General features: G+C 71.6%; 52 protein-coding genes and 1 riboswitch (1 of these 53 cut by a window edge). Of the genes, 19 read left to right on the top strand and 33 right to left on the bottom strand.

Going from position 1 to position 56,521, the window contains the following annotated elements:
* Positions 1-1,359: the 3' end of an isoleucine--tRNA ligase gene (gene ileS, locus ACZ7EG_RS23410; protein ID WP_471082126.1), read on the top strand. The gene continues 1,794 nt to the left of window position 1, outside the view; 1,359 of the gene's 3,153 nt are visible here — the last part of the coding sequence; its start codon lies off the left edge, out of view; its stop codon occupies positions 1,357-1,359.
* Positions 1,360-1,554: 195 nt separating this feature from the next.
* Here the strand turns inward: ileS and ACZ7EG_RS23405 are convergent, their stop codons facing one another.
* The 16 genes from ACZ7EG_RS23405 to rsmH all read right to left on the bottom strand — a co-directional run bounded on the left by ACZ7EG_RS23405 (position 1,555) and on the right by rsmH (position 19,311).
* The gene (locus tag ACZ7EG_RS23405) at positions 1,555-2,676 is read right to left on the bottom strand and encodes a DivIVA domain-containing protein (RefSeq protein ID WP_351637003.1); all 1,122 of its coding nucleotides are present in this window, start codon (positions 2,674-2,676) and stop codon (positions 1,555-1,557) included.
* A gap of 56 nt (positions 2,677-2,732) precedes the next feature.
* Positions 2,733-3,017: a YggT family protein gene (locus ACZ7EG_RS23400; protein WP_030248691.1), complete on the bottom strand. Its 285-nt coding sequence runs from the start codon at positions 3,015-3,017 to the stop codon at positions 2,733-2,735.
* Between the two features lie 59 nt (positions 3,018-3,076).
* Entirely contained in the window at positions 3,077-3,718 is a 642-nt protein-coding gene (locus ACZ7EG_RS23395) for a cell division protein SepF (RefSeq protein ID WP_062926338.1), read from the bottom strand.
* A 129-nt stretch (positions 3,719-3,847) separates the two neighbouring features.
* Positions 3,848-4,567: a YggS family pyridoxal phosphate-dependent enzyme gene (locus ACZ7EG_RS23390; protein WP_471082121.1), complete on the bottom strand. Its 720-nt coding sequence runs from the start codon at positions 4,565-4,567 to the stop codon at positions 3,848-3,850.
* Between the two features lie 6 nt (positions 4,568-4,573).
* A complete protein-coding gene (gene pgeF / locus ACZ7EG_RS23385; protein ID WP_471082118.1) occupies positions 4,574-5,305 on the bottom strand; it encodes a peptidoglycan editing factor PgeF in 732 nt (243 codons plus the stop codon).
* 10 nt (positions 5,306-5,315) lie between these two features.
* Positions 5,316-6,509 (bottom strand): cell division protein FtsZ, encoded by a 1,194-nt coding sequence (gene ftsZ, locus ACZ7EG_RS23380; protein WP_381460339.1) that lies wholly within the window; start codon positions 6,507-6,509, stop codon positions 5,316-5,318.
* A gap of 288 nt (positions 6,510-6,797) precedes the next feature.
* On the bottom strand, positions 6,798-7,592 hold the full coding sequence (locus ACZ7EG_RS23375; RefSeq protein WP_471082115.1) for a cell division protein FtsQ/DivIB: 795 nt from the start codon (positions 7,590-7,592) through the stop codon (positions 6,798-6,800).
* Between the two features lie 26 nt (positions 7,593-7,618).
* Complete coding sequence (gene murG / locus ACZ7EG_RS23370; protein ID WP_053671898.1) at positions 7,619-8,716, bottom strand: undecaprenyldiphospho-muramoylpentapeptide beta-N-acetylglucosaminyltransferase; 1,098 nt, start codon at positions 8,714-8,716, stop codon at positions 7,619-7,621.
* Between the two features lie 6 nt (positions 8,717-8,722).
* The gene (gene ftsW, locus ACZ7EG_RS23365; RefSeq protein ID WP_471082112.1) at positions 8,723-10,087 is read right to left on the bottom strand and encodes a putative lipid II flippase FtsW; all 1,365 of its coding nucleotides are present in this window, start codon (positions 10,085-10,087) and stop codon (positions 8,723-8,725) included.
* A gap of 135 nt (positions 10,088-10,222) precedes the next feature.
* Positions 10,223-11,665 (bottom strand): UDP-N-acetylmuramoyl-L-alanine--D-glutamate ligase, encoded by a 1,443-nt coding sequence (gene murD, locus ACZ7EG_RS23360; RefSeq protein ID WP_471082109.1) that lies wholly within the window; start codon positions 11,663-11,665, stop codon positions 10,223-10,225.
* On the bottom strand, positions 11,647-12,738 hold the full coding sequence (gene mraY / locus ACZ7EG_RS23355) for a phospho-N-acetylmuramoyl-pentapeptide-transferase (protein WP_471083023.1): 1,092 nt from the start codon (positions 12,736-12,738) through the stop codon (positions 11,647-11,649). Before mraY ends, murD begins: the two co-directional genes overlap by 19 nt.
* A complete protein-coding gene (locus ACZ7EG_RS23350; RefSeq protein WP_471082106.1) occupies positions 12,738-14,168 on the bottom strand; it encodes a UDP-N-acetylmuramoyl-tripeptide--D-alanyl-D-alanine ligase in 1,431 nt (476 codons plus the stop codon). Before ACZ7EG_RS23350 ends, mraY begins: the two co-directional genes overlap by 1 nt.
* A gap of 28 nt (positions 14,169-14,196) precedes the next feature.
* Complete coding sequence (locus ACZ7EG_RS23345) at positions 14,197-15,717, bottom strand: UDP-N-acetylmuramoyl-L-alanyl-D-glutamate--2,6-diaminopimelate ligase (protein WP_471082103.1); 1,521 nt, start codon at positions 15,715-15,717, stop codon at positions 14,197-14,199.
* 192 nt (positions 15,718-15,909) lie between these two features.
* Positions 15,910-17,868 carry a peptidoglycan D,D-transpeptidase FtsI family protein gene (locus tag ACZ7EG_RS23340; RefSeq protein WP_471082100.1) on the bottom strand — a complete coding sequence of 653 codons (1,959 nt, stop codon included), beginning with the start codon at positions 17,866-17,868 and terminating at the stop codon, positions 15,910-15,912.
* A 5-nt stretch (positions 17,869-17,873) separates the two neighbouring features.
* Positions 17,874-18,323: a cell division protein FtsL gene (gene ftsL / locus ACZ7EG_RS23335; RefSeq protein ID WP_471082097.1), complete on the bottom strand. Its 450-nt coding sequence runs from the start codon at positions 18,321-18,323 to the stop codon at positions 17,874-17,876.
* Between the two features lie 31 nt (positions 18,324-18,354).
* Complete coding sequence (rsmH, locus tag ACZ7EG_RS23330) at positions 18,355-19,311, bottom strand: 16S rRNA (cytosine(1402)-N(4))-methyltransferase RsmH (RefSeq protein ID WP_471082094.1); 957 nt, start codon at positions 19,309-19,311, stop codon at positions 18,355-18,357.
* A gap of 385 nt (positions 19,312-19,696) precedes the next feature.
* Here rsmH and ACZ7EG_RS23325 point away from each other — a divergent pair, with 385 nt between their 5' ends.
* The 4 genes from ACZ7EG_RS23325 (at position 19,697) to ACZ7EG_RS23310 (ending at position 25,381) form a co-directional block, all read left to right on the top strand.
* On the top strand, positions 19,697-20,248 hold the full coding sequence (locus ACZ7EG_RS23325) for a beta-class carbonic anhydrase (RefSeq protein ID WP_471082091.1): 552 nt from the start codon (positions 19,697-19,699) through the stop codon (positions 20,246-20,248).
* 302 nt (positions 20,249-20,550) lie between these two features.
* Positions 20,551-21,627 carry an AAA family ATPase gene (locus tag ACZ7EG_RS23320; RefSeq protein WP_471082088.1) on the top strand — a complete coding sequence of 359 codons (1,077 nt, stop codon included), beginning with the start codon at positions 20,551-20,553 and terminating at the stop codon, positions 21,625-21,627.
* The gene (locus ACZ7EG_RS23315) at positions 21,627-22,988 is read left to right on the top strand and encodes a DUF58 domain-containing protein (protein ID WP_471082085.1); all 1,362 of its coding nucleotides are present in this window, start codon (positions 21,627-21,629) and stop codon (positions 22,986-22,988) included. The genes ACZ7EG_RS23320 and ACZ7EG_RS23315 overlap by 1 nt, the downstream gene beginning before the upstream one ends.
* Complete coding sequence (locus ACZ7EG_RS23310) at positions 22,988-25,381, top strand: transglutaminase TgpA family protein (RefSeq protein ID WP_471082082.1); 2,394 nt, start codon at positions 22,988-22,990, stop codon at positions 25,379-25,381. Before ACZ7EG_RS23315 ends, ACZ7EG_RS23310 begins: the two co-directional genes overlap by 1 nt.
* Positions 25,382-25,860: 479 nt before the next feature.
* Here the strand turns inward: ACZ7EG_RS23310 and ACZ7EG_RS23305 are convergent, their stop codons facing one another.
* The 3 genes from ACZ7EG_RS23305 to ACZ7EG_RS23295 form a co-directional block, all read right to left on the bottom strand.
* Positions 25,861-26,259: a DUF3040 domain-containing protein gene (locus tag ACZ7EG_RS23305; protein WP_104779342.1), complete on the bottom strand. Its 399-nt coding sequence runs from the start codon at positions 26,257-26,259 to the stop codon at positions 25,861-25,863.
* Between the two features lie 278 nt (positions 26,260-26,537).
* Positions 26,538-27,353 carry a methyltransferase gene (locus ACZ7EG_RS23300; RefSeq protein ID WP_471082078.1) on the bottom strand — a complete coding sequence of 272 codons (816 nt, stop codon included), beginning with the start codon at positions 27,351-27,353 and terminating at the stop codon, positions 26,538-26,540.
* Between the two features lie 483 nt (positions 27,354-27,836).
* Positions 27,837-28,400: an SAV_6107 family HEPN domain-containing protein gene (locus ACZ7EG_RS23295; protein WP_471082075.1), complete on the bottom strand. Its 564-nt coding sequence runs from the start codon at positions 28,398-28,400 to the stop codon at positions 27,837-27,839.
* Between the two features lie 168 nt (positions 28,401-28,568).
* On the opposite strand from ACZ7EG_RS23295, the gene ACZ7EG_RS23290 reads away from it, so the two are divergent.
* The 4 genes from ACZ7EG_RS23290 (at position 28,569) to ACZ7EG_RS23275 (ending at position 34,184) form a co-directional block, all read left to right on the top strand.
* Positions 28,569-29,447: an ATP-binding cassette domain-containing protein gene (locus ACZ7EG_RS23290; RefSeq protein WP_471082072.1), complete on the top strand. Its 879-nt coding sequence runs from the start codon at positions 28,569-28,571 to the stop codon at positions 29,445-29,447.
* On the top strand, positions 29,419-31,503 hold the full coding sequence (locus ACZ7EG_RS23285) for a YhgE/Pip family protein (RefSeq protein WP_471082069.1): 2,085 nt from the start codon (positions 29,419-29,421) through the stop codon (positions 31,501-31,503). The genes ACZ7EG_RS23290 and ACZ7EG_RS23285 overlap by 29 nt, the downstream gene beginning before the upstream one ends.
* Positions 31,504-31,550: 47 nt before the next feature.
* Complete coding sequence (locus tag ACZ7EG_RS23280) at positions 31,551-32,180, top strand: TetR/AcrR family transcriptional regulator (RefSeq protein ID WP_471082066.1); 630 nt, start codon at positions 31,551-31,553, stop codon at positions 32,178-32,180.
* A gap of 513 nt (positions 32,181-32,693) precedes the next feature.
* Positions 32,694-34,184 (top strand): phytoene desaturase family protein, encoded by a 1,491-nt coding sequence (locus ACZ7EG_RS23275; protein ID WP_471082063.1) that lies wholly within the window; start codon positions 32,694-32,696, stop codon positions 34,182-34,184.
* Between the two features lie 27 nt (positions 34,185-34,211).
* On the opposite strand, the gene ACZ7EG_RS23270 is transcribed toward ACZ7EG_RS23275, so the two are convergent.
* The 6 genes from ACZ7EG_RS23270 to ACZ7EG_RS23245 form a co-directional block, all read right to left on the bottom strand.
* Complete coding sequence (locus tag ACZ7EG_RS23270; protein ID WP_471082060.1) at positions 34,212-35,141, bottom strand: SCO2102 family sporulation regulator; 930 nt, start codon at positions 35,139-35,141, stop codon at positions 34,212-34,214.
* Between the two features lie 56 nt (positions 35,142-35,197).
* Entirely contained in the window at positions 35,198-36,121 is a 924-nt protein-coding gene (gene metF, locus ACZ7EG_RS23265; RefSeq protein ID WP_361871770.1) for a methylenetetrahydrofolate reductase [NAD(P)H], read from the bottom strand.
* 98 nt (positions 36,122-36,219) lie between these two features.
* Positions 36,220-36,879 (bottom strand): thiamine phosphate synthase, encoded by a 660-nt coding sequence (thiE, locus tag ACZ7EG_RS23260; RefSeq protein WP_471082056.1) that lies wholly within the window; start codon positions 36,877-36,879, stop codon positions 36,220-36,222.
* Positions 36,880-37,227: 348 nt separating this feature from the next.
* Positions 37,228-37,593, bottom strand: a complete 366-nt coding sequence (locus ACZ7EG_RS23255) for an Rv2175c family DNA-binding protein (RefSeq protein ID WP_030848153.1) — start codon at positions 37,591-37,593, stop codon at positions 37,228-37,230.
* A 111-nt stretch (positions 37,594-37,704) separates the two neighbouring features.
* Complete coding sequence (locus ACZ7EG_RS23250; RefSeq protein WP_471082053.1) at positions 37,705-38,946, bottom strand: NAD(P)/FAD-dependent oxidoreductase; 1,242 nt, start codon at positions 38,944-38,946, stop codon at positions 37,705-37,707.
* Between the two features lie 32 nt (positions 38,947-38,978).
* A complete protein-coding gene (locus ACZ7EG_RS23245) occupies positions 38,979-39,329 on the bottom strand; it encodes an avidin-fold protein (protein WP_389969303.1) in 351 nt (116 codons plus the stop codon).
* 52 nt (positions 39,330-39,381) lie between these two features.
* Positions 39,382-39,493, top strand: a riboswitch (TPP riboswitch).
* Between ACZ7EG_RS23245 and thiO the strand changes: the two genes are divergently transcribed.
* The 5 genes from thiO (at position 39,491) to ACZ7EG_RS23220 (ending at position 44,617) form a co-directional block, all read left to right on the top strand.
* The gene (thiO, locus tag ACZ7EG_RS23240) at positions 39,491-40,663 is read left to right on the top strand and encodes a glycine oxidase ThiO (protein ID WP_471082049.1); all 1,173 of its coding nucleotides are present in this window, start codon (positions 39,491-39,493) and stop codon (positions 40,661-40,663) included. (Overlaps the previous riboswitch by 3 nt.)
* Complete coding sequence (gene thiS, locus ACZ7EG_RS23235; RefSeq protein WP_053671923.1) at positions 40,660-40,860, top strand: sulfur carrier protein ThiS; 201 nt, start codon at positions 40,660-40,662, stop codon at positions 40,858-40,860. The genes thiO and thiS overlap by 4 nt, the downstream gene beginning before the upstream one ends.
* Positions 40,861-40,862: 2 nt before the next feature.
* Positions 40,863-41,660, top strand: coding sequence for a thiazole synthase (locus tag ACZ7EG_RS23230; RefSeq protein ID WP_471082045.1), 798 nt, complete (start codon positions 40,863-40,865; stop codon positions 41,658-41,660).
* 96 nt (positions 41,661-41,756) lie between these two features.
* Complete coding sequence (pknB, locus tag ACZ7EG_RS23225) at positions 41,757-43,694, top strand: Stk1 family PASTA domain-containing Ser/Thr kinase (RefSeq protein ID WP_471082042.1); 1,938 nt, start codon at positions 41,757-41,759, stop codon at positions 43,692-43,694.
* A 44-nt stretch (positions 43,695-43,738) separates the two neighbouring features.
* A complete protein-coding gene (locus tag ACZ7EG_RS23220) occupies positions 43,739-44,617 on the top strand; it encodes a deoxyribonuclease IV (protein WP_344457171.1) in 879 nt (292 codons plus the stop codon).
* Positions 44,618-44,621: 4 nt separating this feature from the next.
* Here the strand turns inward: ACZ7EG_RS23220 and ACZ7EG_RS23215 are convergent, their stop codons facing one another.
* Positions 44,622-45,272 (bottom strand): sulfite oxidase-like oxidoreductase, encoded by a 651-nt coding sequence (locus ACZ7EG_RS23215; protein ID WP_471082038.1) that lies wholly within the window; start codon positions 45,270-45,272, stop codon positions 44,622-44,624.
* A gap of 176 nt (positions 45,273-45,448) precedes the next feature.
* Here ACZ7EG_RS23215 and bfr point away from each other — a divergent pair, with 176 nt between their 5' ends.
* Positions 45,449-45,925 (top strand): bacterioferritin, encoded by a 477-nt coding sequence (gene bfr / locus ACZ7EG_RS23210; RefSeq protein ID WP_471082035.1) that lies wholly within the window; start codon positions 45,449-45,451, stop codon positions 45,923-45,925.
* A 10-nt stretch (positions 45,926-45,935) separates the two neighbouring features.
* On the opposite strand, the gene ACZ7EG_RS23205 is transcribed toward bfr, so the two are convergent.
* Complete coding sequence (locus ACZ7EG_RS23205) at positions 45,936-46,169, bottom strand: (2Fe-2S)-binding protein (protein ID WP_403847260.1); 234 nt, start codon at positions 46,167-46,169, stop codon at positions 45,936-45,938.
* Between the two features lie 149 nt (positions 46,170-46,318).
* Positions 46,319-47,671: a class II 3-deoxy-7-phosphoheptulonate synthase gene (locus ACZ7EG_RS23200; protein WP_471082031.1), complete on the bottom strand. Its 1,353-nt coding sequence runs from the start codon at positions 47,669-47,671 to the stop codon at positions 46,319-46,321.
* A gap of 96 nt (positions 47,672-47,767) precedes the next feature.
* Here ACZ7EG_RS23200 and ACZ7EG_RS23195 point away from each other — a divergent pair, with 96 nt between their 5' ends.
* Positions 47,768-47,824, top strand: a complete 57-nt coding sequence (locus ACZ7EG_RS23195) for a trp operon leader peptide (RefSeq protein ID WP_078602827.1) — start codon at positions 47,768-47,770, stop codon at positions 47,822-47,824.
* A gap of 97 nt (positions 47,825-47,921) precedes the next feature.
* Complete coding sequence (locus tag ACZ7EG_RS23190; protein ID WP_471082029.1) at positions 47,922-49,784, top strand: anthranilate synthase family protein; 1,863 nt, start codon at positions 47,922-47,924, stop codon at positions 49,782-49,784.
* Between the two features lie 51 nt (positions 49,785-49,835).
* On the opposite strand, the gene ACZ7EG_RS23185 is transcribed toward ACZ7EG_RS23190, so the two are convergent.
* Genes ACZ7EG_RS23185 through ACZ7EG_RS23170 form a run of 4 tightly spaced genes read right to left on the bottom strand, consistent with a single transcriptional unit; the run spans position 49,836 to position 53,710 of the window.
* Entirely contained in the window at positions 49,836-50,864 is a 1,029-nt protein-coding gene (locus ACZ7EG_RS23185; protein WP_471082026.1) for a 6-phosphofructokinase, read from the bottom strand.
* Positions 50,865-50,917: 53 nt separating this feature from the next.
* On the bottom strand, positions 50,918-51,607 hold the full coding sequence (locus tag ACZ7EG_RS23180; protein ID WP_471082023.1) for a response regulator: 690 nt from the start codon (positions 51,605-51,607) through the stop codon (positions 50,918-50,920).
* Positions 51,604-52,830, bottom strand: a complete 1,227-nt coding sequence (gene macS, locus ACZ7EG_RS23175; RefSeq protein WP_471082020.1) for a MacS family sensor histidine kinase — start codon at positions 52,828-52,830, stop codon at positions 51,604-51,606. Before macS ends, ACZ7EG_RS23180 begins: the two co-directional genes overlap by 4 nt.
* A 28-nt stretch (positions 52,831-52,858) precedes the next feature.
* Complete coding sequence (locus ACZ7EG_RS23170) at positions 52,859-53,710, bottom strand: lysophospholipid acyltransferase family protein (protein WP_471082017.1); 852 nt, start codon at positions 53,708-53,710, stop codon at positions 52,859-52,861.
* Positions 53,711-53,912: 202 nt separating this feature from the next.
* Between ACZ7EG_RS23170 and ACZ7EG_RS23165 the strand changes: the two genes are divergently transcribed.
* On the top strand, positions 53,913-54,710 hold the full coding sequence (locus ACZ7EG_RS23165; protein WP_471082014.1) for an alpha/beta hydrolase: 798 nt from the start codon (positions 53,913-53,915) through the stop codon (positions 54,708-54,710).
* Entirely contained in the window at positions 54,703-55,338 is a 636-nt protein-coding gene (locus tag ACZ7EG_RS23160; RefSeq protein WP_471082002.1) for a hypothetical protein, read from the top strand. The genes ACZ7EG_RS23165 and ACZ7EG_RS23160 overlap by 8 nt, the downstream gene beginning before the upstream one ends.
* 16 nt (positions 55,339-55,354) lie before the next feature.
* Here ACZ7EG_RS23160 and ACZ7EG_RS23155 read toward each other — a convergent pair whose 3' ends face one another.
* On the bottom strand, positions 55,355-56,137 hold the full coding sequence (locus ACZ7EG_RS23155) for an endonuclease/exonuclease/phosphatase family protein (protein ID WP_471081999.1): 783 nt from the start codon (positions 56,135-56,137) through the stop codon (positions 55,355-55,357).
* Positions 56,138-56,521: the final 384 nt, after the last annotated feature.

Raw genomic sequence — 56,521 nt, 5'->3', positions numbered from 1 at the left:
GAGGACGGCCGCAAGATGTCCAAGCACCTGGGCAACACCCTGGAACCGATCCCGCTGATGGACCGGCACGGCGCCGACGCGGTGCGCTGGTTCATGGTGGCCGGCGGCTCCCCGTGGGCGGCCCGCCGCGTGGGCCACGGCACGATCCAGGAGGTCGTCCGCAAGACGCTCCTGACGTACTGGAACACGGTCGCCTTCCAGGCCCTCTACGCCCGTACCACGGGCTGGGCCCCGTCCGAGGCCGACCCGGCCCCGGCCGACCGCCCGGTCCTGGACCGCTGGCTGCTGTCCGAACTGCACGCCCTCACCGACCAGGTCACCCAGGCGCTGGACGCCTACGACACCCAGCGCGCCGGCAAGCTGCTGTCCGCGTTCGTCGACGACCTGTCCAACTGGTACGTGCGCCGCTCCCGTCGCCGCTTCTGGCAGGGCGACAAGGCGGCCCTGCGCACCCTGCACGAGGTCGTCGAAACGGTCACGCAGCTGATGGCCCCGCTGACCCCGTTCATCGCCGAGCGGGTCTGGCAGGACCTGATCGTCCCGGTCACCCCGGGCGCCCCCGAGTCGGTTCACCTGTCGTCCTGGCCGCAGGCGGACCTCGGCGCCATCGACCCGGAGCTGTCGAAGCAGATGGTGCTGGTGCGCCGGCTGGTGGAGCTGGGCCGGGCCACGCGCGCGGAGTCGGGCGTCAAGACGCGTCAGCCGCTGTCCCGCGCACTGATCGCGGCGACGGGCTTCGACGCGCTGGGCTCCGAACTGCGCGCGCAGATCACGGAGGAGCTGAACGTCGAGTCCCTGGCGACGCTGAGCGAGGTCGGCGGCAGCCTGGTCGACACCACGGCGAAGGCCAACTTCCGCGCGCTGGGCAAGCGGTTCGGCAAGCGCGTCCAGGACGTGGCCAAGGCCGTCGCGAACGCGGACGCGGCCGCCCTGTCCCTGGCCCTGCGCGAGGGCACGGCATCGGTGGAGGTCGACGGCGAGACCATCGCGCTGGCGCCCGACGAGGTCATCATCACGGAGACCCCCCGCGAGGGGTGGTCGGTGGCCTCCGACGCGGGCGCGACGGTCGCCCTGGACCTGGAGATCACCGAGGAGCTGCGCCGGGCGGGCCTGGCCCGTGATGCGATCCGCCTGATCCAGGAGGCCCGCAAGAACAGCGGCCTCGACGTGGCCGACCGCATCGCGCTGCGCTGGACGGCGACCGACCCGGCCGTCACCGAGGCCCTGGCCGAGCACGCCGGTCTGATCGCCGACGAGGTCCTGGCAACGGACTTCGCCCAGGGCGAGGCGGACGACACCTACGGCGAGCCCTTCACCGACGAGGGGCTGTCCCTGACGTTCCGCCTGCGCAAGGCCTAAGACTCAGGCCGAACAGCCCGAAGGCCCGGGCCCGCCAAAGATCTTGGCGGGCCCGGGCCTTCGGCGTTGCGTCCGCACGAACACGGGTGCGCGGTGACGAACACACGGGGCAAAAGGGCGAGGCCCCGGGTGGGAACCCGGGGCCTCGCCCTGAACGCTGCCGACGTCTATGCCGTACTACTGGCCATCAGGCCGTCAGTTGTCATCCTCGTCGATCAGGAAGCCCCGCATCGGCGAGGGCGCCTGACCCATCGGGGACGGGCCCTGCGGACGGACCGGAGCCATCGGCTGGGTCATCGCCGGCGACATCTGCTGCTGGCCGCCGTAGGACGGACCGGACGGCGAGGGTGCGCCACCCATCGTCTGGTTGCCACCGCCGTAGGACGGGGCGCTCGCGCCGGCCGGAGCCATGGAAGGCGCCGGGGACGGCGGGAGGGACGCGGTCGCCGGGGTGCGCGGCGGAGCCAGCGAGTCGTCGGCCTGGGTCTCCAGCTGGCGCAGCTGCGACTCCAGGTACGACTTCAGGCGCGTGCGGTACTCGCGCTCGAAGCCGCGCAGGTCCTCGACCTTGCGCTCCAGCGTGGCGCGGGCGGACTCCAGGGAGCCCATCGCGACGCGGTGCTTCTCCTGCGCGTCCCGCTCCAGGGCGTCGGCCTTGGCACGGGCGTCACGCTCCAGACCCTCGGCACGCGAACGCGCCTCGCCGACGATCTTGTTGGCCTCGGAGCGAGCCTCGGCGATCGCCTGGTCGGCGGTCTGCTGGGCCAGCGAGAGGACACGGGCGGCGCTGTCGCCACCGGGGCCTTGCTGACCGGGGCCGCCCATCGGACCGCCCATGGGGCCGGGGCCGCCCATGGGGCCGCCCATCTGCTGCTGCATCGGGGGCTGGCCCATCGGACCCGGACCCTGGCCCATCGGGCCGGGACCCTGAGGTCCCCCCTGACCGCCGGGACCGGCGGGCAGCTGCGGGGCACCGCTCGGCAGCTGGGGCGGACCACCCATGGGGCCACCCATCTGCTGCTGCGGCGGGCCCGATATGCCGGCGGGGACAGGACCACCAGGACCGCGCATACCCTGCTGCTGTTGCTGCTGATCCTGCTGCGGCTCCGGAGGCTTGCGCATGTTCTGCTGGTTCTGCGCAGCAGCGCGCGTGGCCGCGGCCAGTTTGGCGCGCAGGTCCTCGTTCTCGCGGAGCAGGCGGGTCAGTTCGGCTTCGACCTCGTCGAGGAAGGCATCGACCTCGTCCTCGTCATAGCCTTCTCGGAGGCGGACGGTCGTGAACTGCTTGTTCCGCACGTCCTCGGGGGTCAACGGCATCTCTTCACCTCAACGTAGTCGTCGGCATTCGGCAAGACGGAAGGTCACATCGCTCATCACAGCCGGCTCACGATCGAGATCAGGATGTAGACGATGATCATCAGTACGAAGAAGGACAGGTCTAGCGCCACGCCCCCGAGACGCAGCGGCGGAATGACCCGCCGCAGAAGCTTGAGCGGTGGATCAGTGACAGTGTAGGTGGCCTCCAGAACGACCACCATCGCCTTGCCGGGTTGCCATGAGCGGGCGAACTGGAAGACATAGTCCATGACCAGTCGGAAGATGAGCACGATGAGGAAGCACATCAGCGCGATGTAGACGACATCCAAAACCACGCTCATGACCTCTTGCTTCCCTCTCCCCTGTGCCCTGCTCGGTACTGCTGTTCCGGTGGTGCGTCTCAGCTCTGGTTGAAGAACCCGCCCTCTGCGATGCGGGCCTTGTCCTCCGCCGTGACATCGACGTTAGCAGGCGACAACAGGAACACCTTCTGCGTCACCCGCTCGATACTGCCGTGAAGACCAAACACCAAACCTGCCGCAAAGTCGACAAGTCGCTTCGCATCTGTGTCGTCCATCTCAGTCAGATTCATGATCACCGGAGTGCCTTCACGGAAGTGTTCCCCGATGGTACGGGCCTCGTTGTAGGTCCGTGGGTGAAGCGTGGTGATCCGGTAAGGCTCTCGTTCGGACACGACCTTGGGCATGATCACCGGTGCGTTCTTCTCCAGATTTGCGCGTTCTTGTGTGATGGACGCCACGGGCGCGATGCGCGCCGGGCGGCTGGATTCCGCGGGTAGCGAAGCGGAGCGGGCGGCCGGTTCGCGAGGTGCGGGCGGCTGTACGACTCGTACCTCTTCGTCCCTTTGGGGCTGATGTGAGACGTGCGGCTGGTGGGACGGCTCGTGCCGTCGGTGGTCCCGCTCGGGCTCCGGGTCCAGTTCGGGTTCGAAGTCGTCGTCGGGGTCGAATCCGCGGCCGTCGTACCCATCGTCCTCCACGAGGCCGAGGTAGACCGCCATCTTGCGCATCGCGCCGGCCATGCTCTGAGTCCTCCGCTCTGTGGTGGATCGGCTGACGACTGCCAAGTGCCCGCGATCCACGTGGTCCTTGAATCCACCTTTCGGCGGCAATGACCATATTTTCTGCTGTGGTCCGACTTCTTGGCGACGTTACCCGAGCCTGGGGCGGACTCCGAGTACCGCGCTGCCGACGCGCACATGTGTCGCTCCGGCCGCCACGGCCTGTTCGAGGTCCGTACTCATCCCTGCCGAGACCATGGTGGCAGTCCGGTGCCTCCGGCGCAGGTCGGTCGACAAAACCACCAACCGCTCGAAGGCCGCCCGTTCGCGTCCGGCGTACTCGCCGGTGAGCGGCGCGACGGTCATCAGTCCGTCGAGCCGCAGCCCCGGCGCGCCGGCCACGAGATCGGCCAACTCCCCGATCCCGTCGGGCGCGACGCCGCCCCGCTCGCCCCGGGCACTCTCACCGGCGTCGAGTGCGACCTGGAGGAGGCATCCCAGTTCGCGCCCGGTCCGGACGGCCTCCTTCGACAAAGCTGTGACGAGCTTGGAACGATCGACGGACTGCACGAAATCCGCGTAACCGGCCACCGAGCGCACCTTGTTGGTCTGGAGTTGACCCACAAAGTGCCATGTGAGGGGCAGATCCGAGCAGGCCGCGGCCTTGGGGGCCGCGTCCTGGTCGCGGTTCTCGGCGACGTGCCGCACACCGAGTTCCGCGAGGATCCGCACGTCGCTCGCGGGGTAGGTCTTGGTGACCACGATCAGGGTCACCTCGTCACGCGCCCGCCCCGCGGCCGCGCACGCGTCGGCGATGCGCCGCTCCACTCTCGCCAGATTCGCGGCGAGTTCATCTTTACGGTCCGTCATGCCCTATCAGTCCAGCCACACATAACCCGCGAGCCGACCGGTGGTGCGGTCGCGGCGGTACGAGAAGTGATCGCGCGACTCCAGCGTGCACACCGGCGACTGCTCCCGGTCACGCACTCCGAGCCGTTCGAGCTGGGCGTGCACTCCGGCGCTCACGTCGACCGCCGGTGTGCCCCAACTGGTTTCGGCGTACGCCGCCGGCTCGATGGCGGACACCTCGGCGCGCATCGCCTCCGGCACTTCGTAACACCGGCCGCAGACGGTGGGCCCGGTGCGGGCGACGATCCGGGAGGGCTCGGCACCCAGTTCCGTCATCGCGCGCACGGCGGCCGGCACGACTCCGGCGATCATGCCGGGCCGGCCCGCGTGGGCCGCCGCGACGATTCCGGCGGCGGGGTCGGCGAGCAGTACGGGCACGCAGTCGGCGGTGAGCACGGCGAGGGCGAGCCCCCGGCGCGTGGTGACGATCGCGTCGACCGACGGGATCGCGGCCGAGGATCCCCATGGTCCGTCCACCACCGCGACGTCGGCCCCGTGCACCTGGTTCATCCAGACGACCCGGTCCGGCTCGACGCCCAGGTGCTTGGCGGCCAGCTCCCGGTTGGTGCGTACGGCGTCGGGAGCGTCACCGACCGCTCCGCCGAGGTTGAGCTCCTCATACGGAGCGGCGCTCACCCCGCCCCACCGGTCGGTGAAGCCGAAGTGCGCGCCGCTCGCGCTTTCGCGCTGTCCTATCACGACTGAAGGATCACTTGAGGAAGTCCGGTACGTCCAGTTCCTCGGCCGCGCTGTCCGAGTAGGTCCGCGGCGCCGGCGTGACCGGCGGGGCGACCGGGATGTCCTTGACCGGCTCGGGCGCGGGCTCCGGGTCCTCCTTCGGGGTCACGCTGCCGAGCGATCCGAAGGACGGACGGCTCTCGGTCTGCCGTACCGGGGCCGGCTCCTCACGCTTGGCCGAGGACGAGCCGAGGACGTTGTCCCGCTTGGCGGGCGGCTGGCCGCCGTCGAAGCCGGCCGCGATCACGGTGACCCGCACCTCGTCGCCGAGGGCGTCGTCGATCACCGCGCCGAAGATGATGTTGGCCTCGGGGTGGGCTGCCTCGCTCACCAGCTGGGCGGCCTCGTTGATCTCGAACAGACCGAGGTCGGAGCCACCCGAGATGGAGAGCAGCACACCGCGGGCGCCGTCGATGGACGCCTCCAGCAGCGGCGAGGAGATCGCCATCTCGGCCGCTGCCACCGCACGGTCGTCGCCGCGGGCCGAGCCGATGCCCATGAGGGCCGAGCCGGCCTCGGACATGACCGACTTGACGTCGGCGAAGTCGAGGTTGATGAGGCCCGGGGTGGTGATGAGGTCGGTGATGCCCTGGACACCGGAGAGCAGGACCTGGTCGGCCGACTTGAAGGCGTCCAGCACCGAGACCTGGCGGTCCGAGATGGACAGCAGCCGGTCGTTCGGGATGACGATGAGGGTGTCGACCTCTTCACGGAGTTCGGCGATGCCGTCCTCGGCCTGGTTCGCGCGCCGCCGTCCCTCGAAGGTGAACGGGCGCGTGACCACACCGATGGTGAGGGCACCGAGCGAGCGGGCGATGTTGGCCACGACGGGCGCGCCGCCGGTGCCGGTGCCGCCGCCTTCACCGGCTGTCACGAAGACCATGTCGGCCCCCTTGAGGACCTCCTCGATCTCCTCGCGGTGGTCCTCGGCGGCCTTGCGGCCCACGGCCGGGTTGGCGCCGGCGCCGAGTCCGCGGGTGAGTTCACGGCCGACGTCCAGCTTGACGTCGGCGTCGCTCATCAACAGAGCTTGCGCGTCGGTGTTGATGGCGATGAACTCGACGCCCTTGAGACCGACCTCGATCATCCGGTTGATGGCATTGACACCACCGCCGCCGACACCGATGACTTTGATGACTGCGAGGTAGTTCTGCGGTGCTGCCACGTCGAAGGCCTCTCGCCTCGAGTTACGTGTCGACGGATCAGCGTGACGCCCTGCGCCCCGCGACCCGACGACTGATGCCGAATGGGACGGTCCGTATCGCCGACCCGAACCCTAACCCTGAAGTTTAGGGTTACCAGTGTGTCCGTTCCTTGGAGTCTTCTGAACAGGACACTAAGTCGACAAGTGGCGCGCGTTCAACGAACACGCCGAACCTCCCGTTTTTCTTTTCACCCTATGTGATCAGCCGTAGCACTGCCCAACCAGGGTGCTGGCCTGCGCGGATGTGCGTCAACTCGCCGATGACGCGGGTGCGGTGGGGACACTCACGTCGAAGTACCCCGCATCGGGCGAGGCTTTCATCAGAGCGGTGAGCGTACGGGCCTTCGCGGCACCCTTCTCACTGCTTCCCCAGACCACCGTGCGGCCGCCGCTCAACTCCAGCGAGATGTCGTCGTAGGAACGGACCTTGACGGTCCGTGTGTCGCGCGCGACGGCGGCCGGAAGCGCGCGGGCGACGCCGACGGCCTCGCGCACCAGCCGGGCCTCGCCGAAGCGGCGCAGGCTCGCGGCGGCGGAGCCGGACCGGGCGAGCGTCAATTCCAGTGCCGGGACGCCTTTCGGGGCTTCGGAAACCGTGGCGAAGCGGACACCGTCATCGTCCACTTCGACGAACTTTCCGCCCTTTTGGACAATCAGAACCGGAGTCCGCTCAACCACTTTCAGGTCGATTCCATGGGGCCAGGAACGGACCACGTCAACCGCGTCAATTCGGGGCAATTTCCGGCGCAGTCGCGTCTCGATCGCATCGGTGTCGACGGAAATCAGCGGCTTGCCGAACGGAACCTCGGCCGCCGCTTCGACCTGAGCCGGTGTCAGGACGCGGGTGCCGGAGACGGAGACGTGCTCGGCGCGCAACCAGTCGGAGCCGTAGAAAAGCCAGACCGTCGGGATGCCGAGGAAGACCAGGGCGAGGCCCAGGAGGACGATCGCCCGGAGCCGGGCGCGCCTCGACCGCAGGCGGGGCGGCGGGCCGGACGACTCCTGCTGGCGTTCACCGCGTTCGGCGGTGGTCGATCCGGCCACGCTCCCCTGCCTTCCGTCATACAGTCCTATCGGTGTGCACGGTTGGCGGCGATCGCCTCGTACACCATGCCGACGAGCAGGTCGTCGGCGTCCCGGCGGCCGAACTCGGCGGCGGCACGGGACATCTGATACAGCCGGTGCGGGTCGGCGAGCACGGGCAGGACGTGTCGCTGGACCCACTCGGGGGTCAGCTCCGCGTCGTCGACCAGCAGTCCACCGCCGGCCTTGACCACCGGCTGGGCGTTGAGCCGCTGTTCACCGTTGCCGATGGGCAGCGGGACATAGGCGGCCGGGAGCCCGACGGCGGAGAGTTCGGCGACGGTCATCGCGCCCGCGCGGCAGAGCATCATGTCGGCCGCGGCGTACGCGAGGTCCATCCGGTCCAGGTAACTTACCGGGACATAGGGGGGCATCCCCGGCATCTGCTGGACCTGCGGCAGTTCGTTCTTCGGGCCGACCGCGTGCAGGATCTGGATCCCGGCCTGCTGCAGCCAGGGCGCGACCTGCTGGACGACCTCGTTCAGGCGGCGGGCGCCCTGCGAGCCACCGGTGACCAGCAGCGTGGGCAGGTTCGGGTCGAGCCCGAACGCGGCCCGGGCCTCCGGGCGTACGGCGGCCCGGTCCAGTGTGGCGATGGAGCGGCGCAGCGGGATGCCGATGTAGCGGGCGCCCCGCAGCTTGCTGTCGGGCGTGGAGACGGCGACCTGACTGGCGTACCGCGAGCCGATCTTGTTGGCCAGGCCCGGGCGGGCGTTGGCCTCGTGGATCACGATCGGCACGCCCAGGCGCTTGGCCGCGAGGTAGCCGGGCAGGGCGACGTAGCCGCCGAAGCCGACCACGGCGTCCGCCCGGGTGCGCTCCAGGATCTGCTCGGTCGCCTTGATCGTGCCGCGCAGCCGGCCCGGGACGGTGATCAGCTCGGGGGTGGGCTTGCGCGGCAGCGGAACGGCGGGGATCAGCGCGAGTTCGTACCCGCGCTCGGGTACGAGACGGGTCTCGAGGCCGCGCTCCGTGCCCAGGGCCGTGATGCCCACGCTCGGGTCCTGCCTGCGCAGGGCGTCCGCGAGGGCGAGCGCGGGCTCGATGTGGCCCGCGGTTCCTCCGCCGGCGAGTACGACATGCACCGAAATTCACCGCTCTCCGGACGAGCGCGCCACCGAGGCACGCCGTCGCATCGTGTTCCATCTCCGGGGACTCCGACCGGAACCGGTGCCCCCCGCCCCCCGCTTTCTACCAAAGCGGGGTTGCCGCATCGCAAGCGCCATCCGCGCAGCGGGGTCCTGACGCGCGAAGGCGATCAGCAGCCCGATGGCGAACATGGTCGGCAGCAGGGCGGAGCCCCCGTAGGAGAACAGCGGGAGGGGGACGCCGGCGATCGGCAGCAGACCGAGCACCGCACCGATGTTGATCACGGCCTGGGCCGTGATCCAGGTGGTCACGCCTCCCGCGGCATACCTCACGAAGGGGTCCTCCGTGCGTCCGGCCACGCGGATACCCGCATAGCCTAGAGCCGCGAAGAGGGCGAGTACCGACAGCGTCCCCGCCAGGCCCAGTTCCTCACCGGTGACGGCGAAGATGAAGTCCGTGTGGGCTTCGGGGAGTTGGCCCCATTTCTCCACACTCGCCCCCAGGCCGGAGCCGAAGATTCCGCCGGAGGCCAGGGCGTAGATCCCGTGCACGGCCTGCCAGCAGTCGACGGGCCCCGACTGGGGTTCCGTGGCGCCCAGGCACTGCAGGCGGGCCATGCGGTTGGGGCTGGTCTTGATGAGGATCAGGCCGAGGACGGCGGCGATCGACAGCACCCCGGCGAACAGCCGCGTGGGGGCGCCGGCCAGCCAGAGCAGGCCGAACAGGATGGCCGTGAGAATGATGGCCGTGCCCATGTCGCCGCCGATCATGATCAGACCGAGCAGCATGAAGGCGGCCGGCACCAGGGGCACGAGCATGTGCTTCCACTGGTTCAGCAGCCTCTTGTCCTGCTTGCGGGCGAGCAGGTCGGCGCCCCACAGCACGAGGGCGAGCTTGCCGAACTCGCTGGGCTGGATCTGGAAGGAGCCGCCGAGGGAGATCCAGTTCTGGTTGCCGTTGACCGACACCCCTATCCCCGGGACCTGCACCAGGGCCATGAGGAAGACGGCGCCCGCGAGGATGGGGTAGGCGAGCGCCCGGTGGAGTCTCACCGGCATCCGCGAGGCCGCGAACAGCAGTCCGGTGCCGATGCCCGCCGCGAGCAGCTGCTTGCGGAAGAAGTACGAACCCGGCAGCGACATCTGCAGTGCGGTGATCTGGGAGGCCGAGTAGACCATCACCAGCCCCAGCACGGTGATCAGCAGACTGCCGCCGAGGATCAGGTAGTAGGCGGTCAGCGGGCGGTCCCAGCCCCTGCGCACGCGGCTGTAGAGGCTCAGGACACGGTTCTCACGCGCGAGCCGTGGCGCGACGGGGCGTTTGGGGGCGCGGGGGGTCGGAGGCCGTCCGGTGCGGCTGGTGGGCATCGCGGCTCACCCTGCCGTGCCGGAGGGGAACGGTGCGCGGCGCACGCCCCCAGGCCGCTCGGGCACCAGCCACATCCGTGTCACACGTCCCTCCCAGGTACGCCCGGCGCCGCCGCCGGGCGAGGCGGACCCGGGTCAGCCGTCGGCGGAGCCGAGCTCACGGACGGCGTCCGCGAAGGCGTCCCCGCGCTTGTTGTAGTTGGCGAACATGTCCATGGAGGCACAGGCCGGAGCCAGCAGCACCGTGTCGCCCGGCTGAGCGAGTTTCCGCGCCTCCTGGACCGCCGCGCGCATCGCCCCAGTGTCGGTCCGGTCGAGGTCGACGACGGGTACCTCCGGGGCGTGTCGCGCCAGGGCTTCCCGGATGAGCGCGCGGTCCGCACCGATCAGCACGGCGGCCCGCAGCCGCTTCGCCGACTTGGCGACCAGCTCGTCGAAGGTGGCGCCCTTCGCGAGCCCGCCCGCGATCCACACGATCGGTTCGTAGGCCGCCAACGAGGCTTCCGCGGCATGGGTGTTGGTGGCCTTGGAGTCGTCGATCCAGGCGACGCCGTCCACGTCCGCGACGTGCGCGATGCGGTGCGCGTCCGGGGTGAACGCCCGCAGGCCGTCCCGTACCGCCTTGGCGGGCACGCCGTAGGCGCGGGCGAGGGCGGCGGCCGCGAGGGCGTTGGCGATGTTGTGCGGAGCCGGCGGATTGACGTCGGCGACCTCGGCGAGCTCCTGGGCGTTCTTCTGCCGGTTCTCGACGAAGGCGCGGTCGACCAGGATGCCTTCGACGACGCCGAGTTGGGAGGGCGCCGGGGTGCCGAGGGTGAAGCCGACGGCGCGACAGCCCTCCTCGACGTCGGCCTCGCGGACCAGGTCCTCGGTGGCTTTGTCGGCCACGTTGTAGACACAGGCGATGCGGTTGCCCTCGTAGATGCGGCCCTTGTCGGCGGCGTACGCCTCCATGGAGCCGTGCCAGTCGAGGTGGTCGGGGGCGAGGTTCAGCACGGCGGCCGAATGGGCGCGCAGGGAGGGCGCCCAGTGCAGCTGGTAGCTGGACAGCTCCACGGCCAGGACGTCGTACTGCTCCTCGCCGAGCACCGCGTCCAGCAGGGAGACGCCGATGTTGCCGACGGCGGCGGTGCGCAGGCCCGCCGCCTTCAGGATCGACGCCAGCATCTGGACGGTGGTGGTCTTGCCGTTGGTGCCGGTGACGGCGAGCCAGGGTGCGGCGTCGGGTCCGCGCAGGCGCCAGGCCAGTTCGACGTCGCCCCAGATCGGGACGCCCGCCTGCTCCGCCGCCGCGAACAGCGGCTTGTCCGGCTGCCAGCCGGGCGCGGTGACGATCAGGTCGGTGCCCTCCGGCAGGGTGTCGCCGTCGCCGAGGCGCACGGTGACGCCGAGCGCCTCCAGGTCGGCCGCCTGTGCCCGCGCGCGCTCGTCGGCGCCGTCGTTGACGACCGTGACGATCGCGCCGAGGCCGTGCAGGACCTTGGCCGCCGGGACGCCGGAGACGCCGAGCCCGGCGACGGTGACGTGCTTGCCCTGGAAATCGAAGGGCTCCGAGGAGATCACTTGTCCGCTACCCATCCCGCGTAGAAAAGACCCAGCCCGACTACTACGCAAATGCCCTGGATGATCCAGAAACGAACCACCACGAGCACTTCGGACCAGCCTTTGAGTTCGAAGTGGTGCTGGAGTGGCGCCATTCTGAAGACGCGCTTGCCGGTGAGCCGGAAGGAGCCGACCTGGATGACGACCGACATGGTGATCAGGACGAACAGGCCGCCGAGGATGGCGAGCAGCAGCTCAGTGCGGGAGCAGATCGCGAGACCGGCGAGCACACCGCCGAGGGCGAGCGAACCGGTGTCGCCCATGAAGATCTTGGCGGGCGACGTGTTCCACCACAGGAAGCCGAGGCAGGCGCCCATCAGCGCGGAGGAGACGACCGCGAGGTCGAGCGGGTCACGCACCTCGTAACAGGCCGTCGGGTTCGTCAGGGTCTCCGCGTTCACGCAGGACTCCTGGAACTGCCAGACGCCGATGAACGTGTAGGCACTGAACACCAGCACGGACGCACCGGTGGCGAGGCCGTCCAGGCCGTCCGTCAGGTTCACGCCGTTCGACATCGCGAGGATCATGAACAGCGCCCAGACGACGAACAGCACCGGCCCGATGGACCAGCCGAAGTCATAGACGAAGGAGAGCTTGGTGGACGCCGGGGTCTGGCCCTGGGCGTCCGCGAACTGCAGCGACAGCACAGCGAAGCTGACGCCGACGATCAGCTGCCCGGCCATCTTGGCCTTGGCGCGCAGACCGAGCGATCGCCGCTTGACGATCTTGATGTAGTCGTCGAGGAAGCCGACCAGGCCCATGCCGACCATCAGGCCGAGCACCAGCAGGCCCGAGAAGGTCGGCGCCGCGTCGACATCCGGGTCCAGATAGCCCGTGATCACCTTGGCCAGGAAGTACGCGGCGACCGTGGCCAGGATGAAGGCGATACCGCCCATGGTCGGCGTACCGCGCTTGCTGGCGTGCTCGCGCGGGCCGTCGTCGCGGATGTACTGGCCGTAGCCCTTGCGGGCGAGCAGCTTGATCAGCAGCGGGGTCCCGACCAGTGTCAGGAAAAGGCCAATGACTCCTGCGAACAGGATCTGCTTCATCATCGGGCGGAAACCTCACCCTCGGCACCGGTCTCGACGAGCGCCTGCGCCACGCTCTCCAGACCGACCGAACGGGACGCCTTCACGAGCACGACGTCCCCCGGGCGCAGCTCGCTGCGCAACAGGTCGACCGCCGCCTGTGCGTCGGACACGTGCACCGACTCCTCACCCCACGAACCCTCGTTATATGCGCCCAGTTGCAGCCAGGCGGCTTCCCTGCCACCGACCGCGACGAGCTTGCTGACGTTGAGCCGGACGGCGAGCCGTCCGACCGCGTCGTGCTCGGCGAGAGCCTCGTCCCCGAGCTCGGCCATCTTGCCGAGCACCGCCCACGTACGGCCCCCCTTTGCCTGTGAGGCTTTGCCCATCGCCGCGAGCGCGCGCAGAGCGGCTCGCATGGACTCGGGGTTCGCGTTGTAGGCGTCGTTGACGACCGTCACGCCGTCCGGGCGCTCGGTGACCTCCATCCGCCAGCGGGAGAGGGAGCCCGCCTCGGAGAGCGCGACGGCGATCTCGTCAGCGGACATGCCCAACTCGTGGGCGACGGCGGCCGCGGCGAGCGCGTTCGACACGTGGTGCTCACCGTACAGGCGCATGGTCACATCGCTTGCACCGGAGGGTGTGTGAAGCCTGAACGAAGGCTGTCCGGTGTCCGTGAGTCGCACGTTCTCGGCGCGAACGTCCGCTTCGCCGGACTCTCCGAAAAAGAGCACCTTCGCCTTCGTACGGGAGGCCATGGCCCGTACGTAGGGGTCGTCCGCGTTGAGGATCGCGGTGCCGCCCTCGGCCTCGGGGGGAAGGGCCTCGACGAGTTCGCCCTTGGCCTGCGCGATCTGCTCGCGGCCGCCGAACTCGCCGATGTGGGCGCTGCCGACGTTGAGGACCAGGCCGACCTTCGGGGGCGTCAGGCCGGTGAGGTAGCGGATGTGGCCGATGCCGCGGGCGCCCATCTCCAGGACGAGGAACCGCGTCTCCTCGGTGGCGCTGAGCGCGGTCAGCGGCAGCCCGATCTCGTTGTTGAGCGAGCCGGGCGTGAAGACCGTCGGCGCCTTGCGCTGCAGTACCTGCGCGATGAGGTCCTTGGTGCTGGTCTTGCCCGCCGAGCCGGTGAGGGCGACGAGGGTCGCGCCGAGACGTCGTACGACGTGCCGCGCGAGGGCGCCGAGGGCGCTCTGGACGTCGTCCACGACGATCGCGGGGACGCCGACGGGCCGGGTGCCGAGCACGGCCACCGCTCCCGCCTCGACGACCGCCGCCGCGAAGTCGTGGCCGTCCACGCGTTCCCCGGCGAAGGCCACGAACAGGCTGCCCGGCCCCGCCTCTCGGGAGTCCCGGACCACCGGGCCGGTGACCTGGACGGACGGATCCGGTATGTCGTGCGTCTGCCCGCCGACGACTTCTGCGATCTCGGCGAGGGAGAGGGCGATCACAAGTTCATCCCCTGGGTCTTCTGGATTTTCATCCCTGGGTCTTCTGGATGGCTTCGCGGAGCACCTGGCGGTCGTCGAAGGGACGGACCACACCGGCGATGTCCTGGCCCTGCTCGTGGCCCTTGCCCGCCACCAGCACGGTGTCGCCGGGCTCGGCGCGGGCCACGGCCGCGGCGATCGCCGCGGCCCGGTCCTCGAAGACCTGCACTTCGCCGCGCTCGTGCGCGGGCACGGACGCCGCGCCCTGGAGCATCGTGGCGAGGATCGCGAGGGGGTCCTCGCCGCGGGGGTTGTCGGAGGTCAGTACGGCGGTGTCGGCGAGCCGCGCCGCGGCGGCGCCCATGGGCTCGCGCTTGGTCCTGTCCCGGTCGCCGCCGCAGCCGAGGACGATGTGCAGCCTGCCCTCGGTGACCTTGCGCAGGGCGCGCAGCACGGACTCGACGGCGTCGGTCTTGTGGGCGTAGTCGACGACCGCGAGGTAGGGCTGCCCGGCGTCCACGCGCTCCAGGCGGCCCGGGACGCCCGGGACGGCCGCGACGCCGTCGGCGGCGGCCTGCGGGTCGAGGCCGGCGACGGCGAGGGCGACGATCGCGGCGAGGGTGTTGGCCACGTTGAACGGCCCGGGCAGCGGCGACGTGGCGCTGATCCGCTCGCCCTTGGGGCCGATGACGGTGAACGTGGAGTCCAGCCGGCCGACCCGCACGTCCTCGGCGCGCCAGTCGGCGTCGGGGTGGCCCTCGGCGGAGTAGGTGACGACCGGGACGGTGGCCTCCTTCGCCAGCCTGCGGCCGTACTCGTCGTCGACGTTGACCACGCCGAGTTTGCCGCGTTCCGGCGTGAACAGCTGCGCCTTGGCCTGGAAGTAGTCCTCCATGCCCGAGTGGAACTCCATGTGTTCCGGGCTGAGGTTGGTGAAGACGCCGATGTCGAAGACACAGCCGTCGACCCGGCCGAGGACCAGGGCGTGACTGGAGACCTCCATGGCGACCGCGTCCACACCGCGTTCGCGCATGACGGCGAACAGAGCCTGGAGGTCGGTGGCTTCGGGGGTGGTGCGCTCGGACTTGATGCGCTCGTCGCCGATGCGCATCTCGACCGTGCCGATCAGGCCGGTGGACCGAACCGTCTTCAGGCCGCCTTCGACGAGGTAGGCGGTGGTGGTCTTGCCGGAGGTGCCGGTGATGCCGATCTGGAGCAGGTCCCGGCCGGGGTGGCCGTAGATCGTGGCGGCCAGCTCGCCCATCTGCGCGCGCGGGTCGTCCACGACCAGGACCGGCAGGCCGGACGCCGCGGCACGCTCGGCGCCCGTCGGGTCGGTCAGCACGGCGGCGGCACCGAGACCCGCGGCCTGGTTGACGAAGTCGGCGCCGTGCACCCGGGCCCCCGGGAGGGCGGCGTACAGGTCGCCGGGGCGCACGGCACGTGAGTCGTGGGTGATGCCCGTGATCTCGGCGGCGCTCTCCGGCGTGGAAGCACCCAGCTGAGCGGCGAGTTCCGCGAGCGGTGTGGCGGAGACCTGAACCGGCCTGGGCGGCCCGGGGTATGTCACGGGATGGCCCTTCTGGGTGGTTTGGGACTGATCAGCGTGTGGCACGGCGGTGAGCGTACCGGGCGTACCCGCCTCCGGGCGAAGTGAGGGGCCGGTGCTGCTCTGGTGGCCGGGGTCGGGAGTGATCGTCGTCACGGAGGCGGTCCTGGTGGCTCGGGGGACTGGGTGCTGATCAGGGCGTGTCGGCCCTGATCACTGCTTGAAGGAGACGGGCAGTTTCGCGGCCTTGGCGCCGGTCGGCGGGACCTGGAGGGACTTCAGGGCGAACTCCATGACCTTCTTGTAGACGGGTCCGCAGATCTGCCCGCCGAAGTAGCTGCCCTGGGTGGCGTTCTGGATGGCGCAGTAGACGGTGACGCGGGGCTTGTCGGCGGGAGCGAACCCGGCGAACGACGACGTGTAGCCGTGGTACTTGCCGGTGGCCGGATCCACGCGGTTGGCGGTACCCGTCTTGCCCGCGACGCGGTAGCCGGGGATGCGCGCCTTGGTGCCGGTGCCCTCCTCGTCGTCCACGACGGACTCCAGCATCCGGGCGAGGGTCTTCGCCGTCTTGTCGCTGACGACCCTGTTCTTCTCGGGTTTCGGGGCGGGCGTGAACCGGCCGTCCGGGCCCCTGGTGCCGCGGACGAGGGTGGGTTGGATGCGGACGCCGCCGTTGGCGATGGTCGAGTACACGGAGGCCGCCTGCATGGCGTTGATGGAGACGCCCTGGCCGAAAGGGATCGTGTACTGCTGCGAGGTCGACCACTTGTCGGGCGGGGCGAGGATGCCCTTGGTCTCGCCGGGGAAGCCGAGCCCGGTGTAGCTGCCGAGGCCGAACTTGCGCAGGTAGTCGTAGAGGACCTTGTTGGCCTGGGCCTGGGTCTTGCCGAGCTGTCCGGTGGCGAGGATGGTGCCGATGTTGCTGGACTTGGCGAGGACGCCGTTGAGCGTGAGGTACCAGGTCGGGTGGTCGATGTCGTCCTTGAAGAGCCGGTCGCCGCGGTGCAGCCGGTTGGGCACGACCACGTGGGTCCCGGGTGTGGCGACGTTCTGCTGGAGGACGGCCGCCATCGACATGACCTTGGCGGTGGAGCCGGGCTCGAAGGCGTCCTGGACGGCGGCGTTGCCGAGGGCGGCCGGGTCGGCGTCGGACAGGTCGTTCGGGTCGAAGCCGGGCGAGTTGGCCATGGCCAGGACCTGCCCGGTGCGGGTGTCCTGGACGATGACGTAGCCGCGGTCGGCCGCGGACTCCTTCACCTGCTCGCTGATGGCGTTCTGGGCGGCCCACTGGATGTCGCGGTCGATGGTGAGCTCGACGTCGCTGCCGGGGACGGCGGGTGTCTCGGTGGAGCCCGCGGTGGGTACGAGACGGCCGCCGGACTGGGCGTAGCGGATCTTGCCGTCCTTGCCGGCGAGCTGCTTGTCCAGCTGCAGTTCGATGCCGCCGCCGGGCTTGCCCTCGCCGTTGACCCAGCCCAGTATCCCGGCGGCGAGGTCGCCGCCGGGATACACGCGCTTGCTGGTGGCGACGGAGAAGACGCCGGACAGGACGTTGGGCGTGGACTTGTCGGTCTCTGCCTTCTTGGCGAGTGCGGACTTGAGGTCCTTGATCTGCTTCCAGACCTGCGGGGTCTGGCGGGAGGCCAGCTTGGCGTAGCGCAGGGCGGTGTTCTCCGGACGCAGCTTCTTGACCAGGTCCTCCTGCTCCTGGCCGAGGATCGGCGCGAGCAGTGCGGCCGCCCGCTCGGGCCCGTCCGCGATCTTCAGCATCCCGGGGGCGAACATCGTGGGGTCGGCGGTGATGTCGTAGGCGTCCTCGCTGGTCGCGAGGGCCACACCGGACCGGTCGGTGATCTCGCCCCGGTCCGCGGCCAGCACCTGCCCGACGTACCGGTTCTGCTCGGCCTTGGCCGCGTAGGTGCTCGCGTCGACGGCCTGCACCTGGAACAGCCGTACGACGAAGGCGGTCAGGACCAGGGTCAGCGCGAGTCCCACCAGCCGCAGGCGGGGCCGGTGGCTGCCCAGCCGCAGCGGCTTGGGCGCCGCCGGGCGGCCTTGTCCCGGGCGCCGGGCCGGACGGGCACCGGGGCCGGGGCGGCGCCGGGCGTCGGGGCGGGCGGGCCTTGCGGGGCCGGGCACGCGGCGACGCGGCGGTTGCCTGTCGGACACTTCCGTCACCTGCCGGGGGTCGGGGCGAGGCCGTTGGGCATGGCCTCGGGGGCGAGGACCAGAGGGGTGTGCGCGGCGGGCCGCCGGACACCGGGAGCGGCGCTGGGGACGCCCTTGACGGTGCCGTCGGGGTCGAGGAAGGCGGGGTCGCCGCCGGGCACCATGCCGAGCTCGCGGGCGCGGCGCTGCAGGGCGTCGGGGGCGGAGTAGGCGTCGATGTCCCGCTGGAGGGCCTGTTCCTCGTCGGTGAGGTTCTTGGTTCCGCGCTGGAGGTCGTCGAGTTGGAACGCGCCCTCGCTGAGGGCCGAGTTCAGCACCAGGAGGGCGATGAGACCGCCGCCGAGGAGGAGGACGACCAGGAGGACGAAAGGCGTGCGGGCCGCCTGCCCGGGGCCGGTCGGGAGGAGCCGCGCGAGTCGGGCCGCCCTCCCCTTCAGTTCGGGTTTGCCGCTCACGCACGCTCCCTCGGTCCGGCCTGCACACGCCTCACTCGACGTCCTCCCTGATGCGCTGGGCCCCGCGCAGTCGCGCCGGTGCCGCCCGCCGGTTCTCGGCGATCTCCTCTTCGGTGGGGAGTTCGGCACCGCGGGTGAGCAGCTTGAGCCGCGGCTGGTAACGCTCGGGGACGACGGGCAGCCCGGGCGGCGCGGTGGTGGCTGCACCCGCCGCGAAGACCTGCTTGACCAGCCGGTCCTCCAGCGAGTGGTACGACAGCACGGCGATCCGCCCGCCCACGTCGAGCGCCTTCACGGCGGCGGGGATCGCGCGCTCCAGCACGGAGAGCTCGCCGTTGACCTCGATGCGCAGGGCCTGGAAGGTGCGCTTGGCCGGGTTGCCACCGGTGCGCTTGGCCGCCTGGGGCAGGGCGTCGCGGATCAGCTCGACCAGCCGCGCGCTGTTGCTGAACGGCTCCTTCGCCCGCTCGCGCACGATCGCGCTCACGATCCGCTTGGCCTGCTTCTCCTCGCCGTAGGCCCGCAGAATGCGCACGAGTTCGCCCGGCGGGTAGGTGTTGAGGACCTCGGCGGCGCTGACGCCGGTCGTCTGGTCCATGCGCATGTCGAGGGGGGCGTCCTGGGCGTAGGCGAAACCGCGGTCGGCCTCGTCGAGCTGCATGGAGGAGACGCCCAGGTCGAACAGGACACCCTGCACGCGCGCGATGCCGAGCCTGTCGAGCACCTCGGGGAGTTCGTCGTAGACGGCGTGGACGAGGGTGGCGCGCTCGCCGTAGGGGGCGAGGCGCTCGCCGGACAGGCGCAGCGCCTCCTTGTCACGGTCGAGGGCGACGAGCCGGGTCTCGGGGAACCTCGCGAGCAGCGCCTCGCTGTGGCCGCCGAGGCCGAGGGTGCAGTCGACGACCACGGCGTCCGGGCCCTCCAGCGCGGGTGCCAGCAGATCCAGGCACCGCTGGAGCATCACCGGGACGTGTCGACTCTCGCTCAAGGGGCCCTCTCAGATCCGGCACGGCCGTACGCACCGCCGGGTCCCCGCCCGCTCGTGGACATGAGGCCTGCCGGCGCCGGAAGCGTCAGCCGACCGGGAGCGGGAGGAGGCCGAGCCGTACGTACGCGCCGCGCACGCGGGGAGATCGCCGGTCGTCGCCGGGGTCTCCGAAGAAATCAGTCCAGCGGGGAGAGTCTCGCCTCCCGCTTCGCGTCACTTTAGTCCACGGTGTCGCCCGGTCAATCAACCGGCCTGCGCGTCGCCCCCGTTCGCCCGGAGACCGGAGCAGCGCCCTTGTGGGTTACCTCACACACCTCACTCGACGGCATTCTTTGTTCACTTCCACAGGAGGCCTGGACGGCGTGTGACCAGTAACGTCATACCTATGACGACTTCTGCATCGTTTCCCACAGGTTCGGAGAGCGCCACAAAGGCCGGCGGCACGGTCACCGACCGCCTCGTGGCGGCCAACGCCCGGTACGCGGACGCCTTCACCGACCCGGGGATGGACGCCCGGCCCGTGCTGCACGTCGCCGTCGTGGCCTGCATGGACGCCCGTCTCGACCTGCACGCGGCGCTCGGCCTGGAGCTGGGTGACTGCCACACGATCCGCAACGCGGGCGGTGTCGTCACCGACGACGTGATCCGCTCCCTCACCATCAGCCAGCGCAAGCTGGGCACCCGCAGCGTGGTGCTCATCCATCACACCGGCTGCGGCCTGGAGAGCCTCACCGAGGACTTCCGCAACGAGCTGGAGGCCGAGGTGGGCCAGCGCCCGGCGTGGGCCGTGGAGTCGTTCCGGGACGTCGACCAGGACGTGCGTCAGTCGATGCAGCGGGTGCGCACCTCGCCGTTCGTACCGCACACCGACGACGTGCGCGGATTCGTGTTCGACGTACAGACCGGCCTGCTGCGCGAGGTCGACCCGGCCTCCTGATCCCGGCCCGCCGGCCAGGGCTTTGCGGGCCGCCCGCCCCGGTGGCCACCTGCTGTAGCTGTCGACATCCTGTCAGTCACGCGTTCGAATGGCCGCAAGACCGACATATCGCGGCCAGTTGTCCACAGTCGAGTGACACGAAACGGTAACGGCAGCAAGAATGCGGGAGTGACGTCACGCGGAACCTTTCACGCGTGGTGTCCGTGGTTCGGGGTGGGCCGGCCCGCGTCAGGCGGCGTCGGCCCGGGAAAATGGGGTATTCCGTGCTTCCTGGGAGCACGGGAAAGGCCGAGGAGCGCCGGGTGACGACCTATGACGATCGAGCGAGCCATGGGGGTCCCCCAGCCCGAGATTTTTCGCGGGTGGGGGACGATCTGACCGCCGTGGTGGAGCGCGTGCGGGAGTCGGTGGAAGGCGTGATCGAGGGCAAGCCCGAGGTCGTACGGCTTTCGCTGACCGTCCTGCTCGCCGAGGGACATCTCCTGATCGAGGACGTCCCGGGTGTCGGCAAGACGATGCTGGCCAAGGCCCTGGCGCGGTCCATCGACTGCTCGGTGCGGCGCATCCAGTTCACGCCCGACCTGCTGCCGTCGGACATCACCGGAGTGTCCATCTGGGACCAGCAGCGCCGTGACTTCGAGTTCAAGCCGGGCGCGATCTTCGCGCAGGTGGTGATCGGCGACGAGATCAACCGCGCCTCCCCCAAGACGCAGTCCGCGCTCCTGGAGTCGATGGAGGAGCGCCAGGTCACCATCGACGGCAAGACCTACGAGCTGCCCAGCCCCTTCATGGTGGTGGCGACGCAGAACCCGGTCGAGATGGAGGGCACCTACCCGCTGCCGGAGGCCCAGCGCGACCGCTTCATGGCCCGGGTCTCGGTCGGCTACCCGAGTGCGGAGGCCGAGCTGCAGATGCTGGACGTGCACGGCGGCGTCTCGCCGCTGCAGGACCTCCAGCCCGTGGCCCACGCGGACGAGATCCTCAAGCTCATCGAGGCGGTGCGCGGGGTGCACGTCGCCGAGCCGGTCCGGCGCTACGCCGTCGACCTGGTCGGCGCCACGCGCACGCACCCCGACCTGAGACTCGGCGCCTCCCCGCGCGCGACGCTGCACCTGCTGCGCGCGGCGAAGGCGTCCGCGGCCCTCAGCGGCCGGGAGTACGCGCTGCCGGACGACGTGCAGGCCCTCGCCGTCGCCGTCCTGGCCCACCGCCTGCTGCCCACCGCCCAGGCCCAGCTCAACCGGCGCACCGCCGAGCAGGTCGTCGAGGAGATCCTGCAGCGCACCCCGGTGCCGGCGGGGCCGCAGCAGCAGAGCGGCTTCGGCGGCCTGGGCCGTACGGCACCGGCGTATCCCCAGCAGCAGCCGCGGAGGCTGTGATGACCACCGCGGGGGCGGGCCGGGCGGAAGCCGACCGAGGCGAGAAGGGCGGCGTCCGCACCGCTCTGGCCGGTCTGACCACCCGCGGACGTTCCTTCCTGGCCGCCGGCGTCGCGGCCGCGATCTGCTCGTACGTGCTCGGTCAGAGCGACCTGCTGCGCGTGGGGCTGCTGCTGGCGGTGCTGCCGCTGGTGTGCGCGGCGGTGCTGTACCGGACCCGCTACCGGGTCGCGGGCAGCCGCCGGCTCTCCCCCGGGCGCGTGCCCGCGGGCAGCGAGGCCCGGGTCCACCTGCGGATGGACAACGTCTCGCGGCTGCCCACGGGCCTGCTGATGCTCCAAGACAAGGTGCCGTACGTGCTCGGTCCGCGGCCCCGCTTCGTGCTCGACCGGGTCGAGGCGGGCGGCCGGCGCGAGGTGTCCTACCGGGTGCGCTCCGACCTGCGCGGCCGCTACCCGCTTGGCCCGCTCCAGCTGCGCCTGACCGACCCGTTCGGCATGTGCGAGCTGACCCGGTCCTTCTCGACGCACGACACCCTCACGGTCATCCCGCGCGTGGAGCCGCTGGCGCCGGTGCGCCTCGGCGGCGAGGCGCAGGGGTACGGCGACGGGCGGCAGCGTTCGCTCGCGCTGGCCGGCGAGGACGACGTCATTCCGCGCGGCTACCGCTACGGCGACGACCTGCGGCGCGTGCACTGGCGTTCCACCGCCCGCTACGGCGAGCTGATGGTGCGCCGTGAGGAGCAGCCGCAGCGCGCCCGCTGCACGGTGCTGCTGGACACCCGCGGCATCGCCTACCAGGGCGCGGGGCCGGACTCTCCCTTCGAGTGGGCCGTGTCGGGCGCCGCCTCGGTGCTGGTGCACATGCTCGAACGCGGCTATTCGGTACGGCTGCTGACGGACACCGGCAACGCGGTGCCCGGCGAGGGCGGTGACGGCTTCGCGGGCGTGAGCCAGGAGTCGGCGGACGCGGCCGGGCTGATGATGGACACCCTCGCGGTGATCGACCATTCCGACGGCGCGGGCTTGTCCCGGGCCTACGACGTGCTGCGCGGCGGGAACGAGGGGCTGCTGGTGGCCTTCCTCGGCGACCTGGACGAGGAGCAGGCGGCCGTGCTGGGCCGGATGCGGCAGCGCAGTCCGGGCGCCGTCGCCTTCGTGCTGGACAGTGACACCTGGGTGCGGGAACCGAGCGATGTGTCCGGCCCGTTGGACGGGAGCGGAGACCGGCTGCGCATGCTGCGCGAGGCGGGCTGGACGGCCCTGCGCGTGCCGCGGGGCGCCTCCATGGACGAGCTGTGGCGGCTGGCGGACCGGGAGCGCAGGGGCGTGGCCGCCTCGAGCGCCGGGGAGGGACCGTGATGAGCGGGCGGGTACGACTGACGCTGGGCGCCTGGGCGGCCACGCTGATGGCCGCGTGCGCCCTGCTGCCCCTCGTCCGGCCGGCCACATGGATCGTGCAGGCTGCTTTCCTGCTGGCGCTGCAGTCGGGCGTGGGTGCCGCTGCCCGCCGGGTGCCGCTGGCCCGGCCGCTGACAGTGGCGGCACAGGCCGTGGTCACCGTGATGCTGCTGACCTTCGTGTTCGCCCGTGAGCAGGCCCTGGCCGGGCTGATCCCGGGGCCGCAGGCCTTCGACCGCTTCGCGCTCCTGCTCCAGCAGGGCGGCGACGACATCGCGCGGTACGCGATCCCGGCGCCCCTGGAGTCCGACGGCATACGGCTGATGCTCCTGGGCGGTGTTCTGATCATCGGGCTGCTGGTGGACACCCTCGCGGTGACCTTCCGCAGCGCCGCGCCGGCCGGGCTGCCCCTGCTCGCGCTGTACTCCGTGGCGGCGGGGCTGTCCGACGGGGACATGGACTGGTTGTGGTTCCTGGTGGCGGCGGCCGGCTATCTGATGCTGCTGCTGGCCGAGGGACGGGACCGGCTCTCGCAGTGGGGACGGGTCTTCGGCGGTGCCCCGCGCACGGCAGGCGGGGAGTCGAGCGGCGCGGTCGCCCCGGTCCGCACCGGCCGGCGCATCGGCGTGGTGGCGCTGGGCATCGCCCTGGTGGTGCCGCTCGGCCTGCCCGCGATGAACGGCGGCCTGCTGGACACCGTGGGAGCGGGCGCGGGCGGCGGCTCCGGCGGCGGGGGCACGATCTCCGCCGTGAACCCGCTGGTGTCGCTGCGGGACAGCCTGAACGCGGACGAGGACCAGCAGGTCCTGTCCGTGCGGACCAAGACGGCGGACGTCTCGGACCTGTATCTGCGGATCGTGTCCCTGGACGACTTCGACGGCACCACGTGGAAGCCGTCCCGGCGGTCCATCACCGCCGTCCCCGACGGCACCTTCCCGGACCCGGTCGGCCTCAGCCCGGACGTCAAGCGCAAGGAGTTCGACACCACGATCACGGCGGCCGGCTGGTACGCCCAGGACTGGCTGCCCATGCCGTATCCGCCGAGCGGCGTGCGCATCAGCGGAAACTGGCGGTACGAGCCGCAGGGCATGACGCTGGTCGGCGACCACGGGCAGAACACACGCGGCCTGACGTACCAGGTCAAGAGCCTGGACGTGCAGCCGACGGCGGAGCAGCTCGCCTCGGCGGGACCGGCGCCCGGGGACATCGAGCGCGCCTTCACGAAGCTGCCCGATTCGCTGCCGTCGGTGGTGGCGCGCACCGCCCGCACGGTCACCGCGGGCGCGGCCAACCCGTACGACCAGGCGGTCAAGCTCCAGGACTGGTTCGCCGTGACCGGCGGCTTCGAGTACGACACGCAGGTGCAGGTCGGCAGCGGCTCGCAGGCGATCGCCCGCTTCCTGAAGGACAAGCAGGGCTTCTGCGTGCACTTCTCCTTCGCGATGGCGGCGATGGCCCGTTCCCTGGGCATACCGGCCCGGGTGGCGGTGGGCTTCGCGCCCGGTTCCCCGCAGGCGGACGGCTCGGTGTCGGTGGGGCTGCGGGACGCGCACGCCTGGCCCGAGCTGTACTTCGAGGGCGTGGGGTGGACCCGCTTCGAGCCGACTCCGAACCGCGGCTCGATACCGTCGTACACCCTGCCCGACAACCCGGGCAGTTCGGTGCCGGACCCGTCGCGTCCCTCCCAGTCGGCGTCGGCCGCGCCCTCCGCGGCGCCCTCGGCCCGTGAGAGCTGCACGCCGGAGCAGAAGAAGCTGGACGGCGGCTGCGCGAGTGAATCACCGCAGGCGGCGCTGCCCACGGCCGACGACGGACCGAAGTGGTACGCGTTCCTCGGGTGGGCCTTGGCCGGTCTCGCCGTCCTCGCGCTCCCCCTGGCACCGATGCTGTGGCGACTGCGGACCCGGTCGGCACGTCTGGGGGCGCACGGCCGCGGCGAGGCGGACACGGCGCCGCACACCCTGGCCGTCTGGCAGGAGCTGACCGACACGGCGTGGGACTTCGGCATCACGCCGGACGAGTCGCAGACACCGCGCAAGGCGGCCGCCCGTATGGTCCGCCTCGGCGATCTCGACGCGACGGCCGCGGCCTCGGTGCACCGGGTGGCGAACGCGGTGGAGCAGGTGCTGTACGCACCGCACCCGCGCCCCGTGGCGGGCCTCACGGACGACGTCCGCCGTGCCACGGCGGGCCTCGGTGCGGCGGCCGGCCGGCCGGCCAGGCTCCGCGCGCTTCTGGCCCCCCGTTCCACCGCGCGTGTGGTGTGGGCGGCGTCGGCCTGGTGGGCGAGGGTCCGGGAACGCGCCGTGGCGCTGCGGCCGACGTGGCGGAGGGCCTCGGGGCAGCAGGGCTGAGGCCATGGCAGGGCTGAGGATGCGGCAGGGCTGAGGATGCGGCAGGACTGAGGGGCAACGGCACTCGGGCCGGCCGGTGCGGACGCGCCGGCCGGCCTTGTCGCGTGTGGGGGGCTGGCCGGCCTTGTCGCGTGTGGGGGGGGCCGGTCCCCTCAGGTCATCGGTTCTTCATCGGTTCGAATCGGTTGTTCATCGGTTCGATAGGGGGAACGGTCATGCCGGGCCCGGAGACCGGCGGCCCTCTTGCAGGGCCGCGGACAACATGCCGGGGGCGTCGGCCTGGCCGCCTCCTGGAACGGCCGGCCTGCCGCGGCCGGAAATGGTCGACCTCGCCGCGGCCGGTGACAGTCGGCCTCGCAGCGACCGGAATCTGTCGGCCGTTTCGCGGCACACGGGCAAACGTCAGGGGGTGACCACCGGGTCGGTGGTCACCCCCTGACCTACGTGTTCACGTGGTCCTGGAGAGGCTGCACGGGGGGCTAATGGCCACCCTGTTCGTCGCGGCGCTTCTGCCAGCGCTGCTCGATGCGGTCCATCACCGAGCGGCGCTGCCGACCCTGTGGGCGAGCCTGGTGTCCGGCGGCACCGGACGCCTGCTCACCCGGCTTGGGGGCCTTGCGCCAGCCGGTCACGGCGAGCACCGCACAGCCCAGCATGACGAGGAAACCCACGACGCTGAGCCAGACCTGCTTGGCGACCATTCCAGCCATGAGGAGCGCGATACCTACGAGGAAGCCCGCGACCGCCTGGTAGACCCGTCGCCGGGTGTACGTGCGCAGCCCGCTTCCCTCAAGCGCTGTCGCGAACTTGGGATCTTCGGCGTACAGCGCTCGCTCCATTTGCTCGAGCATGCGCTGCTCGTGCTCCGAGAGCGGCACGGAGTCCTCCTCATCGTGCAGTCGCCGGGGCGACCCGGGGGGTCCCTTCAGGATAGGCAGGGAATCGCCCCCGTGAAACCCGCCCCTCTGCGCCAATTGACCAACCGGAACCCGCCATGAGCGTCCGGCTCGCTGAGGCTTCCATTCCCCGGCGGCCGACCCGTCATGCCGGAACGGTCTCCCTCGATCATACGGCGCGCCGCCCCCATTCGGGGGGCCTGTGGCGTACTCCATGCGCAGCCAAGGCGCTGATCAGCGGTGGTGCCCCCTGAGGAGGCTCAGGCCTCGACCGCCCCACCGGTCTCGCCTGCCCCATCGGTCCCACCTGACTCAGCAGCCCCACCGGTCTCCCCCAGGACGTGCAGCTGCGTGGCCACCGAGTGGAACGCGGGGAGCTCGGCGGCGGCCTCCTCGAGCTTCAGCAGCGCTTCCAGGGCTCCGGGCTCGGTGTCCACGAGGACGCCGGGCACGAGGTCGGCGAAGACCCGAACGCCGTGCACGGCACCGACGCGCAGGCCCGCTCCCTCGACCAGTCCCGTGAGCTGCTCGGTGGTGAAGCGGCGGGGTACGGGGTCACCCGCGCCCCATCGTCCGTTCGGGTCGTCGAGCGCCTGCCGGGCCTCCTTGAAGTGCCCGGCGAGGGCGCGGGACAGCACGGCACCGCCCAGGCCGGCGGCGAGCAGGCTGAGGACGCCCTCCGGGCGCAGGGCCGCCACCACGTTGCGGACGCCCTCGGCCGGGTCGTCCACGTACTCCAGGACGCCGTGGCACAGCACCACGTCGTAGCCACCGCGCTCGGCCACGTCGAAGAGGCCGTGGGCGTCGCCCTGGACGCCCTCGACCCGGTCGGCCACGCCGGCTTCGGCGGCCCGGCGCTCCAGGGCGAACAGGGCGTTGGGGCTGGGGTCGACGACGGTGACCCGGTGGCCGAGGCGGGCGACGGGCACCGCGAAGTTGCCGCTGCCGCCTCCGGTGTCGAGGACGTCCAGCGACTCCCGACCCGTGGCCTTGACCCGGCGGTCCAGGGCGTCCTGGAGGACCTCCCAGACCACGGCGGTACGGAGTGAGGCGCGGGGGCGCATCGGGTCCGACACGGCAGTTGACTCCTCGGCGCGGCACCGCCTCTTGCACGGCGGCGCGAACGGGGCGTCTTCCCCGGCCCCGACCACGGGGAGGGAAGACTTCAGGCGTCCCCCACCCTATTGCCTAGGCCGCGGCGTGCGGATGACCCGGTCCGGGATGCCCACGGCCCGGGCTTTCCGACACAGGGCCTTGTCCCGCACGGACGCCGTGCGCCACCGCCGGACTCCGGCCCACTGCCGGACTCGGACCACCGCGGACTCCGCCCCACTGCCGGACTCCGCCCCACTGCCGGAGCTGGACCACCGCGGACTCCGCCCCACCGCCGGACTCCGCCCCACTGCCGGACTCGGACCACCGCGGACCCGGACCACCGCCGGACTCGGACCACCGCGGACCCGGGCCACCGCCGGACTGGGACCACCGCGGACCCGGGCCACCGCGGCCCCGGATCACCCCACCCGGACCACCACCGGATCAATACGGCCGCCGCCCGGTCAACCCGCGTCGGGCATGTCGCTCCCCGCGCCGGGGCCCTCCGGCTGGTCGTGGTCCGGGCGGGGCTGCGGGAGGACCGGCTGGAGGACCAGCATCCGCTCGACGAGGCGCAGGAACATCGCAACGTCGCGTATCAGGTCGTCGGCGTCCCGGCCGGTGGCCGCGCCCTGGATACCTGCTTCGGCGCGGGCGCGGCGCCGGGCGCCGGAGGCGAACAGCGCGCTCCACTCGGTCAGTTCGGGTGCGATCTCGGGGAGCACTTCCCAGGCGCTCCGGATCTTGGCCCGGGCCCGGGGCGAGGTCTCCGGGCGGCCGCGGGCGGCGAGCACCGCCGCTGCGGTGCGCAGGGCGGCGAGGTGGGCCCGCGAGTAGCGCTCGTTCGGTGTCTCCAGGGCTGTGGCCTCGTCGAGGCTGGCGCGGGCCTGGGCGAGCAGGTCGAGGGCGGCGGGCGGGGCCGTGGCCCGGCGGAGCACGGGGTGCACGTCGCTCGCCGGGCCGGTCAGTGAGGGGGCAGGGCCGGTGGCGCGGCGCCGGCGGGCGGCTGCTGCGTGATAGCTGGCCATGACGAACCTCCTGTCGTCTGGGTGACGGCACGTCCGGTCACGGAGTGCCGTATGTGACCCATCGTGAGGTATGGCACTGACAATCCGTTCTGACCTGCTGTTTTGCTTCGCTCGTAGGTTCGGAGTAGTTTTTGCACTGACCAGTCAGTTCAAATTCAGGGGAGACTCGTGGGGGAACAGGCGGGAGGGGTGCGGATCGCCGCCGAGGACCTCGGGATCAAGGGGCCACGGGGGTGGGCGGTCCGCGGGATCTCCGTCGACGCGGAGCCGGGTGCGCTCGTCGCGGTCGAGGGCCCGTCCGGGTCCGGCCGGACGTGCCTGCTGCTGGCGCTGACGGGGCGCATGAAGGTCTCGGAGGGCACGGCCGCCGTGGGCGACGCGACACTGCCCAAGCAGATGGCGGCCGTGCGCGGCATCAGCGCGCTGGCGCACGTCCCGGGGGTCACCGACCTCGACCCGGCGCTGACCGTCGGCGAGCACCTGCGGGAACGGGCGCTGCTCCAGCGGCGGTTCGGCGCATCGCTGCGCGGACTGCTGCGGCCCCGCGGTGAGCGGGCGGCCGAGGCCGAACGGCGCGTCGACGCCGCGCTGGAGGCGGCCGGGCTCGACCTGGAGGCCCTGCCCAAGGGGCCGCGCACGGCCGTGCGGGATCTGGAGCGCCTGGAGGCACTGCGGCTGTCGATCGCACTCGCCCTGGTCGGCAAGCCGCGGCTGCTCGGCGTCGACGACGCCGACCTCAAGCTCTCGGACGGTGAGCGGGAGGAGGTCCGGGCGCTGCTCAGGTCCCTGGCCGACGCCGGGACGACGGTCGTGGCGGTGTTCGGCGAGGCTCCAAAGGGTGCTGTCAGGGTCTCCACCGCGCAGAGCCATGAAGACCCGGCCACCGGGGACGACCAGCCGGCCGGGCACGACCGGCCGGCCGAGGCTGACCAGGCTGACCAGGACGAGGCCGAGAAGCCAGACCAGGGAGACCAGGCGGTCCAGGGAGACCAGGCGGACCAGGGAGAGGAGAAGGACGATGCGATCGCCGAAACTGGCCGCGCTTGAGCTGCGCCGCTTCGGACGGGGGAAGCTGCCGCGCGCCGCGCTGGTCGCGCTGCTGGTGCTGCCGCTGCTGTACGGCGCGCTGTACCTGTGGTCGTTCTGGGACCCGTACGGCCGTCTGGACCGGATCCCGGTCGCGCTCGTGAACGACGACAAGGGGGCGACCGCCGACGGGAAGAAGATCACGGCGGGCGACGACATCACGAAGGGCCTGCGCGACAGCAAGACCTTCGACTGGCAGGAGGTGAGCGCCGCCGAGGCCCGCAGGGGCGTCGAGGACGGCAGCTACTACCTGTCGCTCACCCTGCCCGCCGACTTCAGCGAGCGGATCGCCTCCAGTTCCGGCGACAGCCCGGAGACCGGCGCCCTCCAGGTGCGCACGAACGACGCGAACAACTACATCGTCGGCCAGATCTCCCGCACGGTCTTCGGCGAGGTGCGGCAGGCGGCGTCCACCAAGACGTCCCGGTCCTTCCTGGACAAGATCTTCGTGTCCTTCTCCGACATCCACGGCAAGACCGTGAAGGCGGCGGAGGGCGCCGATCGGCTCAACGGCGGTATCGGCAAGGCCGAGAAGGGCTCCAAGGACCTCGCCGACGGTCTGAAGGACGCCAAGGGCGGCAGCGGCAAGCTCGCCACCGGCCTGAAGAAGCTCCACACGGGCGCGGGTGACCTGGAGGACGGCTCGAAGCGGGTCGCTGAGGGCACGCAGAAACTCGCCGACCGGGTCAACGGCACGGCCGCCGAGGTCGGCCCCTTCCTCAAGGGCAACGAGAAGACCATCGGGGACGCCGCCCAGCTGGTCGCCGACTCCTCCGGCGTGATCCGCAAGCACCTGGACACCCTGGTGAAGACGGCCCCGACCGCCGCCAAGGACGTCCGGGCGGCCTCCGGCACGCTGAACGACGTCTACAGCAGGCGCTGCGACGATCCCGTCGTGCCCGACCCGGCCTGCTCCGACCTGAAGAAGGCCAAGGACGCGGCCGCCGACGTGACCACCATCGCGGACGACCTCAACACGCTGATCGCTGACCAGGACGGCGACCTGGACAAGCTCGACAAGAACCTCGCCATCCTCCAGAGGCAGTCGCAGGCCCTCGCGAACCGCGCACCGCACCTCTCCGAGGACCTCACCGACGCCGTCAAGAAGATCAACGCCCTGAACGACGGGGCGGCGGAGGTCGCCGCCGGCGCGAAGAAGCTGCACAAGGGGATCGGCACGGCGAAGACCGGCGCCGTCGGCCTGGACAAGGGCGTCGGCAAACTGAAGACGGGCGCGGAGGACCTCAACGGCGGCATCTTCAAGCTCGTCGACGGCTCCGGGAAACTCGCCGGCGGCCTGCACGACGGGGCGGGGAAGATCCCCGACTACGACGAGCAGGACCGCGACCGTCGGACCGAGGTCATGGCCGACCCGGTGCGGCTGGCCTCCCAGGACCTGCACAAGGCGCCGAACTACGGCACCGGCTTCGCGCCGTACTTCATCCCGCTGTCCCTGTGGGTGGGTGCGATGGTGGCGTACATGCTGATCGCGCCCATGAACCGGCGGGCGCTGGCCGCGGGCGCCCCGGCGTGGCGGATAGCGCTGTCGGGCTGGCTGCCGGTGGTGGCGATCGGGGTGCTGCAGACGGTGGCGCTGATGTCGGTACTGCACTGGGCGGTCGGCCTGGAGATGGCGCGAGCGGCCGGGACGGTGGGCTTCCTGTTCCTGGTGACGGCGTGCTTCGCGGCGATCGTGCAGTGGCTGAACGCGCGCTTCGGGGCGGCGGGCCGGATCCTCGTCCTCGCCCTGCTGATGCTCCAGCTGACCTCGGCGGGCGGCACGTACCCCGTACAGACCAGCCCCGGGTTCTTCAACGCGCTTCACCCGTTCCTGCCGATGAGCTACGTCGTCGAGGCCCTCAGGCGGCTCATCACCGGCGGAGGACTCGAACCGGTGTGGCACGGGTGTGTGGTGCTGACGGCGTTCACCGCGGGCGCCCTCGCCCTGACCGCCGTGGCGGCCCGCCGCCGCCAGGTCTGGACGCTGGACCGGCTGCACCCGGAGCTGAGCCTGTGAGCCCCACCGTCGCTTCCCCGGGGAAGGTTCCTGTGACAATCAGGGCCATGGAAAGCAGCAAGGCCGCGTCGGGCGGCAGCCCGCGCCGCGAGGCCACCCGGCAGAAGCTCTACGAGGCGGCCGTCACCCTCATCGCCGAGCAGGGGTTCTCCGCCACGACCGTGGACGAGATCGCCGAGCGTGCCGGGGTCGCGAAGGGCACGGTCTACTACAACTTCGCGAGCAAGTCCGTCCTCTTCGAGGAACTGCTGCGGCACGGAGTGGGTCTGCTGACCGCCTCCCTGCGGGAAGCGGCGGAGCGGACCGCGCGGGAGGGCGGCAGCAAGGTCGACGCCCTGGACGCGATGATCCGGGCGGGACTGGTCTTCATCGACCGCTACCCGGCCTTCACGCAGCTGTACGTGGCCGAGTTGTGGCGCACCAACCGGACCTGGCAGTCCACGCTGATGGTGGTCCGGCAGGAGGCCGTCGCGGTCGTGGAGGACGTGCTGCGCGAGGGTGTGGCGGGCGGTGAGTTCAGCGAGGAGATCGATATCCCGCTGACGGCGTCCGCCCTGGTCGGCATGGTCCTGGTGGCCGCTCTGGACTGGAAGTCCTTCCAGGCGGAGCGCTCCCTGGACGATGTCCACGCGGCGCTGTCCCGGCTGCTCCAGGGCCGGGTGAGCGGCTGCCGCTGACCCACCGTCGCGTGCGCATGTGAAAGCGCCGGTCCGGTGTGGCCGCGTCCCCCGCGGGCCACCTCGAACCGGCGCCTTCCCCACTCCCCCGTTTTCCTTCTCCTGCTCCCCCGCAGGACCCCCGTTCGGTCGTCCCCCGGTTTTCTTCCGGTTCCCCCGGTTCTCCCCCGTGTCTCGCTCCCGCCGACACCGTCGGCGGAAGGAGCGGATCGCGGGCCGGCTCCGTTCCGGCGCCCCGTGTCGCCGGTGCCGGAGCCGTGCCCCTCTCCGTGTCACCACTCTCTCGTCCGCGCAGGTCCTCCCCCATCCGCGCGCGTACTCAACTCCCCGGCTAGGTATACGTACTCAGTCCTGCGCACAGGGCCCCACACCGCTTTGTCGCCGCCTGCTGACGACCGCCTCCGCACCCGTACTCGCAGGCCGTCTGCGAAGGCCGTCGGTGAGGGCTGCCGGTGAGGGCTGCCGGTGGGCTGTCGGTGAGGGCTGTCGGTGAGGGCCGATAAAGTCCCTGGCATGGCACGGATTGCGGTGATCGGCGCCGGGATGGGCGCGCTGACGGCTGCCGCCCGGCTGGCCGTCGCGGGCCACCGGGTGGCGGTGTACGAGCGGACGGACACCTACGGCGGAGCCCTGCGCCGATTCGAGCGCGACGGGTTCTCCTTCGACACGGGCCCCGCCCTGCTGCCGCTGCCCGCCGTCTACCGCGACCTGTTCGTCAAGACCGGCAAGGAGCCGCTGGAGTCCTGCGTCGAGCTGGTCCAGGTCGACCCGTCGGCCCGGCACGTGTTCGCGGACGGCACCGAGGTCTCGCTGCCGAACGCCTCGCGCGCGGGCGTCGTCGCCGCCCTGGACGAGGGGCTCGGCGCGGACGCGGGGAAGCGCTGGGGCGACTTCCTGGTCCGGGCCCGCGAGGCCTGGGACCGGACCCGCCGGCCGCTGCTGGAGGAGCCGCTGTGGCCGAACTGGCAGGTGCTGGCCGAGCGCGAGCCCTACCCGTCGGTGCCCCACAAGCGACTGCTGCGCACCCGCCGGGCCGGCACACTCGCCGAGATCGGCGCCTGGGAGCTGCGCGACCCCCGGCTCGCTGCGCTTCTGGAAAGTCATGCCCTCGGCCACGGTCTGGACCCCCGGGTCACACCGGCGAGCGCGGCCGTCCTGCCGTATCTGGAGCACGCCTTCGGCACCTGGTACGTGCGCGGTGGCCTGCGCGAGCTGGCGCGGGCGGTGTACGAGCGGTGCCTGGCCCGGAGGGTCGAGTTTCACTTCGGCGCCGACGTCACCGGTGTGCTGGAGAAGGACGGCCGGGCGTCGGGGGTGGAACTCGCCGACGGGTCGGTCGCGGAGGCGGACTTCGTGGTGGCCGGTGTCGCGCCCGGCGCGCTGGCCCGGCTGACGGCGGGCACCGTCGTACGGGGCGACGGCGAAGTGCCGCCGCAGCCGGCGGCGGCTTCCCGGCTGACCCTCCTGCTGGCCCTGCGCGGTATCCGCCCCGAGGGCACGGCACACCGCACGGTGGTGCACGCCCAGGACCGCGAGGCCGAATTGGACGCTCTGTTCGGCACGGCGGCCGGAGATCCCCGTCCCACGGTCACGGTGCTACGGCCCGACGACCCGCGCGCCGCCCCGGCGGACCACGAGGCGGTCACACTCACGACGGTGGTGCCCGCGCGACCCGGCCGGGCTCACGACGACCTCGCCGACCACATGATCACCGTCGCCGAACGCGCCGTACCCGGCCTGCGTGACCGCCTCCTCTGGCACGAGGTGCGCACCCCGGCCGACATCGCGGACACGACGGGCGCGGAGGGTGGCGCGGTGCCCGTGCCGGCCCTGGCGGCGGGCGGCGGGCGGCTGCTGCATCCGTCCAACACCACGCGGGTGCCCGGTCTGTTCACCGTGGGCGGCTGGGCTCACCCCGGCGGCGGGCTGCCGCACGCGGGCATGTCTGGCGCGCTGGTGGCGGGACTGATCGTGGAGGGGCCGGAGTTCCGCGGCTCGCAGTGAGCACGGCGCCCCGGCAGGGCCCGGGCTTCAGAAACGGTACTGCTCGTCGTACCCGTTCCCCTGCGGCTGCTGCCCGCCGCCCTGGTACGGATAGGGCTGCTCCGGCGGCAGTTCCTGCCCGTACTCGTCGGTGTTGCGCTGCTGCGGGACCCACACCCCGCCGGGCGGGCTGTCGCCGCCGTAGGTGCCGGAGTACTGGTCCTGGCCGTAGCTCTGCTGGCCGTAGTACTGCTGGTCGCCGTACGTGCCGTCGTACGCGCCCTGGCCGTGGTTCGACGAGCCGATGTACGGGTCGGAGTAGGCGGCGTACTGCTGCCCGGTGGCGTCGTAGCCCTGCTGCTGGCCGTAGCCGGAGTAGTCGTAGGCGTAGGACTGGTCGGCCTGGGCCGCGTACGGGTCGTGGGACTGCTGTCCCTCCGACTGGTAGCCGTGGTCGTAGACGCCGTAGGAGCCGGTGTCCTCGGGCATGGGCTGCGGCTCGTAGACGGCGGTGGTCTCGGCGGACGTCGGCTGGTGGAGGGGGCGGGCGGGGGTGAAGACGTCGTCCCGGTCGTAGTCGTCGTCCTGGCCGTGGGGGGCGGGGTCGCGGCGGTAGGCGCCGGCCTCGTCGTCGTAGCCGCCCTCGGCCTCCAGGCCGGACACCTCCAGGGTGGGCTCCTGGCGGCCGCGCTCACCGCGGCGGCGCTTGCTGCCGCCCAGCGCGGGCGCGCTCATCGCCCAGCCGGCCGCGAAGCCGCTGCGGAACGACAGGGTGACGTAGGTCTGCCCGACCGCGAAGGCCGCCGCACCCAGTCCGATCACGACGACCGACGGGATCAGGACACCGACGACGACACCGAGGAACCCGGCGAAGGCCAGCAGGCGCCAGCGCAGTCGCGCCTTGTACTGCAGGAGCACCTCGCCCAGCAGCCACAGCGCGACGATGCCGAACGCGATGTAGAGGACCGCCCAGCCCATGTACGCCCCTCTCACAGTGGCCGCTACGCAGTGTGTCGTATACCGGTGCGAACGGTCTAGGCCTGCGGTGAGTGGTGCAGACCCAGGTTCTCGTAGATCTCGAGTGTCGCGGTGGAGTTGTTGAGCGTGATGAAGTGCAAGCCGGGCACGCCCTCGGCGAGCAGCCGCGCACAGAACTCCGTGGCGAATTCGATCCCAATGGAGCGTACAGCGGCCGGATCGTCTTTTGCTGTGAGGATCCGCTCTTTCAGGGCGTCCGGGAACGTGGCGTTGGTGAGGGATCCGATCCGCTCCAGGGTCTTCACGCTCGCGATCGGCATGACCTCGGGAATGATCGGGGTGTCGCAGCCGGCGGCCGAGACCCGGTCGCGCAGCCGGAGGTAGTCCTCGGGCTGGAAGAACATCTGCGTGATGGCGTAGTCCGCGCCCGCCCGGCACTTGTCGACGAAGTGGCGGACGTCGGTGTCCCAGTCGCACGAGCGGGGGTGCATCGCCGGGAAGGCGGCGACGCCCACGCAGAAGTCGCCGGAGGCCTTGATCAGTTCGACGAGTTCGGCGGCGTAGGCCAGGCCCCGGGGATGCGGCACCCAGTCGCCCATCGGGTCGCCGGGCGGGTCACCGCGCAGGGCGAGCATGTTGCGGATACCGGCGTCCGCGTACTGGCCGATGATGTTGCGCAGGTCGGCCACCGAGTGGTCGACCGCGGTGAGGTGGGCGATGGGGGTGAGGGTGGTGTCGGAGGCGATCGCCTCGGTCGCCTTGACCGTGCCCGCGCGGGTGGAACCGCCCGCGCCGTAGGTCACGGAGACGAAGTCGGGCGCCACGGCCTCGACCCGGCGCAGCGCGTTCCACAGGTTCCGCTCGCCCTTCGGGGTCTTGGGGGCGTAGAACTCGAACGAGTACGTCGTCTTGCCGGCCGCGAGCATGTCGCGGACGGTGCGGGCGTGGTCCGACCTGATGGATGCGGTGCCGAGGGCCATACCGGCAGGTTAGCCAGGGGCGGTCGGTCCCCCAACCGGGGACCGGCTTTTGCCCGAATTGTCCACTTGTTGTCCATCCCTTGGACAAGCCGTCGGATCTACACCTCGCGCAGCCGCTTCGCGAACTCGGCCGCCGCGGCCCCGGGGTCGTCCGCCTCGGTGATCGCCCGGACGACGACGACGCGCCGGGCGCCCGCCTCCAGGACCTGGTCGAGATTGCCGAGGTCGATGCCGCCGATGGCGAACCAGGGGCGGTCGGTGCCGAGGGCGGCGGTGTGGCAGACGAGGTCCAGGCCGGGCGCGTGGCGGCCGGGCTTGGTGGGGGTCGGCCAGCACGGGCCGGTGCAGAAGTAGTCCACGCCCTGCTGGACGGCGGCCGCGGCGGCCTCGGACTCGGCGTGGGTGGAGCGGCCGATCAGGACGTCGTCACCGAGGAGCGCACGGGCCGCGGGGACCGGGAGGTCACCCTGGCCGAGGTGCAGGACGTCGGAGCCGGCGGCGTGGGCGACGTCCGCACGGTCGTTGACCGCGAGGAGCTTGCCGTGCCGGGCGCAGGCGTCGGCGAAGACGGCCAGGTGCTCCAGTTCCTCGGCGGCCTCCATGCCCTTGTCCCGCAGCTGCACGATGTCGACCCCGCCGGTCAGCACGGCGTCGAGGAACTCCCCGAGGTCGCCCTGCCGCTTGCGCGCGTCGGTGCAGAGGTAGACCCGGGCGTCGGCGAGCTGGGCCCGTGCGGTGGCGGCGGCGGTGCCGGTCATGCGTGTCCCCCTGGGTGTCGTGGCGTGCGGGTGGGCCCGCGTGGGCGGCGTGCGGCGCGGGACGCACCAGTCCCGCCGCGAACGCCTCGGGCACCTTACGCCTGCCCCGGCCCGCCGCGGACCTGCCGGGCACGCCGGTGACGTCTGCGGCGCCGCCGGGGACGTCCGGCGCCGTGCCGGTGACATCCGCAGCCCCGCACAGGGCGCGGGCCACCACCGGGCCGCAGCCCCGCACAGGGCGCGAGCCGCCCCGGGCCGTGACCCTCGGGTCACGGCCCTCACCTCGGGCGGATGTTCAGGTCCGGCCCCGCTCGCACGGCACCGGACGGTTGTCCCGTCGCGGCCGGGTCAGACCGCGAGCGCCTGGGCGCGGCGCTTCACCTCCGTGCCGCGATTCTCGCTGAGCGCCTGAGCGGGGGTGCCGGGCAGGCTGTCGTCCGGGGTGAAGAGCCACTCCAGCATCTCTTCGTCCGTGAAGCCGTCGTCCCGCAGGAGCGTCAGGGTCCCGGACAGGCCCTTGACGACCTTGTCCCCGTCGATGAAGGCGGCGGGGACGTGCAGCGCGCGGTTCTCACCTCGGCGTACGGCGATGAGCTGGCCGTCCTTGACCAGCTGCCGCACACGCGTCACCTCGACGCCGAACTGCTCGGCGATGTCGGGGAGGGTGAGCCAGGCGGGGACGAGAGCATCGATCTTTGCGTCAATCTCGGTCACGGAAACCAGCCTGCCATTTGCCACTGACAGTCGGAAGTCGGACCGGCCCACCCGGGCGGACGCGCCGCGCCCGGCAGCACCGCCCCGCGGCCCTCACCGAGGCGGTGACCTCTACGCCGTCGCCGCCTTCATGGGCCTGGCCGGATCCACCAGCAGCACCGGATTCATCGGTGTGCCCGACTCGATCAGACGGCGGCCCTGCGCCAGGTCCCGGGGCCGGCCCACCGCCAGCAGCGCGACCAGCCGCTCGCCCCGCAGCCAGCAGACCGTCCAGGCCGGACCGGAAGGGTCGCCCCGCCACAGGGTGGTGTCCGCGGCCGCGTGGTGCCCGGCGTACTGGACGAACCGCCCGAACTGCTCGGACCAGAAGTACGGCACCGGGTCGTACACCGCCGGGGTCTCCCCCCTGGCCGTGCCGAGGATGTTCACGGCGACCGTGCGCGGGCCCTGGAGGGCGTTGTCCCAGTGGTGGATGAGCAGGCGCTCGCCGTAGCGCCCCGAGGGGAAGGAGGCGCAGTCGCCGACCGCGTACACATCCGGCTCGGTCGTGCGCAGATGCTCGTCGGCCACGATCTCGCCGTGGGGGCCCAGCTCGATCGGGGAAGCGGCCAGCCAGGCCGTCGCGGGGCGGGCGCCGATGCCGACGACGACCGCGCCCGCGGGCAGCCGCGAGCCGTCGTCGAGGACGACGACACCGGGTTCGACGCGCTCCACGCGCGCGTGCGTGCGCAGGACCGCGCCCGCGGCGGCGTACCAGCCGGCCATCGGGGCGGCGACCTCGGCGGGCAGCGCCCCGGCGAGCGGGCGTTCGGCGGCCTCGACGACGGTCACCGCGCAGCCCGCCTCGCGCGCGGCGGTGGCGAACTCCGCGCCGATCCAGCCCGCGCCGACGACCACGATGTCGTGCTGGCGGGCCAGCACCGGCCGCAGCCGCTCGGCGTCGTCCAGGGTGCGCAGCAGATGCACACCGGGCACGCCCTCGGTGCCGGGCAGCCGGACGGGTTCCGCGCCGGTCGCGACGACGAGGACGTCGTACGGCACGGGTCCGTCCTCGGTGTCCAGCTCGTGGTCGGCGGGGCGCAGGCCCAGCACCTCGCAGCCGAGCCGCAGTTCGATGCCGAGAGCCTCGAAGTCGACGTCGAAGGCGGAGCCCTCGGACTTGCCGAGCAGAACGGCCTTGGACAGCGGGGGCCGGTCGTAGGGCTGGTGGGGCTCGGCGCCGATGAGGATCACGTCACCGGTGAAGCCCTGCTCGCGCAGGGCGACGGCGGTCTGCACCCCGGCCATGCCCGCACCCGCCACGACGACGCGCCGCGGCGCGGACGGACCTGGTTCCTGCGTCTGCTCGCTCACCTGATCACCATAGACACCTGACGTTCTGTCAGTCAGTGCTCATGCGCCGTGACCTGCTCCACAACGCTCGTGCCGTTGCCCCGCTGGGACTCCCACTCCCAGGTCTCCTCCAGCCGCACCCGCCCGTCGGGCAGCTCCACGACCGCCGATACGCAGTGCCCCGAGGAGGTGGTCCCGTCCCGCTTGAGCTGGACGTACCGGAAGTCCAGCCGGTCACCTTCCCGGGTACCCACGAGGTGCCCGCGTACGACGTCGCCGCCCGTGTACTCGGCCCAGATCTCGCCCTCCCGCTCGTGGTACGTGAACCGGGTGCGGGTGCCCACCTGGCCCGGTGCCTGGTCGGCGACCGGGGCGAGGACGAGACCGTCGAGGGATCGGGCCATGGGCTGAGGCTCCCTTACTGCGGGACAGGGCGTCGGGCTAGGGTGGCCAACGTAAAGCACTCGCGGGAGCCCGGACGCACCGGGCTGAGAGGGAGGCTGGCGGCCTCCGACCGTACGAACCTGATCCGGGTCATGCCGGCGAAGGGAGGGGCTGGACGCCCATGACGCCTACGTCCACATCGTCAGACGTCCTGGTCATCGGGGGCGGGATCATCGGCCTGGTCACGGCCTGGCGGGCCGCGCAACGGGGCCTCACCACGGCCGTCGTGGACCCCGAGCCGGGCGGCGGAGCCGCGCAGGTGGCCGCCGGCATGCTGGCCGCCGTCACGGAACTGCACTACGGCGAGCAGACCCTGCTCGGCCTGAACCTCGCCTCCGCCAGGCGCTACCCGGACTTCGCCGCCGAGCTCACCGAGCTGACCGGCCGGGACCTCGGCTACCGCCGCTGCGGCACGCTCGCCGTGGCCCTGGACGCCGACGACCGGGCCCATCTGCGCGAACTGCACGCCCTGCAACAGCAGTCGGGGCTGGAGTCGCAGTGGCTGTCGGGGCGCGAGTGCCGGCGCCTGGAGCCGATGCTCGCGCCGGGCGTGCGCGGGGGGCTGCGGGTCGACGGTGATCACCAGATCGATCCCCGGCGGCTGGCCGGGGCGCTTCTCGCCGCGTGCGAGCGGGCGGGCGTGGTCTTCCACCGGGCGTGGGCGGAGCGGCTGACCGTCGTCCGGGACCGGGCCGCCGGTGCCGTTCTGGCGGACGGGACCGGGGCGGCCGCCGGGCAGGTGGTGCTCGCCGGGGGCAGTCTCAGCGGGCGGCTCGCCGGCGTCCCGGCGGACGTACTGCCTCCTGTGCGGCCCGTGAAGGGCCAGGTCCTGCGGCTGACCATGCCGCAGCGGCACGGGCCGTTCCTGAACCGGACCGTGCGCGCGGTCGTGCGCGGCAGCCACGTCTACCTGGTGCCGCGCGCGAGCGGCGAACTGGTCGTCGGGGCCACCAGCGAGGAGCTGGGCTGGGACACCACCGTGACCGCGGGCGGCGTGTACGAGCTGCTGCGGGACGCGCACGAGCTGGTCCCGGGCATCACCGAGCTGCCGCTCACCGAGACCAGGGCCGGGCTGCGGCCCGGCTCCCCCGACAACGCGCCGCTGCTCGGACCCACCGGTCTGGAGGGGCTGCTGCTGGCCACCGGGCACTACCGCAACGGCGTCCTGCTCACACCGGTGACCGGCGACGCCCTGGCGCACGTCCTGGCGACGGGCGAACTCCCCGAGGAGGCCCGTCCCTTCACCCCGAAACGCTTCAGCCCCGCCACCGCACTCACGGAGCAGCCCGCATGAACATCTCCGTCAACGGCGAGCCCCGGGACGTCGGGCCCGGCACGGCTCTGGACACCGTCGTGAGGTCGCTCACGGCCTCGCCCTCGGGCGTGGCCGCCGCCCTCAACGAAACCGTCGTCCCGCGCACCCAGTGGCCCTCCACGCCCCTGTCCGAGGGAGACCGCGTGGAAGTCCTCACCGCCGTCCAGGGAGGCTGACCATGGCCGACGATCCGTTCGTCCTCGGTGGTACGTCCTTCACGTCCCGTCTGATCATGGGCACGGGCGGGGCGCCCAGCCTCGACGTGCTGGAGCGGTCGCTGGTCGCGTCCGGGACGGAGCTGACGACCGTCGCGATGCGCCGGGTGAACGCCTCGGTGCACGGCTCGGTGCTGTCCGTCCTCGACAAGCTCGGCATCCGGGTGCTGCCGAACACGGCGGGCTGCTTCACGGCCGGCGAGGCCGTCCTCACGGCCCGCCTGGCACGCGAGGCCCTCGGCACGGACCTGATCAAGCTGGAGGTCATCGCCGACGAGCGCACGCTGCTGCCGGACCCGGTCGAGACGCTGGAGGCGGCCGAGACCCTGGTCGACGACGGGTTCACGGTGCTGCCGTACACCAACGACGATCCGGTGCTCGCGCGGAAGCTGGAGGACGTGGGCTGTGCGGCGATCATGCCGCTCGGCTCGCCGATCGGCTCCGGGCTCGGCATCCGCAACCCGCACAACTTCCAGCTGATCGTCGAGCACGCGCGCGTGCCGGTGATCCTGGACGCGGGCGCGGGGACGGCGTCGGACGCCGCGCTGGCGATGGAGCTGGGGTGTGCGGGCGTGATGCTCGCCTCGGCGGTGACGCGGGCGCAGGAACCCGTGCTGATGGCCGACGCCATGCGGCACGCCGTGGAGGCGGGGCGGCTGGCGTACCGGGCCGGGCGGATCCCCCGGCGGCATTTCGCCCGGGCGTCGTCTCCCGCGCAGGGCATGGCGGTGCTGGACCCGGAGCGGCCCGCTTTCCAATAGGGGCATAGGGGCACACGTCACAGGTCGGCTGCAGTCCCGCCCCGGAATCAGCCGGGGGGGACAGGGCTGTCGGTCGTGGCTCGTACACTCGCCTGCGTGGACACGACCCTTCAGGACCCCTTGGTCGGGCAGGTGCTCGACGGCCGATACCGCATCGACGCGCGGATCGCGGTCGGCGGGATGGCCACGGTCTACCGGGCCGTGGACACCCGGCTCGACCGGGTCCTCGCGCTCAAGGTGATGCACCCCTCGCTCGCGGTCGACGCCTCGTTCGTCGAGCGCTTCATCCGCGAGGCGAAGTCCGTGGCCCGGCTGGCCCATCCGAACGTGGTGCAGGTCTTCGACCAGGGCACCGACGGCTCGTACGTGTACCTGGCGATGGAGTACGTCGCGGGCTGCACCCTGCGGGACGTGCTGCGCGAGCGCGGGGCCCTGCAGCCGCGCGCCGCCCTGGACATCCTGGAGCCGGTGCTGGCCGCACTGGGCGCGGCGCACCGTGCCGGATTCGTGCACCGCGACATGAAGCCCGAGAACGTCCTGATCGGGGACGACGGGCGGGTCAAGGTCGCCGACTTCGGCCTGGTCCGGGCCGTGGACACGGTGACGAACACCACCGGCACCGTGCTCGGCACGGTCTCGTACCTCGCCCCGGAGCAGATAGAGGACGGCACCGCCGATCCCCGCGTCGACGTGTACGCGTGCGGCGTGATGCTGTACGAGATGCTGACCGGCGACAAGCCGCACGACGGGGACTCCCCCGCCGTGATCCTCTACAAGCACCTGCACGAGGACGTGCCCCCGCCCTCGGCCGCCGTGCCCGCAATGGCGTACGAGCTGGACGCGATGGTGGCCTCGGCGACGGCCCGCACCCCGGCCCTCCGCCCGCACGACGCGGTGGCGCTGCTCGCGCAGGTCCGTGACGGACGCGGCCGGCTGGACGAGGAGCAGCTGGACGCGGTGCCGCCGCAGGCGCTCACGGTGGACCACGACAACGGCGACGACCGGACGACCGTGATCCCGCGCGCCCTGACCACGCCCCGCCCGCTGCCGGCCGGCGGGGACGACGACGCTTCCGGGCCCGCCCTCGACCGCACCAGCCGCTTCGCGTCTCCGCCGCCGCCCCCGCCGTCCCGGCGCCGCTCGGGAATCCGGCGCGGCCCGGCGGCGATCGTCGTCGCCGTCCTGCTCGTGCTCGGCCTCGGCGCCGGCGTCTGGTACATCAACTCCGGCCAGTTCACCAAGGTCCCGCCGCTGCTGGCGAAGACCCAGGACGAGGCCGAGGACCGGCTGCAGGAGGAGGGTCTGGAGGTCGGCAAGGTCAGCCACGCCCACAGCGACACCGTCAAGCGCGGCACGATCATCGGCACCAACCCCGAGCCGGGCGCCCGGATCCGCGTCAACGATTCCGTGTCGTTCACCATCTCCGACGGCCCCGAGACCGTGCGCGTGCCCGCTCTGGCCGGCCAGAAGCTGGGCGAGGCGCGGGACCAGCTGAGGAAGGACGGTCTGGAGCCGGGCATGGTCACCCGGGAGTTCAGCGAGGACGTGCCACGCGGCTCGGTGATCTCCGCGCGCCCGGCCGACGGCACGAAGGTGCGCGCGGGCACGGCGGTCGCGCTGGTCGTCAGCAAGGGCGCCCCCATCGACATCCCCGACGTCACCGGCTCGGACGAGGCCGACGCGCGGTCCGAACTGACGGAGGCCGGCCTCAAGGTGAAGATCGCCACCGAGCGGGTCAACTCCTCCGAGTACGACAAGGGCCAGGTGGTCCGCCAGACGCCGAAGTCCGGCATCCGGGCGGCCGAGGGCGACACGGTGACGCTGACGTTGTCGAAGGGCCCCGAGATGATCGAGGTCCCGGACGTGGTCGGCGACAGCGTCGACGACGCCAGGCAGGCGCTGGAGGGCGCCGGGTTCGAGGTCGACGAGGACCGTGGCCTGTTCGGCCTGTTCGGCGACGAGGTCAAGAGCCAGTCCGTCGAAGGCGGCGAGACCGCGCCCAAGGGCTCGACGATCACCATCAAGATCAGGTGAGGCCCGCGGACGGGGCAGGGCCGGACGCATGACACCCTGAACGGGTGAACAGTCAGCTGTCCGGCCCCTCCCGCAACCCGGTGGGCGGCCACGTCCCCGTGGCCGGTGGGCTCCACTCCGTCGGTCTGTCGTACGCCCGTGATCTGGAGGCGGAGGCCGTCCAGGTCTTCGTCGCCAACCCACGCGGCTGGGCCACTCCGACCGGGAACCCCAAGCAGGACGAGGCGTTCCGCGCGGCGTGCGCGGACGGGTCGATCCCGGCGTACGTCCACGCCCCCTACCTGATCAACTTCGGTTCGCACACCGAGGCGACCGTGGAGCGGTCGGTGGAGTCGCTGCGGCACTCGCTGCGGCGCGGGCGGGAGATCGGGGCGCTGGGCGTGGTCGTGCACACCGGCAGCGCGACCGGCGGCCGGGAGCGGTCGGTCGCGCTGAAGCAGGTACGGGAGCATCTACTGCCGCTGCTGGACGAGCTGACGCACGACGACGACCCGTTCCTGCTGCTGGAGTCGACGGCCGGCCAGGGCGCCTCGCTGTGCTCACGGACGTGGGACTTCGGCCCGTACTTCGAGGCGCTGGACGCCCACCCGATGCTCGGTGTGTGCCTGGACACCTGCCACATCTACGCCGCCGGGCACGACCTGACCGGCCCGAGCGGTATGCACCAGACGCTGGACCTGCTGGTGGACACCGTCGGCGAGGGGCGGCTGAAGCTGATCCACGCCAACGACTCCAAGGACGTGGTGGGCGCGCACAAGGACCGGCACGAGAACATCGGCGTGGGCCACATCGGCGAGGACCCGTTCCGGGCGCTGATGACGCACCCCGCGACCGCGGGCGTGCCGCTGATCATCGAGACGCCGGGTGGCAAGCAGGGGCACGCGGCCGACGTGGAGCGGCTGAAGAAGCTGCGCGACGGCTGACGCCTCAGAGGTCGGGACCGTCCCCCGGCAGCTCCTGGTAGGAGTAGCGCTGTTCCTGCCAGGGATCGCCGATGTTGTGGTAGCCGCGCTCCTCCCAGAAGCCCCGCCGGTCGGCGGTCATGTACTCCACACCGCGCACCCACTTGGGGCCCTTCCAGGCGTAGAGGTGGGGGACGATCAGGCGCAGCGGGAAGCCGTGCTCGGCGGTGAGCAGCTCGCCGTCCTTGTGGGTGGCGAACAGGACCTGCTCGTCGGCGAAGTCGGACAGCCGGAGGTTGGAGCTGAATCCGTACTCGGCCCACACCATCACATGGGTGACGTCGTCCGCGGGCGGGGCGAGGTCGAGGAGCGTGCGGGCGGGGATGCCGCCCCACTCGGCGCCCAGCATGCTGAACTTCGTGACGCAGTGCAGATCGGCCACGACGGTGGTGTGCGGCAGGGCCGTGAACTCCTCGTGCGTCCAGCAGTGCTTGCCGCCGCCGGCGGTGGCCCCGAAGACGCGGAACTCCCAGCGCTCGGGCCGGAACTTGGGGACGGGCCCGTAGTGCGTGACCGGCCAGCCGCGTTGCAGCCGCTGGCCCGGGGGCAGCTCCGGCTGCGCCGCTCCTGCTGGATCGCGCCCTTCTCCCGATTCGTGTTCCAGCGGCTGACCCATGACTCCATCCTGACAGACCCCGGGTGATGCCCCTGACCGAGGCCACTCCGAAACGGAGCAAACTCGACTAAGCATGCCCTTACTTACTAAGTGCAGACTTACTGGACGATCTTCTTCACCAGTGGAATCATGCGGCGCAACCTGCCAGTTCCCCCCGCGCGGAAGGAGCCTCTGCGATGCAGGGCGACCCCGAGGTCCTCGAATTCCTCAACGAGCAGTTGACCGGCGAGCTGACGGCGATCAACCAGTACTGGCTGCACTACCGGATCCAGGACAACAACGGCTGGACCAAGCTCGCCAAGTACACGCGTGAAGAGTCCATCGACGAGATGAAGCACGCGGACAAGATCACCGAACGCATTCTCATGCTGGACGGCCTGCCCAATTACCAGCGGCTCTTCCATGTACGGGTCGGCCAGACGGTCACCGAGATGTTCCAGGCGGACCGGCAGGTCGAGGTGGAGGCGATCGACCGGCTCAGGCGCGGCATCGAGGTGATGCGCAGCAAGGGCGACATCACGTCCGCGAACCTCTTCGAGACGATCCTGGAGGACGAGGAGCACCACATCGACTATCTGGACACGCAGCTGGAGCTGATCGACAAGCTCGGCGAGGCGTTGTACATCGCGCAGCAGATCGAGCAGCCGAGCTGAAAGGCTGCCGTCAGGCGGCGTCTTCCAGTTCCGCGAGAACCGGCTCGCCCCGGTCGGCCAGGTCGCGGCGGGGGCAGGACCCCCTGCCCAGGATCGCCTGGATGCGGCGCACGCATGACCCGCAGTCGGTGCCCGCCTTGCAGGCGGAGGCTATCTGGCGGGGGGTGCAGGCGCCGCCGTCCGCGTGCTGCTTGACCTGCTGTTCGGTGATGCCGAAGCAACTGCAGACGTACACGCGGTCCACCTCCCGACGGGTCGTTCCCGGATCTGCCGTCCCCGTTCATCGGTGAGGCTAACCTAACCTTACCCGTCGGGTCGGGAGCGGAAAAGTGGAGTGGGGCGCGGATCGTGTGATCCGCGCCCCAGTCCGTGCCCGGGTAACAGGCGGACCTGCTACTGGTCCCTGTACATCTCGGCCACGAGGAAGGCCAGGTCGAGCGACTGGCTGCGGTTGAGCCGCGGGTCGCAGGCCGTCTCGTAGCGCTGGTGCAGATCGTCGACGAAGATCTCGTCGCCGCCGCCAACGCACTCCGTGACGTCGTCGCCGGTGAGCTCCACGTGGATGCCGCCCGGGTGGGTGCCCAGGGCCTTGTGGACCTCGAAGAAGCCCTTGACCTCGTCGAGCACGTCGTCGAAGCGGCGGGTCTTGTGCCCGGAGGCCGCCTCGAAGGTGTTGCCGTGCATCGGGTCGGTCACCCAGGCGACGGTCGCCCCGGAGGCGGTGACCTTCTCGACCAGCTCGGGGAGCTTGTCGCGGACCTTGTCGGCGCCCATGCGGACGATGAAGGTCAGCCGGCCCGGCTCCCGCTCGGGGTCGAGGCGCTCGATGTACTGCAGCGCGTCCTGGGCGGTGGTCGTCGGACCCAGCTTGATGCCGATGGGGTTGCGGATCTTCGAGGCGAACTCGATGTGCGCGTGGTCGAGCTGCCGGGTGCGCTCACCGATCCACACCATGTGCCCGGAGACGTCGTACAGCTGCCCGGTGCGCGAGTCGACCCTGGTCAGCGCGGACTCGTAGTCGAGCAGCAGCGCCTCGTGCGAGGCGTAGAACTCGACCGTCTTGAACTCCTCCGGGTCGGTCCCGCAGGCGTGCATGAAGTTCAGCGCGTTGTCGATCTCGCGCGCCAGCTGCTCGTAGCGCTGCCCCGACGGGGACGACTTCACGAAGTCCTGGTTCCAGGCGTGCACCTGGCGCAGATCGGCGTAGCCGCCGGTGGTGAAGGCGCGCACCAGGTTCAGCGTGGAGGCGGACGCGTGGTACATCCGCTTCAGCCGCTCGGGGTCCGGGACGCGCGCGGCCTCGGTGAAGTCGAAGCCGTTGACGGAGTCGCCGCGGTAGGTCGGCAGCGTCACGCCGTCGCGGGTCTCGGTCGGCTTGGAGCGCGGCTTGGAGTACTGCCCGGCGATCCGGCCGACCTTCACGACCGGCACCGACGCGGCGTACGTGAGCACGGCGCCCATCTGGAGCAGCGTCTTCAGCTTGTTGCGGATGTGGTCGGCGGACACCGCGTCGAAGGCCTCGGCACAGTCGCCGCCCTGGAGGAGGAACGCCTCTCCCTTGGCGACGGCCGCCATCCGGGCGCGCAGCTGGTCGCACTCGCCCGCGAAGACGAGCGGCGGATACGACTCGAGGTCCGCAACGACTGCGCGCAGAGCCTCGGTGTCGGGGTACTCGGGCTGCTGCGCCGCGGGCAGGTCTCGCCAGGTGTTGCCAGCACTCGCGCTGGTCTTAGCGTTCACGGTCACCCCACCAACATTACGGGGTCGTGTCGGGCGTCCTGACCCATGCCCAGCAAGTGAGACACCCCGAACACCCCTCGGACATGGGGTAGGGTGCGTCGCATGTTCGCGCACTCGATCCAGACCTGGTGGTGGACCGCTCATCCGGCGGCCCGCTGACTGCGCGTACTCAAGACTTCGCGAAGGCCGCCCGAGGGGCGGCCTTCGGTGTTTCCCGGGGGTCCGTTCCTCTCTCACCGAGATGGAGCACGGACCCATGAACCTGCTCGGCTTGCCGGACGACTCCCGTCCGTTCGCCCTGCTGCGCCGCCGCACCCCGGGCCACGACCACGATCTGGTCGAGGTCCTGATCGGCCCGGTCGCCCCGTACGACCGGCTCGCCGACCTCCCCGACCGGAGCCTGGCGCTGGTGCCCTTCCGGCAGATCCGCGAGCGCGGCTTCGACGTCCGCGACGACGGCACGCCCCTGCTGGCACTCACACCCGAGGAGTCGTACGCCGTCCCCCTGGTCGACGCCCTTCGGCAGCTCCCGGCGCACGACGTGCGCGTCGAGGGCGGCGGCTTCGACGTCGCCGACGAGGAGTACGGCGAGATCGTCGGACGCGTGCTGCGGGAAGAGATCGGGCGGGGCGAGGGCGCGAACTTCGTGATCCGGCGGACGTACGAGGGCGAGATCCCCGGCTTCGGCCGGGCCGACGCGCTGGCGCTGTTCCGGCGGCTGCTGGAAGGCGAGCGCGGGGCGTACTGGACGTTCGTCGTGCACACCGGGGACCGCACGCTGGTGGGGGCCAGCCCCGAGGTGCACGTCCGGATGTCCGGCGGCACGGTCGTCATGAACCCGATCAGCGGCACCTACCGCTACCCCGCCGAGGGGCCGACGCCGGAGCACCTGCTGGACTTCCTCGCCGACGGCAAGGAGATCGAGGAGCTGTCGATGGTCGTCGACGAGGAGCTCAAGATGATGTGCACCGTCGGCGACATGGGCGGAGTGGTCGTCGGACCCCGGCTGAAGGAGATGGCGCACCTCGCGCACACCGAGTACGAGCTGCGTGGCAGGTCCACGCTGGACGTGCGGGAGGTGCTGAAGGAGACCATGTTCGCGGCGACCGTCACCGGTTCGCCGGTGCAGAACGCCTGCCGGGTGATCGAGCGGCACGAGAGCGGGGGGCGGGGGTACTACGCGGGCGCTCTGGCCCTGATCGGCCGGGACGCGGGCGTCCAGACCCTCGACTCCCCCATTCTGATCCGCACCGCCGACATCGATGCGGGCGGGCGGCTGCGGGTGCCGGTCGGCGCGACCCTCGTGCGCGGCTCGGACCCGGCGAGCGAGGTGGCCGAGACGCACGCCAAGGCGGCGGGCGTGCTGGCGGCCCTGGGAGTGCGGCCGTCCCGGCCGCGTGCCGAGCACACCCGGGCGTGCCTGGCCGACGACCCGCGTGTGCGGGCCGCGCTGGACGGGCGCCGGGCCTCGCTCGCGCCCTTCTGGCTGCGGATGCAGGAGCGCTCGCCGGAGCCGGCGGGGCACGCCCTGGTCGTCGACGGCGAGGACACCTTCACGGCGATGCTCGCGCACCTGCTGCGCGCCGGCGGCCTGGAGGTGAGCGTGCGGCGGTACGACGAGCCGGGGCTGCGGGAGGCGGTGCTCGGGCACGAGGGTCCGGTGGTGCTGGGTCCCGGGCCGGGGGACCCGTCCGACCTGGCGGATCCGAAGATGCGGTTCCTGCGCTCCCTCACCGCCGAGGTGATCAGGGGCGAAGGGCAGGGCGTGCTGGGCGTCTGCCTCGGGCACGAGCTGATCGCGGCCGAGCTGGGACTGGACATCGTGCGCAAGGACGTGCCCTTCCAGGGGGCGCAGACGCAGATCGAGCTGTTCGGGCGGCGGGAGACCGTCGGGTTCTACAACAGCTTCGTGGCGCGCTGCGACGAGGAGGCGGCGGCCGAGCTGGCGGCGCGCGGGGTCGAGGTCTCGCGCGCCGCCGACGGTGAGGTGCACGCGCTGCGCGCGCCCGGGTTCGCCGGGGTGCAGTTCCACCCCGAGTCGGTGCTGACGCTGAACGGCGCGGCGGTGGTGCGGGAGCTGGTGGGGCGGCTGCGGGAGACGGGCGCGCCCTCGGTGTAGTGCGGGCCGGTCGGGGCCGCACGGCCTCGACCGGCACCGGGCGCCCGGCGGTCAGCCGAAGAACACCCCGACCTCCTCGTACAGCGCCGGGTCCACCGTCTTCAGGCGGGCGGTGGCGTCGGCGATGGGGACGCGGACGATGTCGGTGCCGCGCAGCGCGACCATCCGGCCGAAGTCGCGGTCGTGGACGCAGTCGATGGCGTGCAGGCCGAAGCGGGTGGCGAGCCAGCGGTCGAAGGCGCTGGGGGTGCCGCCGCGCTGGACGTGCCCCAGGACGGTCGTGCGGGCTTCGTTTCCGGTGCGCTTCTCGATCTGCTTGGCGAGCCATTCGCCCACTCCGGACAGCCGGACGTGCCCGAAGGAGTCCAGGGACTGGTCCTTGAGGACCATGTCGCCGTCCTTCGGCATCGCCCCCTCGGCGACCACCACGATCGGCGCGTACGACGCCCGGAACCGGGAGGTCACCCAGGTGCACACCTGCTCGACGTCGAAGCGCTGCTCGGGGATGAGGATGACGTTGGCGCCGCCGGCCAGGCCGGAGTGGAGGGCGATCCAGCCGGCGTGCCGGCCCATCACCTCGACGACCAGGACCCGCATGTGGGACTCGGCGGTGGTGTGCAGCCGGTCGATGGCCTCGGTCGCGATGCCGACGGCGGTGTCGAAGCCGAAGGTGTAGTCGGTGGCGGACAGGTCGTTGTCGATGGTCTTGGGAACGCCCACGCAGGGCACGCCGTGCTCGTCGGACAGGCGGGCGGCCACGCCCAGGGTGTCCTCGCCGCCGATCGCGATGAGCGCCTCCACCTCCAGTCCGGCGAGGGTCTCCTTGATCCGGCGGATGCCGTTCTCGACCTTCAGCGGGTTGGTCCGCGAGGAGCCGAGAATGGTGCCGCCGCGGGGCAGGATGCCGCGCACCGCGGGGATGTCGAGGCGGACGGTGTCGCCTTCCAGGGGCCCTCGCCAGCCGTCCCGGAAGCCGGTGAAGTCATAGCCGTACTCCTGCACGCCCTTGCGGACGACGGCCCGGATGACGGCGTTGAGGCCGGGGCAGTCGCCGCCTCCGGTCAGTACTCCGACGCGCATGGAACAGTCCCTTCGCCGCAGGTACCTGACGAAAGGTCAGTGTGACGTGCGCCTCACTCGTCGTCGAGGCCGCGCTCTATCGCGTACCTGACGAGTTCCACACGATTGTGCAGCTGGAGCTTGCCGAGGGTGTTCTGGACGTGGTTCTGCACCGTGCGGTGGGAGATGACCAGGCGTTCGGCGATCTGCTTGTAGCTCAGGCCCTTGGCGACCAGGCGCAGCACCTCGGTCTCGCGGTCGGTGAGCCGGGGCGCCTTGGGTTCGCCGGTGTCGGCGGCGGGGGCGGGTTCGGAGGCCAGGCGGCGGTACTCGCCGAGGACCAGTCCGGCGAGGCCGGGGGTGAAGACGGGGTCGCCGACGGCCGTGCGGCGGACCGCGTCCCGCAGTTCCTCGGTGGAGGCGGACTTCAGCAGATAGCCGGTCGCGCCGGACTTCACGGCCTCCAGGACGTCGGCGTGCTCGCCGCTCGCGGACAGCACGAGCACCCTGAGCGCCGGGTTCGCGGTGACGACCTCCTTGCAGACCTGCACGCCGGGCTTGGCGGGCAGGTTCAGGTCGAGCACGAGGACGTCGGGTGCGGCGGCCTTGGCGCGGCGTACGGCCTGGTCGCCGTCGCCCGCGGTGGCGACCACCTCGAAGCCCGACTCGGCCAGGTCGCGGGCGACCGCGTCGCGCCACATGGGGTGGTCGTCGACGACCATGACCTTGATCGGGTCCTGCCGGTCTCCGGTGGTCTCCGTCATCGCTGCTCCGCCTTCCCCCGTGTGTTCGTCACGTCCTTCGGTACCTTCAGCTCGACCTCCGTGCCCTGGCCCGGCACCGAGATCAGCTCCGCGCTGCCGCCGAGGTCGCGCAGCCGCCCGCGGATCGACAGGGCGACACCGAGCCGCCCCTCGCCCTCGGCCTGGTCCAGCCGCCCCTCCGGGATGCCGGGCCCGTCGTCCCGTACGGTGACGATCACCTCGTCCGGCTCGTCCTCGACCAGGATCCACGCGCGCGCGTCCTGACCGGCGTGCCGGCGGACGTTGTCCAGGGCGGCCCCGACCGCGGCGGCCACCTCCCGGGCGGTGGCCGGCGCCAGCGGTACGGGCGCGCCGGGCTCGGCGAGACTGACCAGGGCGCCCGCGTACGGTGCGAGCAGGGCACGCAGGTCGACGGGGCCGCTCTCCTCCGGCTCCTCGTCGACGGCTCGTACGACCGCGCCCTTAGCGGCGTCCTCGGACACGCGGGAGACGGGGACGAGGCCGCCGGAGACCAGGGTGCGCAGCGCGACCTCCTGCTCACCGGCCATCCGGCCCAGCTCGGCGGCCTCTCCTCCGATCACGGCCCCGCGGCGCTGCACCATCGCCAGCACCTGGAGCACGCTGTCGTGGATGTCCCGGGCCAGACGCTCGCGCTCGCGTGTGGCGGCCTCGATCTCCAAGGCGCGGGCGAGGGTGCGCTCGGAGGCGCGGGCGACCTCGACGACGTAGCCGATGGCGACGGAGGCGATGCAGACCAGGATGACGTTGTGGACGGTGTCGCGGGCCGGGCTGCCGCGCTCGACCAGGTTGGCGACGGCCACCAGGCCGGAGGCGAGGGCCGCCCAGCGCCAGCCGCCCTTGATGGCGAAGGCGAGGACGGCGCCGGCGGTCCATATCGACGGCAGGGTCGGGCCGCCCGACTGGACCCGCTCGTGCGCGTCGGCGACGGGTGTGAGCAGGATGCCGGTGAGGGCGATGGTGAGGTCGGCGGCGAGGAACCGCTTGGTGCAGCGGGCCGCGTTCGCGACCCGGGGCAGCGTGGCCAGGGTCCAGCCGCAGAGCACGACGTAGTAGGCGACGGCGATCCAGGGGCGGGTGAACTCCTCGTAGGCGGTGGCGAACAGGCCGACCGCGTACAGCATCGTGAGCACCCGGTAGCCGGTGAGCGCACGCCACAGCGGCTGCTCGACCGACATTCTCATGACGCGCTCGCGCTTGGCCATCTCCCCCGCCCCCCGACCGAAGCCCCGGCTAGGGCTCGGTCCGCCGCCGCTCCGTCTGCTGTTCCGCCTGCTCCTGCTTCGCGGCCTGTTCCCTCTCGGCCTGTTCCCTCTCGGCCTGTTCCCTCTCGGCCTTCTCCTTCTCGGCCTGTTCCTTCTCCGCCCGTGCGAGGGCGGCCCTGGCGGCCTTCTCGGCTTCCTTCTCCGCCTTCGCCGCTTCCGTGAGCTGCCGCTTCATGGCCGTGGCGTACATGTCGACGTATTCCTGGCCGGAGAGGTTCATGATCTCGTACATGACCTCGTCGGTCACCGCGCGCAGCACGAACCGGTCGTGCTCCATGCCCTGGTAGCGGCTGAAGTCCAGGGGCTTGCCGATCCGGATGCCGGGCCGCATCAGCTTCGGCATGACCTTCCCGGGCGGCTGGATCTTCTCCGTGTCGATCATGGCGACCGGGATGACGGGCGCGCCGGTGGCGAGCGCCACGCGCGCGAGGCCGCCCGGCTTGCCCCGATAGAGCCGTCCGTCGGGCGAGCGCGTGCCCTCCGGGTAGATCCCGAACAGCTCACCGCGCTCCAGCACGTCTATGCCGCTCTTGATCGCGGCCTCACCCGCGCCGCGGGCACCGGAGCGGTCCACCGGGAGCTGCCCGACCCCCTTGAAGAAGGCGGCCGTCAGCCGGCCCTTCACACCGGGCGTGGTGAAGTACTCGGCCTTCGCGATGAAGGTGACCTTGCGGTCCAGGACGGCGGGCAGGAAGAACGAGTCGGAGAACGACAGGTGATTGCTCGCCAGGATCGCAGCGCCCTCGGCGGGTACGTTCTCCAGGCCCTCCACCCAGGGTCTGAAGGCGAGCTTCAGCGGACCCCCGATGGTGACCTTCATCGCGCCGTACAACAACCGAGTGCCTCCTGTATGTGTCGATCAGACCTTAACCCGGAGCGCTGTCAAAGGCGCCGACGGCCCTGGTCGGTGTCAGTGCGGTCGCGTACGGTGAAGGTCCCGCGAACGCCGTGCGACCCCTTCCATGACGTTCCGTGACATTCCGTGATCGTGCCAGTCCCTTCTCACGACCAGGAGGCCGAAGGTGCCGGTCCTTGCCGGAGCCGAGCCGTTTCACCACGAGGGCGGAGAGGTAGCCGTCCTCCTCTGCCACGGCTTCACCGGATCACCGCAGTCGCTGCGCCCCTGGGCGGAGTACCTCGCCGAGCACGGCTTGACCGTCTCCCTGCCACTGCTGCCCGGGCACGGCACGCGCTGGGAGGACCTGCGGATCACCGGCTGGCAGGACTGGTACGCGGAGGTCGACCGCGAGCTGCGCCTGCTGTGCGAGCGCCACGAGACGGTCTTCGTGGCCGGTCTGTCGATGGGCGGCGCGCTGGCCCTGCGGCTGGCCGCGAAGCACGGCGACACCGTCCGCGGTGTCATGGTCGTCAACCCCGCGAACAAGGTGCACGGCCTGGCCGCGCACGCCCTGCCGGTGGTGCGCCACCTCGTCCCCGCGACGAAGGGCATCGCCAGCGACATCGCCAAGCCGGACGGCAAGGAGCTCGGCTACGACCGGGTGCCGCTGCACGCGGCGCACTCGCTGCGGCAGTTCTTCCAGGCCACCGACCGCGAGCTGCCGCAGGTCACCCAGCCGGTGCTGCTGCTGCGCAGCCCGCAGGACCATGTGGTGCCGCCCGTCGACTCCGCCCGGATCCTCAGCCGTATCTCGTCGACGGACGTGAAAGAGGTCATCCTGGAACAGAGCTACCACGTCGCCACGTTGGACCATGACGCGGACCGGATCCACGAGGAGAGCCTCGCGTTCATCGGCCGCATCGCGTCCGGCCTCGGCAAGGAGCCCGGGCTCGGCAAGGAAGGGACGACCGCAGGTGGCTGAGCACGACTCCGACCGCGACGGCCGGGAGCCGGACGACAAGGGCGTCCCCATCGACGAGGAGGCCGCCTGGGCGGCGATCGTCGCCGGGTACGGCGAGGAGCCGCCGGACCCGCCGGGTGCCAAGCCGTTCAAGTCCATCGAGGACCTGGCCCTGCCGGCGGCCGGGACCAACGACGCCGTGCTGGACGGCGACCGGGGGGACACGGCCGTGAAGTCCGGGGACGCCGTGAAGCCGGTCGAGTCGGAGGAGGCCGAGGGGTCCGGACCCGGTAAGGAGCCCGTGAAGCCTCTGGGCGGTTCGGTCTCCTTCGCGCCCGGCGTCGGCCCGCGCGACTACTCCACCCCCGAGCCCGCCGAGGACGACTTCGACGAGGACGACGAAGGCCACTTCGTGCCCCCGGAGCCGCCCCCGCTGCCCGCCGCCGACCCCACGGCCAAGTTCGCCTGGCTCGGCGTGCTCGGCGGGCCGGTGCTGCTCCTGCTGGCCGTGCTGCTCGGCTGGGACATGACCTGGTGGCTGGCCACCCTGGGGATCGGCGGGTTCCTCGGCGGGTTCGCGACGCTGGTGATGCGGATGCGCACGGACGACGAGGAGGACGACGACCCCGGGCGGGGCGCGGTCGTCTAGGAAGCGGGAATGTCGTCTAGGAAGCGGGAATTCTGAGGGCGGCCAGGACCGGCAGGTGGTCCGTGGCCGCCCTCAGGTCTGCCTCGGACACCCCGGGCTGCCCGTGGGGGTCCCCCCGCTCGACCGGAGCGGAGACTGGGAGAGGCACGCCGCAGCCCAGCACCTCGATGCCCCTCGTCGCGAAGATCGCGTCGATGCGCTGGTAGGGGTCGGTGGGCGTCCAGGTGTGCTCGCCGCCCCAGGGGGCCGCGGCCCGGCAGTCGGTCAGGCGCTCGGTCAGTCGGCGGAAGGCCGGCCCGTCTGGGCGTTCGTTGAGGTCGCCGCCGGCGATCGCGTGCTGCACCCCCAGACCGGCGAGCCGGTCCAGGAGCATGCCGGACTGCTCGTAGCGCTCGTCCTTCTGCAAGGACAGGTGGCAGCTGAGGACGCCGAGGCGGGCGCCGGCGAAACGGACGACCGCGGTGGCGAAGCCGCGGCGGTGCAGGCCCGGGGTGGGGGGCAGGAGGATGTCCTCGGTGCGTTCGATGCTCGCCCGCAGCGAGCTGAGGATCGCCGGTCCTGTGGTGGTGGCGCCGCCGGTGACGATCACCAGGTCGGAGGCGAGGGCCAGGCGGGCGAGTTTCTTGCGCCAGCGGAAGAAACGGGGGGCTTCTTGGATGAGGACGAGGTCGGGTGCGCAGGCCTTGATGACCCGGGCCAGGGCGTCGGTGTCGTCGCGCATGGAGCGGATGTTGTAGCTGAGGACCCTGATGACTGCGGAACCGTCGGGTTCTGTACGCGAGTTGGGGAGCAGCGACATGTGATCAATTTACGCCCCATGGCTCGGGGCGCGAGGTACGTGCGCGAGTACCCGCCGTACGTGGCTCGTCGCGCAGTTCCCCGCGCCCCTGAAGCACGTCCCCCCAGGGGGAGTTCACATGATCAGACTTGCGCCCGACAGAACGGGGCGCGGGGTTCATGCGCGAGTACCGGCCGTACGTGGCCGATCGCGCCGTTCCCCGCGCCCCTGAAGCACATCCCCACAGGGGACGTTCACATGATCAGACTTGCGCCCGACAGAACAGGGCGCGGGGTTCATGCGCGAGCACCGGCCGTACGTGGCCGATCGCGCCGTTCCCCGCGCCCCTGAAGCACATCCCCACAGGGGACGTTCACATGATCAGACTTGCGCCCGACAGAACAG

The organism is Streptomyces sp. NPDC037100, from assembly GCF_055606225.1.
This window is presented reverse-complemented; position numbering and strand designations above follow the sequence as displayed.

Excerpts from the sequence above, each read along its gene's own strand:
- ACZ7EG_RS23405 (WP_351637003.1), bottom strand. The coding sequence starts at position 2,676 with ATGCCGTTGACCCCCGAGGACGTGCGGAACAAGCAGTTCACGACCGTC.
- ACZ7EG_RS23400 (WP_030248691.1), bottom strand. The coding sequence starts at position 3,017 with ATGAGCGTGGTTTTGGATGTCGTCTACATCGCGCTGATGTGCTTCCTC.
- ACZ7EG_RS23395 (WP_062926338.1), bottom strand. The coding sequence starts at position 3,718 with ATGGCCGGCGCGATGCGCAAGATGGCGGTCTACCTCGGCCTCGTGGAG.
- ACZ7EG_RS23390 (WP_471082121.1), bottom strand. The coding sequence starts at position 4,567 with ATGACGGACCGTAAAGATGAACTCGCCGCGAATCTGGCGAGAGTGGAG.
- ftsW (WP_471082112.1), bottom strand. The coding sequence starts at position 10,087 with ATGCCCACCAGCCGCACCGGACGGCCTCCGACCCCCCGCGCCCCCAAA.
- murD (WP_471082109.1), bottom strand. The coding sequence starts at position 11,665 with ATGGGTAGCGGACAAGTGATCTCCTCGGAGCCCTTCGATTTCCAGGGC.
- mraY (WP_471083023.1), bottom strand. The coding sequence starts at position 12,738 with ATGAAGCAGATCCTGTTCGCAGGAGTCATTGGCCTTTTCCTGACACTG.
- ACZ7EG_RS23325 (WP_471082091.1), top strand. The coding sequence starts at position 19,697 with ATGACGACTTCTGCATCGTTTCCCACAGGTTCGGAGAGCGCCACAAAG.
- ACZ7EG_RS23315 (WP_471082085.1), top strand. The coding sequence starts at position 21,627 with ATGACCACCGCGGGGGCGGGCCGGGCGGAAGCCGACCGAGGCGAGAAG.
- ACZ7EG_RS23310 (WP_471082082.1), top strand. The coding sequence starts at position 22,988 with ATGAGCGGGCGGGTACGACTGACGCTGGGCGCCTGGGCGGCCACGCTG.
- ACZ7EG_RS23295 (WP_471082075.1), bottom strand. The coding sequence starts at position 28,400 with ATGGCCAGCTATCACGCAGCAGCCGCCCGCCGGCGCCGCGCCACCGGC.
- ACZ7EG_RS23285 (WP_471082069.1), top strand. The coding sequence starts at position 29,419 with ATGCGATCGCCGAAACTGGCCGCGCTTGAGCTGCGCCGCTTCGGACGG.
- ACZ7EG_RS23280 (WP_471082066.1), top strand. The coding sequence starts at position 31,551 with ATGGAAAGCAGCAAGGCCGCGTCGGGCGGCAGCCCGCGCCGCGAGGCC.
- ACZ7EG_RS23275 (WP_471082063.1), top strand. The coding sequence starts at position 32,694 with ATGGCACGGATTGCGGTGATCGGCGCCGGGATGGGCGCGCTGACGGCT.
- ACZ7EG_RS23270 (WP_471082060.1), bottom strand. The coding sequence starts at position 35,141 with ATGGGCTGGGCGGTCCTCTACATCGCGTTCGGCATCGTCGCGCTGTGG.
- metF (WP_361871770.1), bottom strand. The coding sequence starts at position 36,121 with ATGGCCCTCGGCACCGCATCCATCAGGTCGGACCACGCCCGCACCGTC.
- thiE (WP_471082056.1), bottom strand. The coding sequence starts at position 36,879 with ATGACCGGCACCGCCGCCGCCACCGCACGGGCCCAGCTCGCCGACGCC.
- ACZ7EG_RS23245 (WP_389969303.1), bottom strand. The coding sequence starts at position 39,329 with ATGGCCCGATCCCTCGACGGTCTCGTCCTCGCCCCGGTCGCCGACCAG.
- thiO (WP_471082049.1), top strand. The coding sequence starts at position 39,491 with ATGACGCCTACGTCCACATCGTCAGACGTCCTGGTCATCGGGGGCGGG.
- thiS (WP_053671923.1), top strand. The coding sequence starts at position 40,660 with ATGAACATCTCCGTCAACGGCGAGCCCCGGGACGTCGGGCCCGGCACG.
- ACZ7EG_RS23230 (WP_471082045.1), top strand. The coding sequence starts at position 40,863 with ATGGCCGACGATCCGTTCGTCCTCGGTGGTACGTCCTTCACGTCCCGT.
- ACZ7EG_RS23215 (WP_471082038.1), bottom strand. The coding sequence starts at position 45,272 with ATGGGTCAGCCGCTGGAACACGAATCGGGAGAAGGGCGCGATCCAGCA.
- bfr (WP_471082035.1), top strand. The coding sequence starts at position 45,449 with ATGCAGGGCGACCCCGAGGTCCTCGAATTCCTCAACGAGCAGTTGACC.
- ACZ7EG_RS23190 (WP_471082029.1), top strand. The coding sequence starts at position 47,922 with ATGAACCTGCTCGGCTTGCCGGACGACTCCCGTCCGTTCGCCCTGCTG.
- ACZ7EG_RS23185 (WP_471082026.1), bottom strand. The coding sequence starts at position 50,864 with ATGCGCGTCGGAGTACTGACCGGAGGCGGCGACTGCCCCGGCCTCAAC.
- ACZ7EG_RS23180 (WP_471082023.1), bottom strand. The coding sequence starts at position 51,607 with ATGACGGAGACCACCGGAGACCGGCAGGACCCGATCAAGGTCATGGTC.
- macS (WP_471082020.1), bottom strand. The coding sequence starts at position 52,830 with ATGGCCAAGCGCGAGCGCGTCATGAGAATGTCGGTCGAGCAGCCGCTG.
- ACZ7EG_RS23170 (WP_471082017.1), bottom strand. The coding sequence starts at position 53,710 with ATGAAGGTCACCATCGGGGGTCCGCTGAAGCTCGCCTTCAGACCCTGG.
- ACZ7EG_RS23155 (WP_471081999.1), bottom strand. The coding sequence starts at position 56,137 with ATGTCGCTGCTCCCCAACTCGCGTACAGAACCCGACGGTTCCGCAGTC.